This window comes from Micromonospora sp. NPDC049048 (genome assembly GCF_043197615.1).
In the GTDB taxonomy this organism is placed as follows: Bacteria; Actinomycetota; Actinomycetes; order Mycobacteriales; family Micromonosporaceae; genus Micromonospora.
The window spans coordinates 1-48,524 of the sequence record NZ_JBICTM010000016.1 but is presented as its reverse complement, the minus strand read 5'-3'; the positions used below and the strand labels follow the sequence as shown (position 1 = coordinate 48,524).

Genomic DNA, 48,524 nt, shown 5'->3' with positions numbered 1-48,524 from the left:
GTCATCTCCAGAACCCGCACCACATTCCAAACCAAAACCCCCGTACGAACAATCTTCGAAAACCCCACCATCCGCACACTCGCCAAAGCCATCGAGCAGGAGGTGATCGCCGAGGTGGCGGCCCTTTCTGTCGACGAGATGCACCCGACAAATGTCAATGGCGACGGCACGGACCATCAGCAGAGGAGAAGTGATGGAGCGTAAGGTCATTTCGACCGGCACCCGATTCGAGAAGATCTTCGGGTACGCCCGCGCCGTACGCGTCGGCCCGTTCATCTCCGTGGCCGGCACGACCGCCATGGGACCCGACGGACCTGTGGGTGGCCCTGACGTCGCGGAGCAGGCCCGTGAGGTGCTGCACCGCATCCGGGCCGCGCTCGAGGAGGCTGGCGCCTCCCTCCAGGACGTCGTGCGCACGCGCGTCTTCGTCGCCGACGTCTCGGAGTGGGAGAGAGTCGGCGAGGTCCACTCCGAGTTCTTCGCCGAGATCCTGCCGGCGAGCACCATCGTCGAGGCGAAGCTGGCCGACCCGCGCCTACTGATCGAGATAGAGGCGGACGCGGTGACGACCGACTGATCGCCTGCCTCCGCGTACGTCGTCGGCGAACCGGTGGGACCGCCCTCCCGTGCAGCCCTACCGGTTTCCGGCGCCCTGAGAACGGTGTAACGCCACCACTCCCCACCAGGACGGACCCGCTACCCGTACGGGTCAGGCACGACCGGACGGACGGCGGTTCCTGGAAGGGGTTCCATCCAGCGCCGGTGCTCGGCGGGAGGCCGGAACTGGGCCTTGCGTCGGGTCAGGCACCGGCACCCGGTGGTGGAGCTGATGCCGGACGAGCCGGAGGCGCGTCCAGGTGCCGCCATGCTGGGCCGACCGCCGGATAGGCGCTGATCAGCAGGTAGAGCGCGGCAGCCAGGACAAGGGTAGGGGTCAGGCCGAGGTGCGACACCAACAGACCCGCGCCGAACGCGCCCAGTGGTACGGCGGTGACGACGGCGGACATGATCGCCCCTGAGACACGGCCGCGGAGCTCGGGTGGTACCCGGGAAAACTGCGCCGAGGTCAGCAGCGGATTGACCGGTCCGGCCGCCACACCCGCAACAACCATCACCGCGACCAGCGCCGGGACGCTGGGAACGAACGCCAGGACGACGAACTTCGGCGCGCCCGACACTACTAATGCGGTGGCCAGCACCGCGCGCCGGGGCAGCCGGTGGCCGAAGACACCGAACGACACGGCACCGACGAGCGCCCCCGCGCCGAACGCTGCGATCGACAGTCCAAGTGCGAGAGGGTCGTCGAGTACCTGCTCCGCGACGGTCGGCAGCAGCACGGCGAACAGCGCGTTGTCGACCATGTTGGCGACCATGAACAACACGAGCAGTCCGGGAAGCAGCGCGTCGGCACGAATGAACGCCAGTCCCTCGTGGATGTCGGCCAGGTAGCGACGACGACCGGCAGACGTCGGGGCGACGGGTAGTGCGCGGCGGGCGATCAGCCCCACCAGCAGAGCTGACACCAGGAAGCTGGCCGCGTCGACGACCAGGACGCCGACGGCCCCGACTGCGAGGATCAGTGCGCCGCCGAGAAGACCGCCCGCGAGCTGCGCGACGCGGATCACCGTCTCGTGCGCGCTCATCACCCGCTCCAAGCGGACGGCCGCCTGCGTGGCGAGTCCGGGCAACAGCGCCCGGCGGGCGGTCGTGCCCGGGACGTCCAGCAGGGATCCGACGAAGGTGAGCACGAGCATCCACCCGAAGGAGAGCTGGTCCACTTGGTGGAGAAGTGGTATCGCTGCGACCGTCAGTCCGCTCGCCACGTCCGCAGCGACACTGCTGCGGACGAACCCGAACCGGTCGACCAACGCGCCGCCGAGGACGCCCCCCAGCACGACGGGAAGGAAGTAGGCCACGCCGGTCAGGCCTGCCCGGGCCGGGTCTCCGGTGGTCTCCAGGACGAACCAAGGGATCGCAATCATGGCCAGGCGGTTGCCGGTGATCGAGATCGCCTCGGCCGCCAGCACGAGACCCAGCCCACGCCGTGCCGCGGAGGTGGCGACGGACGAGGGCATCGGGCCTGCTGTCGGGCCGGCAGAAGGCGAGGTCATTGGCTCCGGAAGAGCGCGGAGACCGCGCTCACGCCGGTGCCCCGTCCCGCCAGTCATGACTGTCCCGGTCGTCCACATACGGCGCCAGCTCCGGGGCGTCGAGCGGCAGACCCGCCAGCATCGTCGGCAGGTAGTCGTCCGCGGCAGGCAGGTAGTAGGTGCTGGGTATGGCGTCGGCGATCCCTCCGAGCAGCAGCCGCCTGCGCGGGGTCATGCGGTCGAGGACGTGGGCTTCGATCTGCGCATAGTCGACCGGTCGGGCCCACAGCTGCGAGTACCAGACGACCGCGCTCACCCTGGTGGTGGTCGTGTTGTTGGGCCCGACCGAATGCCACAGGTTCCATGGGAACAACACCACGTCGCCCGCGTCGACCACCAACTCGCGCTCCCGGGCTCGAGCCGGATGCGTGCTGAACCCCTCGCCCGTGCGGGGCAAAGGTATCCGGTGGGAGCCTGGCACCACGGTCATGTTTCCGGTGCCCGGTCCTGGAGTGGCAGTGAGGAAGTAGAGCGCCTTGACGTGCGAAACCGGCGCTCCGGGCACCGTCATCATCCGGCTGAGTGCTGCCCCGCCGTCAAGGTGCATGGCCAGTGCCGGAGTCGGTCGCGGGTGCCGCAGGATGATCTCCGTGCCACACACCTGCAGGTACGGTCCCGCGAGGGCGACCGCCCGCCGGTAGACCGGATCAAGGTCGAGGAGTTCGTCCAAGCAGTCCGACAGGCTCACCACGTTCTTCACCCGCAGGTCCTCACGGTTGCCGGTCGCACCCTCGTGCGCGCGTCCCACCCTGGGTCCGTCGCGGTAGTCGGTGGCGGCACGCTCCACCCGGCCGCGCAGGTCGCGCACCTCAGCCCGGTCGAGGACTCCCTTGAGGACGAGGTAACCGTCCTCCTCCCACCGTGCCAACTCCTCTGCTGCGAGAAGCCTCGCCGGCCTGCCCGTCGACACCATCAGCGGACCTTCGCGACGGGAAGTGCCGTGGCTCCGGTGGACGCGGCGGTCGAGGCCCTGACGCCTTCGCGGACATGCTCCACGAAGGGACGCCATCCGCAGCAGTTGGCGTACGCGTCCGGTCCGAGGTACTGGCGCGACAGGTGGTAGTCGTGTGGGCATCCTCCCGCACAGATGTCGAACCCGGGGCAGTTGCGGTGGTCCGCCAGCCGCTGGTCGTTGTCAGAGACGGTCTGGAGGTAGCTCGGGTGTTGGCGCATCTGCGCGAAGGTGTCGCCGTGCACGGTGCCGATGACGAAGTCGGACAGGTCCTCGTAGAGCCCGCAGACGTAGACCTCGCCCGTCGGCTCGATCCCGAAGAATCGTCCCATGCAGTCGCCGCTCGTGACACAGCCGACCGAAGAGGCGCCGAGCACGCGACGCACCACCGAGTCCATCGTGGTGATGCGTACCGGACGCTTGCTGGTCCACCAGCGGTCGAACAGATCGCACAGAAATTCCGACCACCGGTCGGACGCCTCGCCAGCGGAGAACTTGACCGCCTGTGGCGACACCGTCTCGTGCTCGGGGGTGTTGGGGGGTCGGGCGGGGATGAGGTCGACGTCGGTGAGTCCTTCGTCCTCGATGAACCGCCAGATCCGTTCGGCGCCGAGTTCGATCATCTCCTGCGAGAGCACCATCAGGGTGGCGAACGGGATACCCCGGTCCAACATCTTGTCCATCGTCGCGCGGACGGCGCGGAAGCTTCCCCGGCCGGACACGGTCGGACGCATCCGGTCGTTGAGTTCCTGCGGGCCGTCCAGGCTGATTCCGACGCGGAAGTTGTTGGCCGCGATGAAGTCCAGCCAGCGGTCCGACAGGGAGACGCCGTTGGTCTGCACGACGTTGGCCACCAGCCTGCCGTGCTCTGCGGTCAACTCGCGCTGTCTACGCACGGCGTACTCGTAGAACTCCAACGGTGCCAGCGTGGGTTCCCCGCCATGCCAGGCGATGACCGCCATGGTGCTCGCGGGATCGGTCAGCGCCGTGACCAACGTGCGATCGAGAGTCTGCATGCTCATCACCGGGGCCGTGTTGGGCCGCCAGTCGTTGCAGTACACACAGCGTAGGTTGCAGCGACGGGTCACCTTGACGATCAGGGTCAGCGATTCCATCGGTCGACCGCCTCAGTTCTCGTGGTGCCCGGCGAGCACGCCGATCATGTGCCGGGGCTCCGGCCTTGTCCCGAGGGCGACTTCCCTGACGTGCCGCTCCACCTCGGCCGTGGCCCACCGAAGCTCGTGCTGGTCGACCTCGGCGTGCTCGTCGATCCATGCCCGCGCGGCGGCGGCCATGCCGTCGAGGAGCTGCTGGCCTGCCTCGGTAGGCCGGGCATCGGACTCGCGAAGTAGTTCGACCGCGCGCAGCACGGCGGCCCGCCAGGCAGCCCGCCTACGCCTGCCCTGCGCCGACGGCCTTCCCAGCGCCATGATCGGGTCGAACGCGCGCGCGACGTTCGCGAAGACGTAGGCACCGTGCAGTACCCCGTCCGCAGTCCGGATGTCGGGCCGCCACGGTGCGATGACCGGCGCCGCCGGGTTTTCCAGCAGTGGGACAGTTTCCGCGAGCAGATCCAGTTTGAGGTGGTGGTACTCGTGGACTATCAGGTCGACCGTTTCCAGCGGGTCGACCAGATTGGTGTAGATGACGTCCGGCAACCCGGTCGCGGTCAGGCTCAGCCGGTGCTGGCCCCGATCGAGCAGGGCGAAACGGACCGGTAAGGCCCGCAACTCGGCGTGGAGTTCGGGGTTGGTGCGCGCGAGCACGGCCAGCGCCTGACGAAGTTGGGTCGACTCCGGTCCGTGCGGCGAACGGCCGAGGAGAGCGAAGTGCGGCGGCAGCGTGATCACCGAAGACACCCCGTCGACGTCGATGAGGAAGTCGTCGAGCGCGGGAATCCGCTCCACGCCGGCGGCGTTCTCCGGCGCTTCGAGTCCCACTTCTCCACAGGTCCGCGCGGTGAGCACCGTCCAGACGCCGTCCGCCTGCACGGTCACGGTCTCGTGGTCGATGGTTATCGTGGCTTCGGTCACCGAATCGAAGCGCACGATGAGCCGGCTGGAGGGAAACGAGACCGCAGCGGTGGGACCGACCGTCAGCACGGCGCTGATCTTTGCCGCACAGGCGACTTCGGCGACAGCACCCGCAGCCGCTGTGGCGACGCGGTTGATCCGGGCGGGCAAGGCCCCGTCGGCGAGCCGCACCCCGGCCGCGCCCGGAACTCCGCGCCACAGTTCGGGGCGCACGTCGAGCGCTTCGTCGAGGGCGGCGAATGCCGTGTGGACGCCTGCAATCTGGGTGAGGAGCTGGCGGTCGCGGTCGAACCGTCCCTCGATGGCTGCGGTCAGTGCCGCCGACGCGCCGAGCGGGAAGAGCCAGTCCGCTGAGATCCGACCTTGTGCCTCTGCCATGTGAAACCTGCTTCCCGTCGGTGCGCCACGGATCGGTTCAGCGGTTGGGCGGGGCCACCGCACGCGCTGACCCCGCCCGAATCTCAGCCCGCCAGTGCGGGGACCCCGATTACTTCCTCGACGTCCTCCACGAAGCCCGCCCTCGGACGGTTGTCCTCGGGCACCGCTGCGATCCACCACTTGGTGGGGGTCTCGGTGTCCTCGGTGGCCAGGTCGTTGGTGATGCGGTCCAGCTGCGAGAGGCTTGCGCCGGTGTTCATCTCGACTCTCCCGTTCGTCGTTGTCGGACAAAACCGTTCTCGAGAAGGTCTTTTATTTATACCTACCGATTGATGACATTCCGGCCGGTCGCCGCACCTCATCACCGGCTCGGGCGGAACGCCGCTGAGGCCGCCTCCGCTCGTCTGCTCGTCTCGCCGGCGGGACGGGGCGCGGCCCCGCCGTCGGCGTCCTGCCAGCTGATTCCGGATGTCCTCAGCTTTCAACCAGCTGAAGCAGACGAAGCCCGAGGCCGCTCAGATCTACCGCCACATCCAGCTCCTGCCGACGCTGTGGGCCTCCGACAGCTTCGACTTCCGCCGATTCCGCAACGTCTACCAAATCCACCTCCCGACCTTCGCGCAATCGGCGGTGGTCCCCGAGCCCCTCAAAGAGGCACCCGCGCGAGACGGGACTGTGCCGCGACGACGGCAAAATGTCTGCAGTATCCCAGTTCTCTGGATTTCCCGCCGGGAGCCGGGATCCCTGCGGCATTCTTCGCGACGCAGATGCCGATCAGCCGGGGCAAACTGCCACCTGCTGATCATCCGCCGCTGGCCGTGCGGCGCACCCTCTGACAACCGCGGTCGCTGCGGCCGCATCGACTCGCCGAGAAGCTGTGCCGTACAACCTGCAAGAACACGCCCCGCCAGAGTGACTCCGGCGGGGCGTGTCCTTGCCTATCGAAAGCGGTTCAGCACCTCACTCGTCGCAGGACGGCCTTTCAATTGCCGTCCAAGAGAACAGTTCCCCACTCGCGGGATCCACCAGGATCACGTGGGTGATGGAACCGACCTTCAGCGACCCGATCGCCACGCGCCCCGACTTCCGCTCCAGATCAACCATGAAGCCGTCGAACCCGTGGAGAGTCAATCCCTGGTCCTTTGCGATCTCACCTCTGACACGGTAAGTGGCGACGACATCAGACGCGAGGACCACGGCGAAGCCGATTTCCTGGCCGATGAGATCCTCGATCTGCACTCGCATACCGGCCCTTGCCGCCATGGCTTGCATGGAGCTTGCCAATTCCTGATCGATTGTGCGGTTCGTTTCCATCGACACCACCCCGCCGATCAGCCGACATGATAATGTCGCTGAACGTTCACCACACCTTGTATCAGCACTTCACTTTCCCCCCACTTGTCCAGATCCATGAACGCCATGTCGATGATCGGCCCCGTCGTACCACGGCGCACCATCAGGACGGCACCCCTGCCAGAAAGCAACTTCGCGTGCCGCTCGGCAGTCGACCTGTTGGAAGTCCACGAGGTGAACACACTGTCCGTGTCGTTGTCGTTGTGGCGCACAGGATCATTGTGACCACCGACCGGCGCGACCGTGCCGCCATGCTGCGTCGCGTAGGAGCGATGATGTTCATCGACTCCCCGGAAGAACCACTCGCCGTCGTTCTCCGGAGGCCCGTCATCGCCGCAGTTGTGCACCAGGACCGGCGTGCCACCGGCCACGACATAGTACGTGTGGACGGTGGAGACCGTGAGGTCCCGCATCGTCTCTCGGCCGCGGAAGTTGTCGACCTTGGCAACGGTCACCGGGTCGCCCGACGCGGTCTTCAGCCACTCCGTCGGCTGGAGCTCCCCCGCGTCCACCCACTTGCCCCGGCTGTCGCTCCAGAACGGGTGGTGCTGGGTGGTCTTGAGGGTGACGAAGGTGCCGTCCTCCTTGCGGACGGACAGGTTGGTCAGTGCCTCGTCCTCGTTGACGTGCAGGACCTCGACCGTCTGCGCGGTGGTGTCGCCCGTCTCCGGATCGTGGGCGAGGACCTTGTCCCCCACCTTCACCTCGGCGATCGGGAGCGTGCTTCCGCCTGCCATGAGGACTGGGGTGGCGGGGTCGAAGCTGTGCGTCGGGCAGCCGTCCTTTGACGTCGGCGCACCGCCGCCGTTCTCGCCACCGGTCTTGCCCTTGGTCTTCGGCGCGGGTTCCTTCGTCGGCGGCTTCGGGGTCTTCGCGGGGGGCGGGTTCTTGGCCGCCTCACGGATCTCCTTCTTCAGTGCGGCCATTTCCGCGGCTTCGGCCGCCGGGTTGATGCTCGGCGCCTTGCCGAGCGGGACTCGACCGAGAAGTTTCTGGACCTTGCCACCGACCCAGTCGATACCTGCCTTGCACCAGGCTTTGATCTTGCAAGCCCAGTCGAGGACGGGGACCGCCGACACGGCGGACAGGGCGGCCTCGGCCGGCTTGCCTTCCTTGATGTAGATAGCGGCGTTGATCCCGTCGCAGACCGCGCCCAGGCCGACGATGAACAGACCGCAGGCTTCCAGGCTCTCGTGAGTCTTCTGCGAACCGCTCTTCTTCGGGAATCCGCTGTCGCCCGTACCGGGAGCGGGGTCACCCTCACCCAGACCGGTGGTGCCCTCCATCATGTTCTGGCACGCGTAGCCACCGACGTTCAGTGCTGCGCAGACGCTCAGTCCATTGCCAGCCGGATCCGCGTACTCGGGGATGATTTCGCCGCTGGGGTCGCTGTAGGTGGTCGGGTTGTTGGCGGCATAGGTGTATGCCGGCAACTGTTGCGGGTTGCCCGGGTCGTTGATCGGATCCACGGAGATGAACCGGCCGATGGTCGGGTCGTACTCACGGGCACCGAGGTGGGTGAGCCCGGTGGGATCCTGGTAACCGCCCAGGAATCCCTGTTTGTTGGGCCAGGTGACCGATGCCCCGCGGGGCGTCCCGTACGGTGTCTGCCGCCGTTGGGTGATCGTCTGGTTGGTGTCGTTGGCGACGCTGACCTGCGCTGTTCCCTGGTGGTCGCTGGCGAGCCAGGTGATGCCGGTGACCGTCCGTTGGGCGATGGTCTCGCCGTTGAACGAGTAGTACCGGGTGGCGTCGACCTGCCCGGTGCTCGCGTTCTTGCGCACCTCCTGGTCGCCCAGGAAGAGCGTGCTGCCGGTCGGGTCGGTGGCGATGAGCCGGTTGCCGTCGGCGTCGTAGATGTAGGAGTTGCCGCCGTTGCTGTCAGTCAGCGACGCCAGGTGCCCCTCAACGTCCCAGGTCAGCGTCTGCTGACCGGATGGTCCGGGGCGGGTCTTCATGTTGCCGGCTTCGTCGTAGGTGTACGAGCCGGTGGTGGTGCCGACGTTGTCGCTCCTGCTCCAGCCGTCGAGCCGGTGCGGCTGGGCCGCGCCCGCCGCCGGGTAGGAGTAACTGGTGGTCACCGTGCCGGTGGGGGTACCGAACTCGGTCTGGGTGAGCCGGTTACCGATACGGCCCCTGGGGTCGTCCGGGGCGCCGAAGGACCACTGCTGCCAGTACGGCGCGGGGCCGCCCAGGTCCGTCGTGGCCTGCGGCTTGGTGGCGCAGTCGTAGGACGCGGGTGTCCACGCCTCGGTGAGCCGGCGTTGGTGGTCGTACGAGAAGCACTGGGTGTCCCTCGGACGCGCGCCGGAGTTGTCGTCGATCTTGAGGAGATTGCCACTGGCGTCGTAGTCGTAGAACGTGTTGGCGATGTACGACGGTGAGGTCGAGCGGATGATGGCGCTGTTCTCGACCCGGCCGGTGCCGTCGTCGTACCGGTTGGTCGTCTGCACGAACTTCGCCCCGGTCAGCGCGCTGGCGCGGGTGAGGGTGCTCAGCTCGTACAGGTTGGTGTAGCCGGACTGGATGGCGTAGTGCGTGGCGTCGCCGTAGTCGGTGGCCAGCTTGTCGGCCATCGCGTACGTCGAGTCGTACTCGTAGGTCAATATTTCCTGATCGAGCCCGCCGGCGGCGGGCAGCGTCACCGTGTTCGGCGAACCGTCGGCGCGGTAGGTGGCCCTGGAGGTGAAGCTGCACGTCGTCGCCCCGATGCCGCAGAAGCCGGCCTGCGAGGTGGGCAGGGTGAGCCTTGTCTGGGTCGGCCGGTACCGTGCGTCGACGGTGACGGTCTCCGACCGGTACTCGTCGGCGCCGATCCACCGGGAGGCCGACTTGGTCAGGCCCTTGGCCGGCAGGTCGTAGGTGTACTCGGCCCGCTTCGCGCCGGTGAGGCTGCCCTCCCGCACGGTGAGCATCCGACCCAACCGGTCGTAGTCGTACCAGAGGTCCGGAGTGTCCGGACGCGAGTCGGTCGTCTTCTCCAGGTCACCCAGATTGTTGTACTGGAGCGTGGCCGTGCCCTTGTCCGGGTCGCTGGACGAGATCAGCCGGCCCTGGATGTCGTAGGAGTACGACCACGTGTTGCCCGAGGCGTCCTTGACGCTCGCCAGTTGGCCCACCGGGTGGTAGGTGTAGCTGGTCTCGTCGTAGCTGCCCGTGGCGGTGGGGCCGTGGTACTGCCACAGCTTCGCGGTCCGCCCCTGCGCATCGGTCCAGACCGTGGTCGCGGCCTCGCCTTCCGGCGGCACCACCGTCACGTGGTCACCGTGGTAGGTCGTCGAGGTGCGGGCCTTCTCCACCTGGACGCTGGCCTCGGACGCGAGCAGCAGGGAGTGGATCTGCCGCCCCGCCGCGTCGTACAGCGTCCGGGTCTGACTCGGCACGTCCGCGTCCAGGCCGGAGTACAGGGTCGTACCGGCCGTACCGCTGTTGTAGTACGCCGAGTTCGCCTTGTAGACCCGACCCGCGGCGTCGTAGAACGTGTCGGTCAGGATCCGGCCGCCACCGTACGCCGCCTCCTGCGTCTGCCTCGGCCGGCCCAGCGCGTCCACCAGCGCGTACGAGGTGTCATAGGTGCCGTTGGCGTTCAGCGCCTTCGTCATGATCGACGACGGCGCCGTCTTCGACAGGGTGTACGTGTAGCTGGTCGACGGATCGGACGGGAAGGTCGCCTTCGACCGACCCGGCAGCCAGACGGCGCTGTTGCGACCCATCGCGTCGTACGCGTACTCGGTGATCCGGTTGTTCGGGTCCGTCGCCTTGAGCGGCAGACCGAACACCGGATCCAGGTCGACCGTCTCCGTCCAGAGCAGCGGGTTGGTGGTGACCATTTTGGTCACCGGGCCACCGGTCGCCGGGGTGTAGGCCGTGGTGGTCGTCTCCCCGGCGACATCCGTGGCTTCCACCATCCGACCCAGCACGTCGTACTTCGCCGTCGACACCTGCTGGTAGGAACGGGTGCCGTTGGCGAAGCCCGTGACCTTCTCGGTCGCGGTCAGCAGCCCCTTGGTCGGCGCCGTACCGTAGGCGAGCGAGTCGTAGCGGAACCGGACGTCCCCGGTGACCTGCTCCTTGGTGGTCGGAGCCGTCGCACAGTCGCCCGTCCAGCCGTTGATGCGCTTGACCCGCGTCAACAGGTGGATGCCCGTGTTGCGGACGTACTCGGTCTGCACGCACCGCTCGTCGCCGGTCCTGGTGTCGTCCCCGCTGTCCTCGACCGTGGTCGGCATGCCGTAGCTGTCGAACGTCGTGGTCGATGCGGTCCGCCGCCACCCGTCGTCCGTGGCGATCCGGTTACGGCCCACACGGACCCGGGAGTAGCGGGCCTCGGCGACGGGCGTGCCGGCACGGGTGGCCGTCGCGTCGGACCGCCACATCTCGTTCACCGAGGCGGACAGGATCTTCGACCCCAGCCAGGTCACCGTCTCGCGAGGCGTGCCGGCATAGTGGTCGTAGTCGTTGGTCGCCCCGCCCTCACGGCCCTGCACCTGCGTGGTACGGGTCCCGCCCGCAGCAAGCTTGTCGCCGTACATGCCGCGGAAGTAGAGGGTCTCGGTCTTGATCCGGTCGGCGCCCTCACCGGTGTACGTGACCACCGTCGGGTAGCCCCGCCACTGCGACCAGGTCCGGCGCTTGTTCGGAGCGATGCCGCTGTCCTCGTCGTGGTGCCACAGCGGCTCGCCATCCGGGTTCAGGTAGTCGTACTCCGTCCGCACCGGCCGGGCCCCACCGGTGTGGTCGATCTGCTGGACCTCCTCGACCACGTACTTGTGGAAGTAGTCGGTCACCGGATCGGTGTAGCCCTGCGGGGTCCACTTGACCGGGTAACACCGCAGGGTGTTGCTGTCCAGTGCCGTCGCCGACGGCATCGTGCCGCCCTTGACGCACTCCCGGGAGCTGTAGGTCACGAAGATCTCGCCGCCGGTCTCCAGCCTGATCGAGTTCACCCGCCACCAGTTCATGGCCAGCGCCCAGTCGCTGCCGGAGGCGTCCACCCGGTTCGGCATCTGGATGCCCGAGAAGGTGACCTCGGGGGCCGTGACGGTCGTGCCGTTCAGCCCTCTGTGCGTGACGCCCTCCAGCCAGAGCCCGGCGCGGGTGCCGTCACCCGGGTCCAGGAAGCTGTGCCGCAGCGTCCAGGAGTCCGCCGACTGGTACGACGACGTCGCAGCCTTCCACACCTTCGTGGTGACGACCGTCGTCCGCTTCGCCGACCAGAACGTCGGGGAGACGTTCAGACACGGGTTGGTGGACGCGGTGCACTCCTGGTCCCAGGGGGTGTCGGGCCAGGTGGTCGCGTTCTTCGTGGTGCAGTTGGCCAGACACCGGTCGGCGTTCGTGAACTCGATCCGGGCCGGGGCGTTCTGGACGTACGGGCTGGTGGCCGCGTACTCGGTGTTGTCCCGGTTGTCGGTGCCGTAGTCGATCCGGGTCAGGTGACCGGCCCGGTCGTAGACGACCGGCGTCGCGTACGTCATGTTCTTCGCGTAGTGGCTGGTCTCCTTCGACCACCACAGCGACATGGTGTTGCCGTGAACGTCCTGGACGTAGTCCAGGTTCCACCGCCACGCCTGCCGCTGACCACCACACTCCGACGCGGCGAAGGTGCTGGCGTAGCACGGCTCACCCGGGTTGTTGCCGAACACCGGCACCGTCAGGACCGAGTTGGTCGTCGGACGCCCCGAGGACCAGCCGGGCAGCTGGTGCCGGCCGAACCAGTACTGGGTGCCGTCAGCGGTCGTCACCTTCCAGTACTCGTTGTCGTTGTCACCGTTGCCGTTGGCCGGCGATGTCAACAGCTCGACCTTCGAACCGTCCTCCCGCCGCGGATGCCACTTGCCGTCGCTGCCCTTGAGCAACTCCACCGACGAACCGTTCAGGGACAGGACGGCGTTCTCCGGCCCCCAGCAGAGGTCACCCGTCTTGGTGGTGTTGTTCGCAGTCCCACCCATGTCGTCGGCGCAGGTCTTGTACTGCCGCTCGATGAACCCCGGCGAGTAGTCGAAACCCTCACCGAACGCACCCGGCTGGTTGTTGGTGGCCGCCTGCCGACCATCCACCGACTGCGACGAGTAACCCAGGCCCAGGCTGGGCGCAGGCCCACCCGGACCCGGCGGCGTCCGCATCGGATACGACCACTGGAAGCTGCCCGTCGAGCCGCTGTGGCTCCACGACGACGAAGGCGCGAGGCTGGACGCGGTGAAGTCACCGGCCCCACCCGAGGGGCCACTGGTCAGCGCGACGAGCGTACCGGCGCTGCCCGCGGTCACGGTTGTCCCGAAGCGCTTCGCTTCCGCCGCCGACACCCCCGCGTCCGCCGGCGACACCGACACCGTGGCCGACACCGTCCGTGTCCGCACGTGGTTCCGCGAGTCCAGCGCCAGGGGCGCGCAGTCCTTGGCGCCCGGGCTCGTCAGCGCGCACTCCGGCAGGCGCACCAGCCGCAGCCGCGACGACCAGTCCGCCCCGTACGCCGACGCGAACGACGCGTAGTCCACGCTGACCTCGGCCTGGCCGGCCGAGGTCGCGCCGTCGGTCCGGCCGACCCGCACCAGTACGCCGTTCACACCTGCCGCCTGCGCCTTGGCCTTCGGCAGCACCTCGACCCGGACCTTGGTCAAGTCGGCCGCCGCAACCTGGGCACGAGCGGTGGGGGCCACCGGCTTCACGGTCACCGGCAACGTGCCGGCCCGTACCGCTGACGCAGTCGCCGCCCGGGCGCCCGCGGCGACCGTCGGCAGGGTGACCTCGGCGACCCCTGCCGCCGGCCACACCGGCGCCGGCCGCCTGACCTTGGCCGCCGCCTCCTCGGCCTCCGGCCCTGGCTTCGTGGCCCTGACCCGCTGGACGGGCACCGACTCGTACCGCTGCGCCTCGAGACGCTCGGCCTGTGCGGCCAACTGCGCCCGCGCAGGCACCTGACCGCCAACCGTGCCCGCGAGCACCGCGAGCAGACCAGCGGCAAGGACCTTGCGTCCCCCTTGCCGCACCCCCTCGAACGCCGGTGTGCCCCGCCGCCTGCGGTGCGTCCGACTCGTTCTGAGCGTTCCCATCGTTCCCTTCCTGGAGAGGTGTCTGCGCCGCCAACGGGTTGTGGCGGCGCGGGCCGGGCCGGATGGCTCTCCGTTGGCCCCGGCCGACAGGTGGTGGGGACTTGCCGTCACGGCACAGTCCCCACCACCTGTGATGCTTGGGAATCAGGCGCCCGCGAAGACCGCCTGGATCTCGGCGCCGCTCAGCGCCCCCTGCCAGGCCCGCACCCGGTCGATGTCGCCGGTGAACCAGTCAGTCGAGGCGCTCCACTTGGCCCGGCCCACCGTGAACGGTCCGTTGGCGTGCCAGGGGGACACGGCGTTGATCTGCACGGAGAGCGCGCCGTTGATGTACAGGCTGAGCGTCTGCTTCGCCGCGTCCTGCACCGCGGTGAGGTGCACCCAGGTGTTCATCTGGCAGGTGCCGCCGATGGCGTACCGGGCACCGCTGGAGGTCGAGTCGACCGTCCGGTTCATCACCGACCACTTGATGCCTGTCGAATCGTTGCGGCAGGCCAGGAAGAAGCCGGACACCTGGGTGCCGTCCTGGGCGATGACCGATCGGGCGCCGGTGCCACCGGCCCAACGCACCCACGCCGACACGGTGTACGACTGGTCGGTGCGGAGCACCGGCCCGCTGGTCTGGGCCTGACCGGCAACGCCGTCGAAGTGCAGGCCGCTGGAGTCGAATCCCGCCTGGTCGGACCAGTCGACAGTCGGGGCGGCGCTGAGGTTCAGCGGCCGCTGGTAGCCGGAGATGTCACCCTCCTGCCGCTGGTCGTAGTTGTAGTCCTCCATGTCCCAGCCACCGACGAGGACCGGCTTGACGACCTCCACAAGATCCAGGTCAGGGTCGATGACCCGGTCCCAGACACGGACCTCGCTGATCGCCCCGTTGAAGTGACCCGTGTAGTCGCCGTTCTTGGCGCCGGCGATGAGCAGCGGGCCGGACGAGGCCCAGGCGGCTGAGGCGACGTTCCCGGTGCCCTTGAGGATCCCGTTGACGTAGATGCTCAGCTTGTTGGCGGCGCCGGCGTCATACACGCCGGTCAGGTGGCTCCAGACGCCGACCGGAACGGGGTCCGTCGCGCAGGCCGGCGAAGCGGTCGCCGTGCCGTTCACCGTGTCGGAGCCGTAGCTGACGAAACACCACTGGCCCTTCGAGGGGAAGTACTGCAGCTCGAAGGGGCTCTTGTTGGTACCCGGCTGCGACAGCACCACACCGTTGGGCGTGACGTCCGGGCGAACCCATGCCGAGAAGGAGAAGCTGCGCGAGGTGTTTACCAGCGCAGCGGCGGTGCTGGCCCGGTTGGCGCTGCCGCTGAACTTGACCGCCCAGTCCTTGCCCTTGCTCTTGTGGGTGCCGAGAACCCGCGAGTCGGTCCAGGTGCCGCCACCAGTGAGGGCCGCCGACGGGCCCCCCTCGATCCTGTTGGTCAAGGTGGTGCCGCTGCCCTCGTCCATGGCCCAGTGCGCCTTCGGTGCGGACGCGTTGTCGACCAGGAAGATGTAGTCGTAGGGCTCGGAGGCGTTGCCCGCCTGGTCCCGGCTACGCACCGTCAGAACGTTCTCGCCCACGACGTTCGGGGTCACCCACACCGTGCCGGAGCCGCCCAGGCTGGCCGCCCTCACCGTCAACTGCGGGCCGCCGCTCACCTGGTAGACGTAGTCGTACACGTCAGCCGCGCCGTTGGCGGAGAAGGTGAACTGCCCCGAGTAGCCGATGGAGCCGCGCACGTCCTGGTTGGTGCCCCGCGGTGCGGACTCCAGGTAGAGACCGTCGGCCGGCTCGACCTTCGGAGTGACGGCCGGTGCCGAGTAGTCGACGTAGAACTCGCACCACGGCGACCAGAGCGACTCTCCGCCGAGGGTGTCCTTGGTCTGCACCTGCCAGCGGTAGACGTCGCCGTCGACGGTCCTGGTGGTCAGCTGCACCTCAGCCTTGGCACCCGGCGCGACGCCCGAGTCGGTCCTGGGCCAGCCGGCCACCGTGGTCCAGACGTTGGCGACCAGCTTCTGCAGCGTGAACGTGCCGGACAGTGAACCGCCGTTGCTGCCGTCCGGGTCGGTCAATGTGGCCTTGAACCACGGGTAGTCCGACCGCACGGCTGGCCGGGAGGTGCCGGTCGTGCAGGCCTGGGCCGCCGAGGTGTAGTTCGCGTGCGTCGCCAACTGGGCGGCGGTTGGCGTGTTCGGATTGGTGTTGTACTCGATCGACAGTTTCGTCGCTGCCGCGTCGAACTTCTTCCACCACGTACTGGTCGACTCGGACGAGCCGTCGGACTGCCGAGTGGAGAGCGCCAGCGTGTAGATCGCCTGGCCCCGGTTGTTCGTGATGTCGGTCTTCAGATTGCTGCTGGAGAACTCCATCGGCAGGTCCGGTTGCGGATCGTCCGAGCAGCCCGCTCCTGTCGACGGCTTGTGCGCATGGCCGGACCGCTGTTCGATCCACAGCGAGAAACTCGGCCCCGACCACGTCTGCTTACCCGACGTGGTCAGGTCCGCTGTCCGCCACAGGTTGATCGGCGTGGAGGTGCACGACCAGGAGTGCGTCATCTCCGTCAGGAACTTCGCCGACCGGATCGTCTTGCCGGACAGGCTGGTGAGGCTGAACGAGAAGTACGACCGGAAGACGCCGTCACCGGACGGGTCGAGGCCGGCCCGCGGAATGCCGTCGTCTCGGGTGGAGTTGGTGGTGTTCGCGTACCCCCACCGGAGTTTGCCGATCGTGCTCCACGGGTCGATCACCACGGGGTAGGTGGTGTTCTTCCCCCGCAGCAGCGACAGATCCGGCCGGATGACCAGGTCTCCACCCTGCACCGTGGTCGAGAGTTCCGCCTTGCGCGCCAGGTCGGGAGCCGCCCGGACGATGTCCTGCCTCTCCCGCGCCGCGAACGCGGCAAGCGCGCCGTTCTTCGCGGCCTGCGCCGGCGGGGTGAGACCGGACGAGTCCCACATCGCTGCGCTGCCCGCCGAGAGGACCGGAGCACCCGAGGCGTCCACCACCTCGAAGCCGCCAGCAACGCGGCTGCGCTTCCGCAGCGAGCCGGTGGTGTCGAGGCCGAACCGGAGGGTGTCCAGCGCCGGGTTGGTGGCGGCCTCCGCCGACTTCACCACGAGCACCCAGGTGAACCCGTCGCTCAGCGCGCGCAGCCGCAGATCCACCCCGGGCAGCACCGACTCGTAGACCGCCGAGTCACCCTCGACACGGGGCGCCGGCAGGGCGCCAGGCCAGGTCAGTGAAACCTGGCCACCGTTCAGCGGTAGCCGCACCGCAGGTGCGGAGCCACCCGCCGAGAAGGTCACGTCGGCGAGCGTGGCGATTGGCCCGACGCTGCCATCCGGGTTCTTCTGCAACCGGGTGTCGATCGGCTGCCAACCGCGATCCTCGCGCTGACGGGTCCACTGTGGCACCGCGTAGGACTCCAGGACCAGGCTTCCTCGGGGTGTCGCGACCACCCGCGAGTTTTCCGTCTTGAGCCCGATGACCTCGACCGGCGAGCCCGAACGCTTCGCCGCCGCGAGGGCATCAGCCTCACTCAACCCAGAATCCGGACGATTATTGGCAGGTGCGGCACCAACGGCAGCTTTTTCGGTCACCACACCGCCGACTGCCATTAACGAAACAGCCATCAAGGTCGCAGCGCAACCGCCCCAACGCGAACCTCGGGAACCGGACTTACTCACTCAGAATCTCCTCCCCGCAGGGCAACAAATCACTGGTAGTAATCAATGGCCATCCTCGAACCACGCCCCGCCACCGCGTTTTACTGGTTTCGGGAATGGCGAAGGTTTCGCTCAAGCTGCTTGTCGACTCCGCCGAAGGTTCGATCGACTGGTCAACAACGCGAGAGGGCAGTCAAATCACCCTGATGGGCGATGATGTCGTTGAGATTCGCGTCAACGGACGCCGTCGACAGCTCCAGCTACGGATCGTCGGAACATCCCGCGCCGCCCAAGGAGTTGTGCGCTCACCCCGAGCACCGACACTGGCGACCAGTCAAACCCTGACTGCGGACACACTTGATCGCGCCACGACGTCGCACGTCGCCCCTCCACTCCCCCGTGTACAAAGCGTGCTGACGGTAGGCACCAACTAAGAACAGTGTCAATGATCTACGGAAAGCTACTCTGGGTCACCGGGCTCTGGAGGGCTGACCAGGGAGGATTCTCGCCGCAGCACCTTGCGTCACCGCCGCCACCGGATCGTCAGCTGGGCGTGGCCTCACCTGCACACCGGCCTGATCGATGCCGCACTCATCGACGCAGTCCGTCAGCGCAGCCCGCCTCCGGGCTGATCTTCCACTCTGACTACAGCCTCCAGCCCGGTAGGTGGGACTGCGTAGATTTCAACACACTCCCCCGATTTGGAATCGCTGACCACGCTCGCCGCCGCGCTGGTGGAACGGTCCGCGAACGCCTTTCCCGGATGGGGAGACGTGATCATCTTCGCCGCCTGCACAGCGGCCAGAATCGGCGAGGTTTCCGGCGTCCGCGCCGAGGACATCGACCGAAAATTGTGGATGTGGACGGTACGCCGACAGACCACGCCCAGCCCCGGCGGCCTGGTCGACAAGGGCACTAAAGGAAAGCGCGCACGCGTGGTTCCGCTGATCGAGGAAGTGCGGCCGATCGTCGCCCGCCGCCTGGACTCGGTCGCCGAGCCGCACTCCCGACTGTTCACCGGGCCGCGTGGTGGACGGATCAGCACTGCCGTACTGCGGGACGCGACGCACTGGGACGAGGTGGTGACGAAGCTGGGCTACGAACACCTACGTCGGCACGACCTGCGGCACACCGGGCTGACCTGGATGGCCGATGCGGGGGTTCCGGTGCACGTGCTGCGGAAGATCGCCGGGCACGGATCGCTCAGCACGACACAGCGGTACCTGCACCCCGACCGGCAGTCGATCACCGACGCGGGAACGGCACTCAGCGCCCACTTGAAGGCTCGCCGGTCCCCAGATGGTCCCCAGCTACGCGCCGTCTAGATCAGCAAATCCCTACTACCCCAGTACGAGTTAGAGGCCGCTGGCCAGGGCGTATGCCCCGGTCGACGGCCTCTTTTCGTGCTGTCGGGACGGCCGGATTCGAACCGACGACCCCTTGACCCCCAGTCAAGTGCGCTACCAAGCTGCGCCACGTCCCGATGCTCCCGCGCGGATCTCCCCGCGACAGCCGGTACAGCTTAGCGCAGGATCTTCGTGCCGTCCGCACGGCCCCCTCCGGTGCCGGCTCGCGTCGCGTGGCCCACTTCGTCTAGGGCGTCCTAGGAGGGTGGGGGTGTTGGTGGGGACGGAAAAGCCGGGTGGGAGCTGCTCCCACCCGGCTTTTCTCAGTACGGCGGATCAGCCGTGTGCCTTGCCCCGGCCGCCGGGGCCGAGCTTCTTGCGAGGGCGTACGGAGATCTCGATCGGGCTGCCCTCGAAGCCGAACTCCTCGCGCAGCTTGCGCTCGACGAACCGCTGGTAGCCGGCGTCCAGCGGGGCGGTGGTGAACAGCACGAAGCGCGGCGGCGCCACGCCCGCCTGGGTGGCGAAGAGGATCTTCGGTGCCCGCCCGCCACGTACCGGGTGCGGTGTCGCCTGCACCAGCGCGGTCAGCCACGCGTTGAGCTGGGCGGTCGGTACGCGGGTCTCCCAGCTCGCCAGCGCCTTGCGCAGCGCCGGGGCGAGCTTGTCGACCGCCCGACCGGTCTGCGCCGACAGGTTGAGCCGGATCGCCCACGGAATGCGGCGCAGTTCGCGCTCGATCTCCTTGTCCAGGTAGTACCGGCGGTCGGCGTCGACCAGGTCCCACTTGTTGAAGGCGATCACCAGGGCCCGCCCGGCCTCGGTGACCATGGACAGGATCCGCTGGTCCTGCTCGCTGATCGGCTCGCTGGAGTCCAGCAGCACGACGGCGACCTCGGCGGCCTCGATCGCCGCGGCGGTGCGCAGACTGGCGTAGTACTCGGTGCCGCTGGCCTTGCCGACCCGCTTGCGCAGGCCCGCCGTGTCGACGAGCTGCCAGGTCTCCCCGCCGATCTCGACCAGGCTGTCGACCGGGTCCACGGTGGTGCCGGCGACCGAGTCGACGACCGCCCGCTCCTCGCCCGAGAAGCGGTTGAGCAGGCTGGACTTGCCGACGTTCGGCCGGCCGACGAGGGCCACCCGACGCGGGCCGCGAGGCCGGTTCTCGACGATCTTCGGCGCCTCCGGCAGCGCGTCCATGATGGCGTCGAGCAGGTCACCCGAACCGCGCCCGTGCAGCGCCGACACCGGGAACGGCTCACCCAGACCCAGCGACCACAGCGAGGTCGCCTCCATCTCGATGGTGGTGTTGTCGGCCTTGTTCGCCACCAGGATCACCGGCTTGGCACTGCGGCGCAGCATCCGTACGGCCGCCTCGTCCACGTCGGTCGAACCAACCATCGCGTCGACCACGAACAGCACCACGTCGGCGGTCGCGACCGCCGTCTCGGCCTGCGCCGCGATCGCGGCCGCCCGGTCCTTGGCGTCGGGCTCCCAGCCGCCGGTGTCCACCACGGTGAACTGCCGGCCGGCCCACTGCGCGTCGTACGGGACGCGGTCCCGGGTGACCCCGGGAACGTCCTCGACGACCGCCTGGCGGCGACCGATGATGCGGTTGACCAGGGTCGACTTGCCGACGTTGGGGCGGCCGACCACGGCCACGACCGGCTGCGGGCCGGTCGAGTCCTCGGTGTCAGCGTCCGGTTCCCGCAGCTCGATCCACCCGTCGGTGTCGGTCATGCCACTCCCCGATCGGTCAGCAGGCCGCGAAGACGCTCGACGACCTCGTCGATGCCCAGCTCGGTCGTATCCAGCACCACGGCGTCGGCGGCCTGGGCCAGCGGGTCGGCCTTGCGGGTCGAGTCGAGCCGGTCCCGCCGGGCCAGGTCCGCAGCGGTGGCCGCCACGTCGGTGGCGTCCTCGGCGCTGCGCCGGGCGGCCCGGGCCGCCTCGGAGGCGGTCAGGTAGACCTTCAGGTCGGCGTCGGGGGCCACCACGGAGCCGATGTCGCGGCCCTCGACCACGATCCGGCCCGCGTTGGCGATCATCTCGCGCTGCCGGGTGACCAGCAGCGCGCGTACCGCCGGCACGGCGGCCACGGCGGAGACCGCCCCGGTCACCTCCGGCCCGCGGATCTCGGCGTCCACGGTCACACCGTCGGCGGTCACGCCGTACCCCTGGGGGTCGGTGCCGATGCGCAGGTCGACCTCGCCGGCGACCTTCGCCACCGACTCGGCGTCGGCCAGGTCGACCCCCGAGCGCAGCACCGCCCAGGTAATGGCCCGGTACATGGCGCCGGTGTCGAGATAGCGGGCACCGAGGCCGACGGCGAGCCGCCGGGAGACGGTGGACTTACCCGAACCGGACGGCCCGTCCACAGCGACCACGCATCGCCCGGTCCGTTCGTTTTCCTCCACCGTCGTCCTCCTCAGCCCGTACCTCACGAAACACCGGATGTGTCGCGAGCGGTTGTCCAAACGCTCTCAATGATGCCCGGCGTCGCGCGCCCGGTGGGCGCCGCCCGCGCCGGGCCGCCAGGGAGCCTACCGGCAGCCGTACCCCGAACTCGGGGGTCAGTCACCCACGGCCTTGAACAGGGCGGCGACCTCCGCGTTGGTCAGCCGCCGCGTCCGCCCCGCGCGCAGGTCGCCCAGCCGGATCGGCCCGATCGCGGTACGCACCAGCCGGCTCACCGGGTGGCCCACCTCGCCGAGCAGCCGGCGGACGATGTGCTTGCGCCCCTCGTGCAGGCTCAGCTCGACCTGGGCGCTGCGTCCCAGCGTGTCCACCACCCGGAAGGAGTCGACCTTCGCCGGGCCGTCCTCCAGCTCCACGCCGGCCATCAGCCGCTTGCCGAGGTTGCGCGGGATCGGCCCGGACACCTCGCACAGGTACGTCTTCTGCACGCCGTACGACGGGTGCATGAGCTTGTGCGCGAGGGTGCCGTCGTTGGTGAGCAGCAGCAGGCCCTCGCTGTCGGCGTCGAGCCGCCCCACGTGGTAGACCCGCTGTTCCACCCGGTTGCCGAGGAAGTCGGCGAGCGCGGTGCGCCCCTTCTCGTCGGCCATGGTCGAGACCACGCCGCGGGGCTTGTTCATCGCCAGATAGACCAACCGGGTGTCGGCGACGAGGCGCTCGCCGTCGACGTGGATCACGGCGGTGGCGGGGTCGACCTTGTCGCCGAGCTGGGCGACCCGGCCGTCGACGGTGACCCGGCGGCGGAAGATCAGGTCCTCGCAGGCGCGCCGGGAGCCGACGCCGGCGGCGGCCAGCACCTTCTGCAGGCGCTCGGCCCCCTCGAAGGCGGGCGCGTCGGGGCGGGGCGTGCGGTCATCGCGTGGCATCGGCAAGCTCTTCTACGTCGTCGGGAAGGAACGGGGCCAGCGGCGGGAGGTCGTCGACGCTGTTCAGCCCGAGCTTCTCCAGGAACATCGTGGTGGTCCGGTAGAGGAACGCCCCGCTGTCCGGTTCGGCGCCGCACTCCTCGACCAACCCGCGGGAGACCAGGGTACGGATCACCCCGTCGCAGTTGACACCCCGGATGGCGGAGATCCGTGACCGGGTCACGGGCTGCTTGTAGGCGATCACGGCCAGTGTCTCCAGTGCGGCCTGGGTCAGTCGTACGGACTGCCCGTCCAGCACGAACCGTTCCACGTAGGTGGCGTATTCCGGGCGGGTGTAGAGCCGCCAGCCACCCGCGGCCCGGCGCAGCTCGAAGCCGTGCCCGGCGGCCGTGTAGCCCGCGGCGATCTCGTCCAGCACCGGCCCGATCCGCTCGGCGCGCTGTTCCAGCACCTGGGCGAGGACCAGCTCGCTGACCGGCTCGTCCACCACCAGCAGGATCGCCTCCAGCGCCCCGCGCAGCTCCGCGTCGTCGAGCTCCGGCGCCGGCTCGGGCACCGGCCGCCGTCGTCCCTTCCTCGGTACGTCATCCCCCGGCCCCACCTCCGCCGGTGCCTCTGCCGCCGGGCTCCCGGCCTCCGCCAGCCCCGGCGCCGGCACGGCCTGCTCCCTCGGTGCGCCCTCCCCCGCCGCCGGTACCGCCTCCTCCGCACGCGCGGCGTCGGCCTCCTGGGAGATCTTGGTAGGTTCGGGCCCTTCGGGAGGCGCGGAAGTACCAGGATCTCCGGTTTCGGCAGGAGCTGGGGAGGGAGTGCTGGGGCGCTGCCAGGGGGGCACCCAGGCGGCCGCCTGCTCGGCCAGGGAGTCCCGACGCTCGTCGCTGCTCATCCCGCTCGCTCCTCCGTCGTCGCCGTCCCGTTCTCGTCCGCCCCCGCACCGTGCGCCGTCCCGCTGGCCGCACCCGCCGCCGAGCCGCTGTGCGCCGCGGCCGATCCGGTGTCCTCGGCCGCCACACCCACCACCGCGCCCGAGCCGGTCTCGTCCGCCGTACCGTCCGGCACCGGCCGCTCGGCCGAGGCCGCCGGCAGCGGGCCGGAGCCCGCCGGCTCGGGCGACGTCGGGGCCGGCTCGGCCGGGGTGCCCGCGTACTCGTCGATGTGCAGGTCCGGGCCGCCGTCGGCGGGGCCGGTCCAGCGTACGGTCAGCTCCTCCAGGGCCTGCTCCTGCACGAAGGCGACGAGCCCCTCCCGGTAGAGCTCCAGCAGGGCCAGGAACCGGGCCACCACCTCCAGGGTGGCCTCGCAGTCGGCACAGAGCAGCGAGAAGGTGGCCGTGCCGGCCCGGCGCAGCCGTTCGGTGAGGATCCCCGCGTGCTCCCGGACGCTGACCCGGACCATGTGCACGTGCGCGATGGACACCTCGGGCACCGGCTTCGGGGTCATCGCCTTGATCGCCAGTTTCAGCAGCCGCTGCGGGCCGATGCCGAGCACCAGGTCGGGTAGCGCCTCGGCGTAGCGGGGCTCGAGGGTGACCGCCCGGGGGTAGCGCCGGCCGCCGACCTCCTCCAGCGCGGCGATGTGCGCGGCGGCCTCCTTGTAGGCCTTGTACTGCAGCAGCCGGGCGAAGAGCAGGTCCCGCGCCTCCAGCAGCGCGAGGTCCTCCTCATTTTCGACCTCGGCGGCGGGCAGCAGCCGGGCCGCCTTCAGGTCGAGCAGGGTCGCGGCGATGAGCAGGAACTCGCTGGCCTCGTCCAGGTCCCACTGGTCGCCCATGGCGCGGATGTAGGCGATGAACTCGTCGGTGACCCGGTGCAGCGCCACCTCGGTCACGTCGAGCTTGTGCTTGCCGATCAACTGGAGCAGCAGGTCGAACGGGCCGGTGAAGTTCGCCAGCCGGACGGTGAACCCGCCGCCCTCCACCGTCGCCTCGGACTCCCCGGCCGCATCGGCCGCCTCGGAGATCCCGGCCGGATCCGCCGCCTCGGGCTCGCCGGCAGCCTGATCCGTGACCATCCCGGGTTCGCCAGCCGGGCCCGTCGGCACCTCGCCGGTTGGGGCCGTCGACACCTCGGATGCGGCCCCGGCGGCCCGTACGGGCGGCTGCTCCGGCGTCGTCGGAGGGTCGAGGGGTGGCGCGGTCACCGGAAGACCGTAGTCCACGCCACGGACGGCGCGGCGCGAAGGTGCATCCCCGGCCTACCGCTCGGCCTGGGCGGCGATCACCTCGCGGGCCAGTTGACGGTAGTTGCGGGCACCCGACGAGGCCGGGTCGAGCGTGGTGATCGGGGCCCCGGCGACGGTGGACTCGGGGAACTTGACGGTCTTGGTGATCACCGTCTGGTAGACCTTGTCACCGAACGCCTCCACCACCCGCTGGAGCACCTGCCGGCAGTGGGTGGTGCGGCTGTCGTACATGGTGGCGAGGATGCCCTCGAGCTCCAGGTCGAAGTTGAGCCGCTCGCGGACCTTGTCGATGGTGTCGAGCAGCAGGGCCACCCCGCGCAGGCTGAAGAACTCGCACTCCAGCGGGATGAGCACGCCGTGCGCCACGGTCAGCGCGTTGATCGCCAGCAGGCCCAGGGAGGGCTGGCAGTCGATCAGGATGTAGTCGTACTCCTTGCGGACCGACCGCAGCACGCGGGCCAGGGCCATCTCGCGGGCGACCTCGTTGACCAGCTGGATCTCGGCCGCGGAGAGGTCGATGTTGGCCGGCAGCAGGTGCAGCCCCGCCACGTCGGTCTTGATCAGGACGTCCTCGGCGGTGACGTCGTCCTGCATGAGCAGGTTGTAGACCGACAGGTCGAGGTTGTGCGGGTTGACGCCCAGCCCGACGGAGAGGGCGCCCTGCGGGTCGAAGTCGACCAGCAGCACCTTCCGGCCGTACTCGGCCAGTGCGGCGCCCAGGTTGATGGTCGTGGTGGTCTTGCCCACGCCACCCTTCTGGTTGGCCATCGCGATGATCCGGGCCGGGCCGTGCCGGTCGGTCGGCATCGGCTCGGGGATCGGCTTACGCATCGTGTATGCCGCCGGATCCGCCGGACCGAGATCCGCACCGAGCGTGGCCTGCTGCTCGCGGAGCTCCGACGTCCAGGTCTCGGCACGGTCACCGTTGCCAGCCATGTGCTCGTTGCCCCCTCCCGACGACCACCCGGCGTCGGAGCCGTCCGACGTCCTTCGCGGCGCCGCTGCGCACCCCGGTCCGCATCACCATCGCCCCAGGAGGTCCGCGCCGGTGCCGACTCTACGCCACCGCCCCGCGGGCCGGTCGCACCCGCTCGGCGTGTCGCCGCCCCCGCCGACCAGGCCAGCCACCGGCGGCGTCCACCACGCGCCGCCCCCGGCCGGCGGAAGGCCGCGCGTGCCGGCCGACGCTCACCCGGCGTACCGGCGGACCCGTGCCCGGACCGAGCCGGGCGGGGATCAGTCCCGCGCCCGGGGGTGGGCGGTGGCGTACACCTCACGCAGCCGCTCGACGGTGACCAGAGTGTAGACCTGGGTGGTGGTGACCGACGCGTGGCCGAGCAGTTCCTGCACCACCCGCACGTCCGCGCCGCCGTCGAGCAGGTGCGTGGCGTACGAGTGGCGCAGGGTGTGCGGGGAGACCGCCTCCGGCCCCTCCACGGGCAGCCCGGCCCGCTGGGCGGCGCGGCGCAGGATGGTCCAGGCGCCCTGCCGGGACAGCGCGCCGCCGCGGGCGTTGAGGAAGACCGCCGGGGTGCCCCGGCCGGCGGCGGCCAGGGCGGGCCGGGCCCGCACCAGCCAGGCCCGCACCGCCTCGACCGCGTACCCGCCGATGGGAACCAGCCGGGTGCGGCCGCCCTTGCCGCGCAGCAGCGCGGTGCCCTCGTCGACGTCCAGGTCGTCCACGGCGGCGCCGACCGCCTCGGAGATCCGCGCCCCGGTGCCGTACAGGAACTCCAGCAGCGCCCGGTCGCGCAGCGCGAGCGGTGCCCCCTCCCCGGCGGCGGTCACCGCGCCGGCGGTCTCCAGCAGCCGCACCACGGCGTCGACCGGCAGCGCGCGGGGCAGCCGGCGCGGCGGCGTGGGTGGGCGGACGTCCCGGCTCGGGTCGGCGCCGGCCAGCCCCTCGCGCAGCGCGAACCGGTGCAGGCCGCGCACCGCGCTGGCGGCCCGCGCGGCGGAGGAGACCGCGAGCGGCGGATGCTCCCCGTCGCCGGCGCGCAGTCGGGCCAGGTGCCCCTCGACCTGCCCCGGGCCGACGGTGGCCAGGTCCGCCACGCCGGCCGCCGCCAGGGTGGCCAGGTAGCGCTCCAGGTCCCGCCGGTACGACGAGAGCGTGTTCGCCGACAGTCCCCGCTCGACGGTGAGGTGGTCGAGGTAGCCGCGCACGGCACGACGCAGGGCCGGCGCGGGCTCCGGGCCCGCGCCGGCCCCGTCCACTGTGCCGGTCAGTCCGCCACCCCTCAGGCCAGCGCGTCGGCCAACGCGAGGGCCGGCATGCCGTGCGCCTCGGCAACCGGGCCGTAGGTGACCTGGCCGTCGTGGGTGTTCAGGCCCAGCGCCAGCGCCGGGTCGCGGCGCAGCGCCTCGCGCCAGCCGTGGTTGGCCAGTTCCAGCGCGTACGGCAGGGTGACGTTGGTGAGCGCGTAGGTGCTGGTGTGCGGCACCGCGCCCGGCATGTTCGCCACGCAGTAGAAGATCGAGTCGTGCACCTGGTAGGTCGGCTCGGCGTGCGTGGTGGGGCGCGAGTCCTCGAAGCAGCCGCCCTGGTCGATGGAGATGTCGACCAGCACGCTGCCCGGCTTCATCCGGGAGACCAGCTCGTTGGAGATCAGGGTCGGGGCCTTCGCGCCGGGCACCAGGACCGCGCCGATGACCAGGTCCGCGTCCAGCACGGCCCGCTCGATCTCGTACGCGTTGGAGGCCACCGTCTGGAGGTGACCGCGGTAGATGGCGTCGGCCTGCCGCAGCCGCGCCACGTTCTTGTCCAGCAGCAGCACCTCGGCCTGCAGGCCCAGCGCGATCGCGGCGGCGTTCATGCCGGAGACGCCGGCGCCGATGACGACGGTCTTCGCGGCGTACACGCCGGAGACGCCGCCCATCAGGATGCCGCGCCCGCCGCCCTGCCGCTGCAGGTGGTACGCGCCCACCTGCGGGGCGAGCCGGCCGGCCACCTCGGACATCGGGGCGAGCAGCGGCAGCGACCGGTCGGGCAGCTCGACGGTCTCGTACGCGATGCCGGTGACCTTGCGGTCGACGAGCGCGTCGGTGCACGCCTTCGAGGCGGCCAGGTGCAGGTAGGTGAAGAGCACCTGCCCGGCACGCATCCGGTGGTACTCCTCGGCGATCGGCTCCTTGACCTTGAGCACCAGCTCGGCGGTCTCCCACACCTCGTCGGCGGTCGCCAGGATCTTGGCCCCGGCGGCGGCGAACTCGTCGTCGCCGATGCTGGATCCGACTCCGGCGCCGGACTCGACGAAGACCTGGTGACCGCTGCGGACGAACTCGTTGACGCCCGCCGGCGTGATCGCCACGCGGTACTCGTGGTTCTTGACCTCGCGGGGGATTCCGACCTTCACGATGCAGACACCTCTCTTCGGGGCTGCGCTCCCCCGACTGCGCGGTGCCACGGAGGCCCCTTTGCCACCGCGGTCCACCGGTCCCGCCGGCGGCAGTCTAGGCGCGGGACCGCTCCCGATGAGGCAGCACAGTGACATCCGGTGGCCGCACCCGCTGACGATGTGTCAGGCATGAAAGGGGCCGGCGGTGGGACCCGTACCTCAGCCGTCAGGACAGTGTTGTCCATCATCGTCCCACTCTTCGGGTCCCGCTGCGGACAGGAGGCGAGTCGATCACTAGGGTGACGCCTCATGACCACACCTCCTTACCAGCCCGGCTACCCGTCGGGTGTCTCCGACAAGAGCAAGGTCGTCGCGGGCGTCCTGCAGATCGTGCTCGGCACCTTCGGCGTCGGCCGCTTCTACATGGGCGACACCAAGACCGGCGTCATCCAGCTCATCGTCTCCCTGGTGACCTGCGGCATCGGTGGCATCTGGGGCCTCATCGACGGCGTCCTGATCCTGATCAACGGTGGCGTCGACGGGCAGGGCCGGCCGCTGCGCGACTGACCAGGTCCGCAACAACGAAAGGGGCCGTGCGGCGTACCGCACGGCCCCTTCGCGTTCCCCGGCTCAGCCCGGCAGCGGCGCGTCGGCCCGGCGCAGCACCGCCCAGCCGGTGTCGCGGGCCCGGACGGCGGCGAGCAGTCCGGCCACACAGGAGGCGTTGGTGATCTCGCCCGCGAGGACCATGCGGACCGCCTCGTCCAGGTCGACGCGCAGGACCTGGAGGTCGGCCTCCTCGTCGCGGCGCTCGTGGCGCTGCTCCGCCGGCACGGCGGTCAGGTCGCGGGCCAGGAAGACCCGGACCAGTTCGTTGGTGAAGCCCGGCGAGCTGTGCAGGTCCACCAGGACGTCGACCCGCCCGGCGGTCAGGTCGACCTCCTCGGCCAGCTCCCGGACCGCGGCGGCGGCGAGGTCCTCGCCGGAGACGTCGGTCAGCCCCGCGGGCAGCTCCCACAGGTGCCGCCCGACCGCGTGCCGGTACTGGCGGATCAGCACCACCTGGCCGGCCGCGTCGAGCGCCACCACGGCGACCGCCCCGACGTGCCGCACGACGTCGCGCACGCCCGTCCCGCCGCCCGGCATGGTCACCTCTTCGCTGACCACGTCGAAGATCCGACCCCGGTAGCGCTCGGTACGCGAACGCACCTCGTAGCGGTGCGCCACGGCGCTCACGTCGCCGGTCGCCGGGACCGGCCCGCCGTGCTCGCCCGACGCCGACGCCACGCCGCCGTGGCCGGTGCTCGCCTCGCCGCGCCCGCTCACGAGGCCGACGTCGCCTTCGCGGCGGCGCCGTTGCGGGCGGCGTTCTTCGCCGCGGTGCCCTCGTCCAGCTTCGCCGCGCTCTCGGCCGCGTCCAGGTCGACCGGGAGCTGGTCGGCCTCCGAGTAGGCCACCGCCGCCTTCACGAACGAGGCGAAGAGTGGGTGCGGACGGGTCGGGCGGCTCTTCAGCTCCGGGTGCGCCTGGGTGGCGACGAAGAACGGGTGCAGGCCCCGGTCCAGCTCGATGAACTCGACCAGCCGCCCGTCGGGCGAGGTGCCGGAGATGTGCAGACCCGCCTTGGTCAGCGCGTCGCGGTAGGCGTTGTTCACCTCGTACCGGTGCCGGTGCCGCTCGCTGACCTCGGTGCTGCCGTACGCCTCGGCGACCAGCGAGCCCTCGGTGAGCGCCGCCGGGTACGCCCCCAGCCGCATGGTGCCGCCCAGGTCGCCCCTGCCGGCGACGATGTCCTCCTGGTCGGCCATCGTGGCGATGACCGGGTGCGCCGCCTCCTCGTCGAACTCCAGCGAGTTGGCGCCCTCCAGGCCGGCGAGGTGCCGCGCCACGTCGATGGTCATGCACTGCAGGCCGAGGCAGAGGCCGAGCAGCGGGATGCCGTTCTCGCGGGCGTAGCGGGCGGTGCCGATCTTGCCCTCGATGCCACGCACCCCGAAGCCGCCCGGGATGACGATGCCGTCGACGCCGGCCAGGGCGGCCGCCGCGCCGGACGCGGTGACGCAGTCGTCGCTGGGCACCCAGCGCAGCTGCACCCGGGCCCGGTGGCCGAAGCCGGCCGCCCGGATCGCCTCGCTGACCGACAGGTACGCGTCGGGCAGGTCGACGTACTTGCCGACCACGGCGACGGTGACGGTGTGCCGGGGCTGGTGCACCCGGTCCAGCAGGTCGTCCCAGCTGACCCAGTCGACGTCACGGAAGGAGAGGCCGAGCCGGCGCACCACGTACGCGTCGAGGCCCTCGCGGTGCAGCACCTTGGGGATGTCGTAGATGCTCGGCGCGTCCGGGGCGGCGGTGACGGCCTCGCGGTCGACGTCGCAGTAGAGCGACAGCTTCTGCTTGACCTTGTCGGGGATCTCCCGGTCGCAGCGCAGCACCAGCGCGTCGGGCTGGATGCCGATGCTGCGCAGCTGGGCCACGGAGTGCTGGGTCGGCTTGGTCTTCAGCTCGCCCGAGGGCGCCAGGTAGGGCACCAGCGAGACGTGCAGGTAGAAGCAGTTGTCGCGGCCCAGGTCGTGGCGGACCTGACGGATCGCCTCCAGGAACGGCAGCGACTCGATGTCGCCGACGGTGCCGCCGACCTCGGTGATCACCACGTCCGGCACCTGGCCGTCCTCGTCCGGGTCGGCCATCGCCAGGATCCGCGACTTGATCTCGTTGGTGATGTGCGGGATGACCTGGACGGTGTCGCCCAGGTACTCGCCGCGCCGCTCCTTGGCGATCACCTCCGAGTAGATCTGGCCGGTGGTCACGTTCGCCTTGCCGGAGAGTGCCCGGTCCAGGAACCGCTCGTAGTGCCCGACGTCGAGGTCGGTCTCGGCGCCGTCCTCCGTGACGAAGACCTCGCCGTGCTGGAACGGGTTCATCGTCCCCGGGTCGACGTTGAGGTAGGGGTCGAGCTTCTGCATGACCACGCGCAGGCCGCGCGCGGTGAGCAGGTTGCCGAGGCTGGAGGCGGTGAGGCCCTTACCCAGCGAGGAGGCGACTCCCCCGGTGACGAAAATGTGCCTGGTCGTCCGTGCTGAAGGGGCCAAGGCCTGCTCCCGTGTCGTCCGTCGCGGTCGTGCAGACCGCCGTGCCGATCAGCCAAGTGATCACGCGATCCACGGGATTCCACGGTAACACCTCTCCCGGCCCGCCCGCTGGGCGCACCCGGACCGGGCGGCGGGCGGGCCGGGTGCGCCTCAGGAGGCGGTGACCTCGCTCGATGACCGGGCGACCGGTGCGCGCTGCCCGACGTCGGAGCCCGACGTCGGGCCCTGCGCCCCGCCCGCCGGTCCCGGGGAGCGCGGGGCCGGGGGCGTCGGCGCCACGGCCGCTCCCCCGCCCGGATCCGACGTACGGGCGGTGCCCGTCCCCGCACCGGCCGGCGCCGGCCGGTCCGGGCCGTCGTCGTCCGGACCGTCGCCGTCCGGACCGCCGCCGGTGTCACCGCCCGATTCACCGCCCGACCCACCGGGTCCCTCGTCGCGCTGGCGACCCGCGTCGGGCTGCGTACGGTCGGTGGAGTGGTCGAGCACCCGCAGCGCGGCCAGCGCCGCCATCGGCACCACCACGGCGGCGGCCGCGCCGGCGACGTCCAGGGCGTCGCCGGCCAGCACCCCGCCGATCACGGCGGCGACGGCGGTGCCGGCCATCGCCGCCCGCATCGCCGGGTAGATGCCGAACAGCCGTTTCAGCCCGCCCCACGGTTGGAGCAGGGCGAACCAGACCAGCAGGGCGCCGGCCAGGGCCAGCACGGTCAGCGGGCTGTTGACCAGGGTCTCGAAGTTCGCCGTACTGGAACGGTGCACGGTGAGCCCACCGGTGCCGTCGCCGACGGCGGCCAGGAACCGGCCGAGGCTGCCCCGTTCGGCGGCGGGCCGGCGCAGGTCGAGCACCGCGAAGCCGATGGTCAGCGCCAGCCCCGCCATGGTGGCCCAGGCCAGCCGGCTGATCGTCAGCCAGCCGCCGGCGCTGATCGCCGCGGCGACGCTCAGGCCGGCGGTCAGCGCGATCGCGCCGATCGGATCCGCCCCCAGGTACGGGCTGCCGACGACCAGCACGGCGGCGCCGCCGACGGCCACCATCACGGGCGGCCGCCAGGACCGACGGACCCGCTGGGCCAGCCAGCCCGCGCTCAGCAGGGCGCCGGCCGTGAACACGCCGAGCCCGACGGTGCCCAGTCCGGCGTACCGGCCGCCCTCCAGGGCGGAGTAGCCGACCACCCCGTTGAGCTGGAGGCGGGCGCCGGTGAGCACGTCCATGCCCACGGTCAGCGTGGTCAGGCCGGCCACCGCCCCGAGCGGCCCGAGGGTGCCCGCGTGCCCCGGCGCGAGCCGGACCACGGCGGTCGCGGCGACCAGCAGCAGCACGGTCACCCCGGCGAAGTACACGCCGGCGTGTTCCCCGCGCCACCAGGGCACGACGTCGGCGAGCAGGGCGGCCGGCACGGCGAGGGCCGCCGCGATCAGCAGCAGCTCCACCACCGCCACCACCCGCGGCGAGACCGGCTCCGGGCCGTACGGGCCGGCGTGCCGGCGGGCCCGGCGCAGCAGCGGCAGCACCGCCACCGCCAGCAGCACCTGGGCGCCGGCCAGCAGGGTGAAGAACCAGTCCGCCACCCGACGCTGGGCGGCCGCCTCCCGGTCGGCGTCGGCGGGCTCGGCGATCGCGGCGGCGAGGTCCGCCGGCCGCCCGCCGACCGACTCGGCCGGCCGGCCGAGGAAGAGCCGCTGCGGCATCGGCCGGCCCAGCGCGGTGAGCGCGGTCGGCGCGAGGTCGACCAGTTGCAGGTAGCCCTCGCGTCCCGTACTGGCGGAGGTGAGCCAGCCGCGCTCCCAGCCCGGCCCGTCGGCGACGGCGACGTGCAGCCGCGACGGGGCGTCGGTGTCGGACACCCCCGCGACGAGCACCAGCGAGCGGGGCGGCCGGGCGGCCAGCACCCGGGCCAGGCGGGCGTCGGCCTCCCGCGCGGCCGAGGCGCGGGCGGCCTTGTCCTCGCCGGCCACCGTGCCGAGGTCGACGATGCTCAGTACGCAGGAGCCGAGCAGGTCCGTCGGGTCCGCGGGCAGCGCCGACGCGTACCGGTCGACGCGGCCGAACGGCCGGGCGGCGGCCACGGCCGCGCCGGGCCCGACCGCCACCGAGCAGCGCACCGACTCCGAGAGCGCGCCGGGCACCGCACCCCAGGGCAGCCGCTCCTGGTTGTGCAGGACGACGCTCTCCTGGTCGGGCAGGTTCGCGCCGATGCCGTCGGGCTGCTCGACCGTCACCTGGGCCGGCGGGCAGCCCCCGACCTGCCGGCTGCCGTTCCAGGCGGCGTAGCTGCCGGCGCCGAGGGTCAGCCAGCCGTCGACGGGGCAGGTCGGCCGGTGCGCGGACCGCACCGACAGGGAGCCGATGGAGCCGTCCTGGGCCATCCGCCACAACGTCGGCGTGGTCTGCGGGTCGACGTCCTCCCAGCGCAGCCCGGCGACTCCCGCCAGCACGACGAAGTCGGCGGTGCGCCCCGGGGCCTCCCGGTCGGGACGCACGGTCAGCGCGGTGATGCCCAGCACCACCACGACGAGGGTGAGCAGGATCGGGGCGATTCTGCGCCACATCACCGGTGTCCCGTCGACGGGGCGTCGGCGCCCGGGGTCGTCGGCCCGGCGGCGTGCGGGGCCAGCTCGGCGTAGAGCGCCGCCAGTTGGGCCAGGGTGTCCGCCTCGCTGGGCCAGGTCGCGGCCCGCTCGGCGCCGCGCCGCGCCAGCTCGGCCCGCCGGGCCTCGTCGTCGAGCAGGTCACGCACGGCCGCGTCGACGGCGTCCACGTCCCCGGGCGGCACCAGCACCGCGGCGTCGCCGACCAGCTCCGGCAGGCCGCCGACCGCGGTCGCCACCAGCGGTACGCCGGCCCGCATCGCCTCCTGCGCGAAGAGCTGGCGGGCTTCCCAGTCGCTGGTCACCACCGCCAGGTCGGCCCCGGCGAGCAGGTCACCCACGTCGGTGCGGTGCCCGAGCAGGGTCACCGGGGCCCGGGCGGCGGAGATCCGGGCGGCCAGCGGCAGGTAGGCGGGGCCGCTGCCGGCGATCACCACGACCGGCGCCGGGGTCCGCGTACGCCACCGGCCGGCCGCGTCGATGAGCACGTCGTAGCGCTTCTGGGGGTGCAGCCGGCCGACGGAGAGGATCAGCGGCCGGTCCTGGCCGACGCCGAACTCGGCGCGGACGGCGGCCCGGCGGCGGCGCGGCGCGGGCAGTGCCGGCGCGGCGACCGGGGCGAGCCGGGCGTCCGTCGCGCCCAGCGCGGCGGCCCGCTCGACGAGGTCGGCGGAGGCCCCGAGCGCCACCCGGGCGCCTCGGGCCACCACCCGCTCGACGAGGCGCGACACGCCGCCCCGCAGGCCACCGGCGAGTACCGCGTTGTGCCAGGTCACCACGAGCGGGGCGGCCGGCCGGGCCAGGACGGCGACCAGCCCGGCCCGCAGGCCGTGGGCGTGCAGCACGTCGACCTGCTCGGCGGCGAGCGCCCGGCGCAGCGCGCCGACCGCCCGGGCGTCCGCCGGCGTGGGGCTGGCCGGGATCTCGACCGGCAGGAAGCGGGCGCCGGTGGCCGTGAAGTCGAACTGCTCCTGCGTCGCGGCGGGCCCGCAGACCAGCACGGAGGCGCCCGCGTCGGTCAGGCCCCGCGCCAGCGAGCGGACGTGCTGCCCGACGCCGCCGGTGCTGGAGGCGAGCAGCAGGGCCACCGTGCCGTGCCAGGAGGGAACCGGTGCCGGTGTCGTCACCGCGACCACCCCCGCTTTCCGGTCGCCGTCGGTCGGTCACCCGTCCTGCACCCGCTCACCGGGACACCGTCTCCTTCCCGCCACCCCGTTCCGGGGGGATGTCGCCCTCGCCCGTCTCCTCGGCGGGGGCCGTCGGCCCGCGCCGGCCCGCCCTGCCTAGGCGCCGGAGCACCCCGGCGAGCAGCGGCGTCACGTCCTGCCGGTCGACCAGCCAGACGACGGCGAGGAAAACGACGCCGACCAGAACTCCGGACAGCATGCCCTGCACGAGTGCGCCCGGTGTCGTCGGGGTGCCGCCGCCGACCGTGTCGAGCCAGCGCGCCAGAGCCGTTCCGGCGAGCGCGGCCAGGGCGCCGGCGAGGAGTCCGGCGGCGCCGGCGCGGGCCGCCCCGGAGAGCGCGAGCCGTCCCGCAGAGCGCCGCACCGCGAGGAGCAGCAGGCCGCCGAGCAGCACCATCCCGACCGAGTTGGCCAGCGCGACCGCGAGCACCCGGTCGGCCACCGGCAGGAGGGCCGCCAGCGGCACCGCCGCCACGGGCACCGCCAGCCAGCCGGCGGTGATCGCGACCGCGGCCGGGCGGGCGTCCCCCCGGGCGTAGAGGGCGCGGGAGAGCACCGCGAAGAGGCCGTAGCCGAGCAACCCGGGGGCGAAGCCGACGATGCCCGCGGCGGTGGAGGCCGGGTCGTCCGGGTAGAAGAACGCGGCGACCGGCCCGGCCGTGCCGACCAGTGCCGCCGCGCCGAGGCAACTGAACAGCAGCACCCCGCGCACGGTCGCCGAGAGGGTACGCCGGTATTCCTCGTGCCGCCCGGCGGCGGCGGCCGTTGCCAACGTCGGGTACGCCGCCACCGCCAGCGGCACCGCCAGCACCGCCCAGGGCAGCAGGTACATGGTCTGGGCCAGGTTGAACACCTGCGGCGAGCCGGTCGGGCCGCCGGAGACCCGCTTGAGCAGCACCAGGAGCGCGAGTTGCTGCGCGGTGACGGTGATCGCCCCGGCCATCGCCAGCCCGCCCACCCGCGCCCGGGCGTCGGGCGGGAAGGCGTACCCGAGGCGGGGCCGCACCCTCAGCCGGCGCAGCGGGATCAGCAGCGACAGCGACAGCACCACCACGCCGAGCGTGGTGCCGGCGGACAGGATCAGCTCGCCGCCACCGCTCACCCGCGCCACGCTGACGCCGCGTCCCTCGACGCCACCGAAGACGAGGTACACCGCGATCACGGTGAGGCTGGACAGCAGCGGTGCGATGACCGGCCAGGCGAAGCGGCGGTGCGCCTGGAGCACCCCGGTGAGCACGATGCCGATGCCGTAGAGCGGCAACTGCGGGGCGAAGACCCGCAGCATCCGCGCGCCCGCCGCCAACTCCGCCTCGGATCGCCCCTCGCTGAGCAGCGACACGATCGGGCCGGCCGCCACCGCCACCAGGACGGCCAGCGGCACCAGCAGGGTGACCGTCCAGGTGAGCAGGGCCCCGGTGGTCGCGGCCACCGCGCGCCGGTCGCCGGCCGCGACCGGCCCGGCCAGCAGCGGTACGACCAGGCTCGCCAGCGCGCCACCGGCCACGATCTCGAAGATGATGTTCGGCGCGGTGTTGGCGATGACGTACATGCCGCCGAGGTCGCTCTTCTGCACGACCCAGGTGAAGACGGCGGTACGGCCGAAGCCGGCGAGCCGGCTGAGGACGGTGAGGACGGCGATGAGCGCGGCGGCGCCGGCGACGCGGCCGGCGCCGGCGAGGGGTGCCCGGGTCGTCACGTCAGTCGGCGCGCCGGCCCAGTGCGTCGAGCTCCCGCAGCCCGGGGGTGCGCTGGATGACCTGGGTGAAGCTGACCTTCTCGCTGGCCGCGGTGAGACCGGCGAGCACGGTGAGCAGCCCGGCCCGCCCGAGCGGCCCGGTACGCGCGGCCAGCGCCACGCCGAGCAGTGCGCCGAGCGCGTTCGCGCCGCTGTCGCCGAGCATCACGTCCTCGCCGAGGTCGGCGGGGAGCAGCCCGGCGGCGGCGCCGACGGCACCGGCGGCGATCCCGCCGTGCGGGCCGCCGGCCAGCGGGGCGCCGAGCAGGAGGCCGGACTTCAGCGCCCGGCCGGGACGCAGGTCGAGCAGGTTGAGCAGGTTCGCGGTGCCGGCGATGACCCCGGCGCCCAGCAGCACGTCGACGCCCCGGCCCAGCGGGCCCTGCCGCTGGCGACGCCGGTGCCCGGCGACCCGGGGATCGGCGGCGAGCAGCGCGGCGGCGCCGAGACCGGCCGCGCCCACCCCGACGACCTTGACCAGTCCGGCGGTGACCCGGCCCTCGCGCAGCGCCGCCAGGTGCCCGGCGAAGCCCTTGGCCGTCTTCTGCTCCGGCCGGGCGCCGACCACGTCGTCGTAGAGCCCGACGGCCCCCGCACCCACCCCGGCGACCAGGGCCGCGGCTCCCGACGGGCCGCTGGAGGCGCCGAACGCGCTCGCCCCGGCCGCGCCGGCCGCGAGGGCGGGACCGGCGGCCAGGGTGACCGTACGGCCGCGGAAGTTGGTCCGCTCCAGCGCCGGCCCGGCCGGTGAGGTGCACACCTCGCGCAGGGCGTAGCGGGCGGCGGCGGCGCCCGCGCCGGCGATCAGCAGTCGACCGAGCAGGCTCACTCGTCCCCCTCCCGCCGTGCGTCGGCGAGGCTGGATCCGGACACCGGGGTACGTCGTCGCATCACTGGGGCAGTCTAGGCAGCAAAGTGGCGTTGTCGGCGACACCGTACTGACCGGCCTTCTTCTCGGTGACCTGTTGCACCAACGCGAGGGCGGTGACCAGCTGGCCCTGGTTGGTGTTGGCGTTGTCGACGGTGGAGATGGTCTGCACGAGCACCGGGTCGCTCCGGACGGCGGCCACCAGGTTGCCCCCGGCCGAGCCGTTGCCGGCGACGACGAGCGTTCCGGCCTGGTCGAACTGCTCGGCGACCTTCAGCACCGACTCGTCCTTCTTCGCCGAGTCCTTGTCGACGTACGGCTGCCCGCTGACCACGACGACGGCCTCCGCCGCCGCGGTGATCCGGTCCCCCTGGGTGGTCAGGTAGTTGGCGTTGGTGTACGCGGCCAGCACCGCCCGCCGGTCGGCCTCGCTGACCGGGGTCGCGCCGGGCGCCCGGTCGAGCAGCACGCTGGCGAGCAGGGCGGTCGAGGTCTCGACCCCGTGCCCGTTGCCGGGCAGCCCGGCCGTCGGGGCGCTGGTGGGGCGAGCCGCGTCGACGGCCAGCTCCAGCAGGTTGTTGTTGTTGTCCGGGTTGATGAACTTGTCCTGAAGGTCGATGCGGCCGGTCACCTGTGCCCCAGCGAGCTGGAGCATCTTGACCACGCCCTCGGTGTGGTCGCGCCCGGTGGGCAGGCTGAACACCAGCACCCGCTTGCCGGTCAGCTTGCCCGGCAGGACGACCTCCGCGATCTGGGCCGCGAACTCCTCCTCGAGTTCCAGCTCCTTCTCCATGTTCTGGACCGCCTGGCGCATCAACTGGTTGTCCTTGCGCAGCCCGTTGACGTTCTCCTTCAGCGAGTCGGCCACCGGGCCGTTGAGGGCGGCGGTGCCGACCACCAGCCCGATCGCCAGCGCGAGGAAGACAGCGGTCAGGGACACCACGTGGTACCGGAAGTTGATCACACCTGTCGCCTCTTGATCGGTGGGACGCTAGAAAAGCTGTTCGAGCTGGAACACGAAATTGTTCCACCACTCGGAGACCACGCCCAAATACGCCTTGCCGACGGTGGAGACCGCCACCGCCGACGCCATCGCCGCGATCGCGGAGAGCACCAGCAGCAGCAGCGACGACCCGGAGATGCTCTGCCGGTAGAGCCGGCTCACGCCCTTGGCGTCGACCAGCTTGCCGCCGACCTTCAGCCGGGTCAGGAACGTGGAGGCCATTCCGCCCCGGCCCTTGTCGAGGAACTCGACCAGGGTGGCGTGCGTGCCGACGGCGACCAGCAGCGAGGCTCCCTTCTCGTCGGCCAGCAGCATGGCCAGGTCCTCGCTGGTCGCCGCCGCCGGGAAGGTCACCGCCGGGACGCCGAGGCCGTTGACCCGGGCCAGGCCGGGGGCCCGGCCGTCCGGGTAGGCGTGCACGATCACCTCGGCGCCGCAGCGCAGCACGTCGTCGGTGACCGAGTCCATGTCGCCGATGATCATGTCGGGCGTGTAGCCGGCCTCCACCAGCGCGTCCGCGCCGCCGTCCACGCCGATCAGCACGGGCTTGAACTCGCGGATGTAGGGGCGCAGCACGTCCAGGTCGGCCTTGTAGTCGTAGCCGCGCACCACGATCAGGCAGTGCCGCCCCTGGACCTCGGTCTGGATCTCCGGCACGCCGACCCCGTCGAGGAGCAGGTCGCGCTCCTGGCGGAGGTAGTCCATCGTGTTGGCGGCGAACGCCTCCAACTGGACCGAGAGCCCCTCCCGGGCGTCGGCCATCGACTTGGCCACCGTGTCGGCGTCCTGGAGGCTGCCGTGCGCCACCGGCTCGTCGCCGACGAAGACGGTGTTGCCCTCGATGCGGACGGTGTCGCCTTCGCGGATCCGCTCGAAGATCCCCTCGCCCAGGTCGTCCAGGAGGGGGATGCCGGCGGCGACCAGCACCTCGGGCCCGAGGTTCGGATAGCGGCCGGACACCGACGGCTTCGCGTTGAGCACGGCGCCGACACCGACGGCGACGAGCGAGTCGGCGGCCACACGGTCGAGGTCGACGTGGTCGATGACCGCGATGTCACCAGGGCGCAGCCGGCCGACCAGGCGCTTTGTCCGGCGGTCGAGGCGCGCGGTGCCGAGGATCCTGCCCGGTTCCGTGTTCCGGGTCCGGCGCAACGTGGGTAGACGCATCGTGACCATCCTGGCATGTGAGGCAGGCAATTCTGTCGCGACATGCCTGAGCAGGGCCGCCTACCCAGGGAAGCACACTACCGCGTGGGCCGGTGTGCCTGTGCTCACAATCGCCGGCCTCACGCGCGCCTTTCCCGGGCCGCCACCGCCAGCAGTTCCTCGGCGTGCGCGATACCCAGGTCGGAGTCGGGCAGACCGGCGAGCATCCGGGCCAGCTCCCGGGCACGCTCGGTGTCCTCCACCACCCGCACCCCGCTCGTGGTGACCGCCCCGCCCGTGTCCTTCGCCACCACCAGGTGCCGGTCGGCGAACGCGGCCACCTGCGGCAGGTGGGTGACGACGAGCACCTGGTGGCTGCGGGCCAGCCGGGCCAGCCGCCGGCCGATCTCCACCGCGGCCTGACCGCCGACCCCGGCGTCGACCTCGTCGAAGACCAGCGTGGGCGGCCCGCCCGAGCCGGCGAAGACCACCTCGATGGCGAGCATCACCCGCGACAGCTCACCGCCGGAGGCACCCCGCTGCAACGGCAGCGAGGGCGCACCCGGGTGGGCCAGCAGGCGCAGCTCGACCTCGTCGCCGCCGTCCGGCCCGACGCCGACCTCGACGCCGTTGACCGGCAGGGCCGGCTCGGTGCGGCCGGCCGCGCGGGGCAGCACCGCCACCTCGATCCGGGCGTGCGGCATCGCCAGCCCGGCCAGCTCGACGGTGACCTGCTCCGCAAAGCGGCTCGCCGCCTCCCGCCGTGACGTCGACACCCGGCCGGCCAGGTCGGCCACCTCGGCGGCCAGCCGCGCCGCCTCCCGATCCAGCTCGTCGAGGAGGTCGTCGGAGGTGTCCAGGTCGGACAGCCGGGTGCGGGCGTGCTCGGCCCAGGCGATCACCCCGTCGACGTCGTCGGCGTACTTGCGGGTGAGCGCGCGCAGCGCCGCCCGCCGCTCGTAGACGGTCTGCAACCGGGCCGGGTCGGCGTCGAGCGCGGCGAGGTAGGCCGACAGCTCGGCCGAGACGTCCGTGACGAGGGTCGCCGCCTCCTCCAGCCGCGCCGCCAGCTCGCCCAGTGCCGGGTCGGTGCCGGCCTGCGCCTCCAGGGTGCGACGGGCGGTGCCGAGCAGCGCCGTCGCGTCCGGCGTCTCGTCGGCCGCCTCCACGCCGCCGGCCACGCACTGGTGGGCCACCTGCGCCGCCGTGCGCAGCCCCTCGGCGTGCTCCAGCCGCTGCGCCTCCGCCTTCAGCTCGTCGTCCTCACCGGGCTGCGGGTCGACCCGGGTGATCTCGTCGAGGCCGAGCCGCAGCAGGTCGGCCTCCTGGTTGCGCTCGCGGGCGTTGCGCCGCCGGTCGGCCAGGTCGTCGACCACCGCACGCCAGCGGGCGTACGCCTCGCGCAGCGCGTCGAGCAGCTTCTCGTGCTCCGGGCCGGCGAACCGGTCCAGCGCGGCCCGCTGCTCGGCCGGCCGCAGCAGCCGCAACTGGTCGGACTGGCCGTGCACGGCCACCGCCTGCTCGCCCACCTCGCCCAGCATCGACACCGGCATGCTCCGCCCGCCCAGGTGCGCCCGGGAGCGGCCCTCCACGGTGACGGTACGGCTCAGCAGCACCGAGCCGTCGTCGTCGGGCTCGCCACCCGCGTCGCTGATGCGCGCGTGCACGGAGGCGGCGACGCGGCCCGCGAGCCGTAGCCGGCCCTCGACCACCGCCCGGCCCGGCTGGGCGCGGACCCGCCCGGCGTCGGCACGCCCCCCGAAGAGCAGCCCGAGGCCGGTGACCACCATGGTCTTGCCCGCACCGGTCTCGCCGGTGATGACGTTCATGCCGCCGGTCAACGGCAGCGTGGTGTCCTCGATGACGCCCAGTCCGGTGATGCGCAGCTCTTCCAGCACAGCAACCGACAGTAGACGCGGCCCCCGACACTTGACCAGCCGGCGTGGTCGCTGCGGCGCGTCCGCCCGCCGACACCACCACCGGGCGGCCCCGGTGCCACCGATAGGCGCCGGCCGGCCGGCGGATCAGCGACGGTTGCCGCGCCAGCCGTGCACGGGCAGGTCGAACTTCGCCACCAGCCGGTCGGTGAACGGGCGGTCCCGCAGCCGTACGACGCGCACCGGCAGCGCGCCCCGGCGCACGGTGACCCGCGCCCCGGGCGGCAGATCGTAGACCCGCCGGCCGTCGCAGGAGAGCACCGCGAGGGTCGTGAACGGGTCGACGGTGATGACGAACGTGGACGTGGGCGCGGTGACCAGCGGACGGCTGAACAGCGCGTGCGCGCTGATCGGCACCAGCAGCAGGGCCTCCACCTCCGGCCAGACCACCGGCCCGCCGCCGGAGAACGCGTACGCCGTCGAGCCGGTGGGGGTCGCGCAGACCACGCCGTCGCAGCCGTACCGCGACAGCGGGCGACCGTCCACGTCGACCATCAGCTCCAGCATCTGGGCGCGCTCGCCCTTCTCGACGCTGATCTCGTTGAGCGCCCAGGACTCGATGGTCGGGCCACCGTCGAACTCGGCGGTCACGTCGAGGGTGAGCCGCTCGTCGACGGTGTAGTTGCGCTCGACGACGTCACGTACCGCGCTGTCCAGGTCGTCGATCTCGGCCTCGGCGAGGAAGCCGACCTTGCCGAGGTTGATGCCGATCAGCGGCACCTTCGCCGGACGGGCCAGCTCCGCCGCGCGCAGGAAGGTGCCGTCCCCGCCGAGCGCGAAGACGATCTCGGCGCCCTCGGCCGCCTCCAGGCCGGCCATCGGGACCGCTCCGGGCAGGTCGAGGTCGTCGGCCTCCTCCGCCACGACCCGCACCTCGAAGCCGGCCGAGATGAGGTCGGCGGCGACGGCACGGGCGTGCTCGGTGCTGCGCCGGCGACCGGTGTGCGTCACCAGCAGGGCCGTGCGGCTCACCGGGACGGCCGTCCCGTCGCGCCCGCGCGGCACGCGCACGGCACGCCCGCGAGCGCGGGGCTCGCCAGCTCACTCACCCGGCCACCTCCTCCGTCGCCGCGTCCGGCAGGTCGCCGGACGACACCGGGCCGCCCGGCCCGGCGGCCACCACGGCGCGTACCCGCTCCGGGTCGGCCGGCGGTGCGCCCCGGCGTAACCATACGAAGAACTCCACGTTGCCGCTCGGCCCCGGCAGCGGGCTCGCGGCCACGTCGGCGAGGCCAAGGTCGAGGCGGGCCGCCGCGGCGGCCACGTCGAGCACGGCCTCCGCCCGCAGCGACGGATCGCGGACCACCCCGCCGGCACCGACCCGCTCCTTGCCGACCTCGAACTGCGGCTTCACCATGAGTGCCAGGTCACCTTCGGGCCGGGTGCAGCCGGCCAGCGCCGGCAGGACCAGCCGCAGCGAGATGAACGACAGGTCGGCGACCGTGAGGTCGACCGGGCCGTCGATGGTCTCCGGCGTGAGCGTACGGACGTTGGTGCGTTCGAAGACCCGCACCCGGGGGTCGTTGCGCAGCGGCCACGCGAGTTGCCCGTAGCCGACGTCGACGGCCACCACCTCCGCCGCGTCGGCGCGCAGCAGCACGTCGGTGAAGCCGCCGGTGGACGCGCCCGCGTCGAGGCACCGACGGCCGGCGACGGTCAACCCGCCGGGGGCGAAGGCGGCCAGCGCGCCGGCCAGCTTGTGCCCGCCCCGGGAGACGTACTCCGAGGCGGGGTCCTCGCCGGTGACCAGGAGCGGATCGGCGGGATCGACCATCGCGGCGGGCTTGCGGGCCGGTACGCCGCGCAGCTGTACCCGGCCGGCCTCCACCAGCGCGGCGGCCTGTTCCCGGGATCGGGCCAGGCCGCGGCGGACGAGTTCGGCATCCAGCCGGTTACGACGTGCCATGCGTGGTTCTTCTCCGGTCGGTCAGGCCTGGTCGATGGTGGCCAGCGTTTCCCGCAGCGTCTCGTACGCCGCCTCGTACTGCGCGATCTGGTCGGCCGGGGCGAGGGTCGCGGCGTTGGCCATGGCCCGCACGGCCGCCTCCACCGCGGGATGCCGGTCGTCCTCGCCGAGGTCCTCGACGGGCCCGGACCCGGGCGGCGGAGCCGGACGGGCACTGGGCGGCGGCCCGGGCCGGAAGCCGCCGGGGCCGGGGCCCGACGGACCGGGGCGGGGGCCGGGCGGCGGGCCCGGTCGGAACGGGCCGCTCACGACCCGCTCCCCGCCGGGACCAGGCCGGTCACGCCTCGCCCTCCGAGGGCCGGTTACGGCCCGGTGCCTTCTTCGCCGGCCGCACCGGCTCCGCGGGGCCCTCGGCCGGGGCGACGGCCGACGGAGTCCGCTTGGCGACCGCCTTCTTGGCCACCGCCTTCTTCGCGACGGCCTTCTTGGCCACCGCCTTCTTCGCGACGGCCTTCTTGGCGACGGCCTTCTTCGCCACGGCCGACCCGACCACCGGGGCGGGGGGCGCCGAGCTGGGTACGGCCGGCTCGGCGGCCCCCGGAGCGCCCGGCCGCTCGGTGTCGACGGTCGACGGGGCGCCGGTGCCGGCCGGCGCGGGCGGCGGGGTCCCGAGGGGCGCCTTGGCGTCCCGGAGTTCGCGCTCCAGCTCGTGCACCCGTCGGGTCAGCTCGGCGACCTCGTCGGCGGTGGCGAGCCCCACCGCGCCGAGGGCGCGGTCGACCTCGAACCGCACCAGCTTGGCCAGCGCCTCACGGTTGGCAGCGCTGGTGGAGACCAGTTCCTCGGCGAGCGTCTGCAGTTGGGCGGCGGTCGCCCCGCCCGAGCCGACGACCCGGCGAACCGCGTCCTGGGCCTTCTTCCGGGGCGCCTCCGTCAGGCCCATGGCCAACTCGAGGTAGGCGCGCCACGCGTCCTGCATGCCTGGTTCCTTCCACGGGGCGGGGGTGTGCAGGTGCCACGCTACCGGGCACCTCGTGACGCCCCGTGGGGTACGGTGCCGGAGGACGGCGTGGCGAGCGGCGAGGGGGCGATCGTGGCCAGCGTGGACGAATGCCGGCAGGCGTTGCGGGATCTTGCCACCCGGCTGGACCGCAACGCGGAGACGGTACGGGAGAAGGTCGACTTCGACCGTACGCTGGCCTGCCGGATCACCGACCTGGAGACCGCCTTCCACGGCCGGCTCTCCGGCGGTCGCCTGGTCGACCTGGCCGACGGCGACGACCCGAAGGCCAAGATCGCGCTGAGCACCAGCAGCGACGACCTGCTCGCACTGGTCCGCGGCGACCTCGACGTCACCCGCGCGGTCACGTCCCGGCGGGTGTCGATCAAGGCGAACCCGCTCGACCTGATGAAGCTGCGCAAGCTGCTCTGAGGGCGGTGCCGGTCGCCGTCAGCCGGCCAGGCCGAGTTCGGCCAGTGCCTTCTCCGCCTCGGCCGACCCGGGACGGATCGGCGCCGGCCGCACCGACCACGCGACCGCGCAGAGCGCCGCCAGGGCGTCCAGCGGCCGACCGGCCCCGGACAGCTCCAACATGTCGTCCCGCGCGGCCACCGACCATCCGCCGTCGTCCGCCGTGCCCGGGACCCGCACGACGGCCGCGGGGTCGAAGAGCCCCGCCAGGTCCATCGCGACGTACGAGGGCCTGCGGTGCGGCGGGGCGGCGAGCAACTCGGCCGCGTCGCTCACGCCGGTGAGCACCAGCAGGCTGTCCAGGCCGGCCCGCCGAGCGCCCTCGATGTCGGTGTCCAGCCGGTCGCCCACCAGCAGCGTCCGGCCCTCGCCGGCGCGGTGGGCCGCCGTGGCGAACAGTGCCGGTTCGGGTTTGCCGACGACCACGTCGGGATCCCGACCGAGCGCGGTACGCAGCACGGCCACCAGGGCACCGTTGCCCGGCAGCGGTCCCCGGCCGCTGGGCAGGGCCGGGTCCGTGTTGGTCGCGACCCAGGTCGCGCCGCCGCGTACGGCCACCGAGGCCTCGGCCAGGTCCGCCCAGCACACCTGCGGGCCGAACCCCTGCACGACCGCGAGGGGCGCGTCGTCGGCCCGGGACACCGGGGTGAGCCCCACGGCGCGCACCTCCGCCCGCAGCGCCTCGGTGCCCACGACCAGCACCGCGGCGCCGGCGGGAAGCCGGTCGCGAAGCAGTTCGGCGGCGGCCGCCGCAGAGGTGAGCACCTCTTCCGGCCGGGCGGGCACGCCCATCCCGGTGAGCAGGTCAGCCACCTCACTGGAGCGACGCGAGGCGTTGTTGGTCGCGTACGCCACCGACCGGCCCTCGGCGTGCAGCCGGCCGACCGCCTCGACCGCGCCGGGGACCGGCCGGTCGATCAGGTAGATCACGCCATCCAGGTCGAAGACGACCAGGGCGTACCCGTCGACCAGCCGTTCCCCGGCACCCGTCGTCATCGCTGCGCGGTGTCCGTACCGCCGGTGGCGGTGGACTCGACATCACCGGCGGCGGCAACGGAGTCGCCGCCGGTCGGCCGGTCGGCGTCGTCGCTCGGCCGGACGGCGTCGTCGCCGGTCAGCTCGTCGTCCGTCGCGTCGTCGGTCAGCTCGTCGTCCGCCGGCGCGGCCGCGACGGCCTCGTCCCGCCCCTCGTCGCGGGTCCCCGACCCGTCGCGCCGCTCGTCGGCCGGCTCCGGGTCGTCCCCGGCGTCGTCGTCGACATCCCCGTCGCCGCCGAGGTCCGCGTCCGGTCGGGCCGGCACCGCACCCGGGGCGCCGGGGCCGGAGGCGACCGCCTCGGCGTTCTCCTCGTCCTCCTCGTCGCCCTCGATCACCACACCGTCGAGCTCCAGCAGCCGCTCGGCGGCGTCGGTCTCGCCCTCGGTGTCGACGTCGGCCGCCCGGGAGAACCACTCGCGGGCCTCGTCGCGCCGATCGACCGCGAGCAGCGCGTCGGCGTACGCGTAGCGCAGCCGCGCCGTCCACGACTCAGCCGTCTCACTCGTCAGGTCGGGGACCTGGAGCATGGCCACGGCCGCGTCCTTCTGGCCCAGGTCGCCGCGCGCTCCGGCCGCCACGATCAGCAGCTCCGTCGCCACGGCCCGGTCCAGCTTCTCCCGGTCCGCGCCACGGAACAGGTCGATCGCCCGCTCCGGCCGGCCCAGCGCCCGCTCGCAGTCCGCGAGCACCGCCAGGTGGCTCTGCAAGCCGCTCATCCGGTGGTACGTGCGCAGCTCCGCGATCGCGGTCTGCCACTCCCCCGCGTGGTACGCGGCCAGGCCGACCGCCTCGCGGACGGCAGCGATCCGGGACGCCAGCCGACGGGCAGCCAGCGCGTGCGCCAGCGCCTCGGCCGGGTCGTCGTCGATCAGCTGCCCCGTCGCCACCAGGTGCCGGGCAACCGTCTCGGCGACCGGCTTCGCCAGCGAGAGCAGCTCGGCCCGGACGTCCTTGTCGAGGTCGGTCGCGACGATCTCGTCGGGCAGCGCGGGGGCCGCAGTACGCTCCCCCTCCGCCTCCGGACGCTCGCGCCGCTCGTCGCGACGGTCCCCGCCACGGTAGCCACCCTCGCGTCGGTCGCCCTGGCGCTCGCCGCCCCGGTAACCGCCGTCGCGATCGCCGCCCCGGTAACCACGCTCGCGGTCACCACCGCGGAACCCGCCGGCACGGTCGCCGCCACGGAAGCCACCTGCGCGGTCGCCGCCCTCACGACGGTCACCACCGCGGAAACCACCGGGGCGCTCGTCGCCGTCCCGACGGAAACCACTCTCGCGGCGATCCCCGCCACGGAAACCACCCTCACGCGGCGGACCCGAACGGAAACCACCCTCACGACGGTCACCGCCACGGAAGCCACCTTCACGGTCACCGCCACGGAAACCGCCGGGACGGTCGCCGCCCTCACGGCGATCGCCACCGCGGTAGCCACCCTCGCGGTCACCACCGCGGAAACCGCCGGGACGGTCGCCGCCCTCACGGCGATCGCCACCGCGGTAGCCACCCTCGCGGTCACCACCGCGGAAACCGCCGGGACGGTCGCCGCCCTCACGACGGTCACCACCACGGAAACCACCCTCACGCGGCGGACCCGAACGGAAACCACCCTCACGACGGTCGCCGCCTTCACGACGGTCACCACCACGGAAACCGCCTTCGCGGTCACCACCGCGGAAGCCGCCGGGACGGTCACCGCCCTCACGGCGATCCCCGCCACGGTAGCCACCCTCGCGGTCACCACCACGGAACCCGCCAGCGCGGTCGCCGCCACGGAAGCCACCGGGACGGTCGCCGCCCTCACGTCGATCGCCGCCGCGGAAACCACCGGGGCGCTCGTCGCCGTCCCGACGGAAACCACCCTCACGACGATCCCCGCCACGGAAACCGCCCTCGCGGTCACCACCACGGAAGCCACCAGGACGGTCACCGCCCTCACGGCGATCCCCGCCACGGTAGCCACCTTCGCGGTCACCACCACGGAAGCCACCTGCGCGGTCGCCGCCCTCACGGCGGTCGCCACCACGGAAGCCGCCGGGACGGTCACCGCCCTCACGACGATCACCGCCACGGAAACCACCCTCACGCGGCGGACCCGAACGGAAACCACCCTCACGACGGTCACCACCACGGAAACCGCCCTCGCGGTCACCGCCACGGAAGCCACCGGGACGGTCGCCGCCCTCACGACGGTCACCACCGCGGAAACCACCGGGGCGCTCGTCGCCGTCCCGACGGAAACCACCCTCACGACGATCCCCGCCACGGAAACCGCCTTCGCGGTCACCACCACGGAAACCACCGGGACGGTCGCCGGCGTCCCGACGGTAGGCACCGCCACGAGAGTCGCCATCACGCGGACCAGACCGGAAGCCGCCCTCGCGGCGGTCGCCGCCGCGGAAGTCGCCGTCACGGGGAGCAGACCGGAACCCGCCTTCACGGCGGTCGCCGCCGCGGGAGTCGCCGTCACGGCGGCTGCCGCCGGCGTACCCGCCGCGCTGGCCGCCCCGGTCCTCCCGGTACGGGGGCCGGTCGTCGCGGCGCGGAGATCCCTCACGCCCACCCGAGCGGTCTTCGTAGCGACGCGGACGGTCTCCGCCCTGCGGTCCTGAACTCACAGGTACATCCTTCCTGATTGCGCCACCCACGACGCTACGCAGTCGAGGGCCGACCCGGATGGGGCGGCCCTCGACTGGAAGATTGTCCGGCGGTGTCCTACTCTCCCACACCCTCCCGAGTGCAGTACCATCGGCGCTGGAGGGCTTAGCTTCCGGGTTCGGAATGTA

At 72.0% G+C, this 48,524-nt stretch carries 36 protein-coding genes, 1 tRNA gene and 1 pseudogene; 6 read left to right on the top strand and 32 right to left on the bottom strand.

Annotation, left to right across the window (positions count from 1 at the left end):
- Nucleotides 1-204 (top strand): hypothetical protein (locus tag ACGFIG_RS30265; protein ID WP_393008703.1); only part of this gene is annotated, 204 nt, incomplete at its 5' end.
- Nucleotides 194-577: a RidA family protein gene (locus ACGFIG_RS30260; protein WP_393008701.1), complete on the top strand. Its 384-nt coding sequence runs from the start codon at nt 194-196 to the stop codon at nt 575-577. The genes ACGFIG_RS30265 and ACGFIG_RS30260, both read left to right, overlap by 11 nt.
- Before the next feature lie 223 nt (nt 578-800).
- Here ACGFIG_RS30260 and ACGFIG_RS30255 read toward each other — a convergent pair whose 3' ends face one another.
- From ACGFIG_RS30255 to ACGFIG_RS30220, 8 genes are all read right to left on the bottom strand, one after another.
- Nucleotides 801-2,075 carry an MFS transporter gene (locus ACGFIG_RS30255; RefSeq protein WP_393008699.1) on the bottom strand — a complete coding sequence of 425 codons (1,275 nt, stop codon included), beginning with the start codon at nt 2,073-2,075 and terminating at the stop codon, nt 801-803.
- Nucleotides 2,076-2,139: 64 nt separating this feature from the next.
- Complete coding sequence (locus tag ACGFIG_RS30250) at nt 2,140-3,063, bottom strand: phytanoyl-CoA dioxygenase family protein (protein WP_393008698.1); 924 nt, start codon at nt 3,061-3,063, stop codon at nt 2,140-2,142.
- Nucleotides 3,063-4,217, bottom strand: a complete 1,155-nt coding sequence (locus ACGFIG_RS30245; RefSeq protein WP_393008696.1) for a radical SAM protein — start codon at nt 4,215-4,217, stop codon at nt 3,063-3,065. Before ACGFIG_RS30245 ends, ACGFIG_RS30250 begins: the two co-directional genes overlap by 1 nt.
- Nucleotides 4,218-4,229: 12 nt before the next feature.
- Complete coding sequence (locus tag ACGFIG_RS30240; protein WP_393008694.1) at nt 4,230-5,513, bottom strand: aKG-HExxH-type peptide beta-hydroxylase; 1,284 nt, start codon at nt 5,511-5,513, stop codon at nt 4,230-4,232.
- A gap of 83 nt (nt 5,514-5,596) precedes the next feature.
- A complete protein-coding gene (locus ACGFIG_RS30235) occupies nt 5,597-5,773 on the bottom strand; it encodes a hypothetical protein (RefSeq protein ID WP_393008692.1) in 177 nt (58 codons plus the stop codon).
- Between the two features lie 700 nt (nt 5,774-6,473).
- Entirely contained in the window at nt 6,474-6,827 is a 354-nt protein-coding gene (locus tag ACGFIG_RS30230) for a hypothetical protein (protein WP_393008690.1), read from the bottom strand.
- Nucleotides 6,828-6,844: 17 nt separating this feature from the next.
- Complete coding sequence (locus ACGFIG_RS30225) at nt 6,845-13,783, bottom strand: polymorphic toxin-type HINT domain-containing protein (RefSeq protein ID WP_393008688.1); 6,939 nt, start codon at nt 13,781-13,783, stop codon at nt 6,845-6,847.
- 279 nt (nt 13,784-14,062) lie between these two features.
- The gene (locus ACGFIG_RS30220) at nt 14,063-17,497 is read right to left on the bottom strand and encodes a LamG domain-containing protein (RefSeq protein ID WP_393008686.1); all 3,435 of its coding nucleotides are present in this window, start codon (nt 17,495-17,497) and stop codon (nt 14,063-14,065) included.
- Nucleotides 17,498-18,258: 761 nt separating this feature from the next.
- Here ACGFIG_RS30220 and ACGFIG_RS30215 point away from each other — a divergent pair.
- Nucleotides 18,259-18,888 (top strand): annotated as a pseudogene (locus tag ACGFIG_RS30215) (tyrosine-type recombinase/integrase); the annotation flags it as partial.
- Nucleotides 18,889-18,972: 84 nt separating this feature from the next.
- Here the strand turns inward: ACGFIG_RS30215 and ACGFIG_RS30210 are convergent.
- From ACGFIG_RS30210 to ald, 9 genes are all read right to left on the bottom strand, one after another.
- Nucleotides 18,973-19,046, bottom strand: a tRNA-Pro gene (locus ACGFIG_RS30210).
- 199 nt (nt 19,047-19,245) lie between these two features.
- Complete coding sequence (gene der / locus ACGFIG_RS30205) at nt 19,246-20,649, bottom strand: ribosome biogenesis GTPase Der (RefSeq protein WP_393008684.1); 1,404 nt, start codon at nt 20,647-20,649, stop codon at nt 19,246-19,248.
- Complete coding sequence (cmk, locus tag ACGFIG_RS30200; protein ID WP_393008682.1) at nt 20,646-21,326, bottom strand: (d)CMP kinase; 681 nt, start codon at nt 21,324-21,326, stop codon at nt 20,646-20,648. The genes der and cmk overlap by 4 nt, the downstream gene beginning before the upstream one ends.
- Nucleotides 21,327-21,482: 156 nt before the next feature.
- Nucleotides 21,483-22,253 carry a pseudouridine synthase gene (locus ACGFIG_RS30195; protein WP_357724848.1) on the bottom strand — a complete coding sequence of 257 codons (771 nt, stop codon included), beginning with the start codon at nt 22,251-22,253 and terminating at the stop codon, nt 21,483-21,485.
- Nucleotides 22,240-23,139 (bottom strand): SMC-Scp complex subunit ScpB, encoded by a 900-nt coding sequence (scpB, locus tag ACGFIG_RS30190; RefSeq protein ID WP_393008680.1) that lies wholly within the window; start codon nt 23,137-23,139, stop codon nt 22,240-22,242. The genes ACGFIG_RS30195 and scpB overlap by 14 nt, the downstream gene beginning before the upstream one ends.
- A complete protein-coding gene (locus ACGFIG_RS30185; protein WP_393008678.1) occupies nt 23,136-24,410 on the bottom strand; it encodes a segregation and condensation protein A in 1,275 nt (424 codons plus the stop codon). Before ACGFIG_RS30185 ends, scpB begins: the two co-directional genes overlap by 4 nt.
- A gap of 36 nt (nt 24,411-24,446) precedes the next feature.
- On the bottom strand, nt 24,447-25,370 hold the full coding sequence (locus ACGFIG_RS30180; RefSeq protein ID WP_121397670.1) for a ParA family protein: 924 nt from the start codon (nt 25,368-25,370) through the stop codon (nt 24,447-24,449).
- A 300-nt stretch (nt 25,371-25,670) separates the two neighbouring features.
- Nucleotides 25,671-26,663, bottom strand: coding sequence for a site-specific tyrosine recombinase XerD (locus ACGFIG_RS30175; RefSeq protein WP_393008711.1), 993 nt, complete (start codon nt 26,661-26,663; stop codon nt 25,671-25,673).
- Between the two features lie 11 nt (nt 26,664-26,674).
- Complete coding sequence (gene ald / locus ACGFIG_RS30170) at nt 26,675-27,790, bottom strand: alanine dehydrogenase (RefSeq protein WP_393008676.1); 1,116 nt, start codon at nt 27,788-27,790, stop codon at nt 26,675-26,677.
- Nucleotides 27,791-28,081: 291 nt separating this feature from the next.
- Here ald and ACGFIG_RS30165 point away from each other — a divergent pair, with 291 nt between their 5' ends.
- Entirely contained in the window at nt 28,082-28,339 is a 258-nt protein-coding gene (locus ACGFIG_RS30165) for a TM2 domain-containing protein (protein WP_393008674.1), read from the top strand.
- A gap of 63 nt (nt 28,340-28,402) precedes the next feature.
- Here ACGFIG_RS30165 and ACGFIG_RS30160 read toward each other — a convergent pair whose 3' ends face one another.
- The 13 genes from ACGFIG_RS30160 to ACGFIG_RS30100 all read right to left on the bottom strand — a co-directional run bounded on the left by ACGFIG_RS30160 (nt 28,403) and on the right by ACGFIG_RS30100 (nt 44,214).
- Nucleotides 28,403-29,008, bottom strand: a complete 606-nt coding sequence (locus ACGFIG_RS30160; RefSeq protein ID WP_393008709.1) for an NUDIX domain-containing protein — start codon at nt 29,006-29,008, stop codon at nt 28,403-28,405.
- 86 nt (nt 29,009-29,094) lie between these two features.
- Nucleotides 29,095-30,864: a CTP synthase gene (locus ACGFIG_RS30155; RefSeq protein ID WP_393008672.1), complete on the bottom strand. Its 1,770-nt coding sequence runs from the start codon at nt 30,862-30,864 to the stop codon at nt 29,095-29,097.
- A 150-nt stretch (nt 30,865-31,014) separates the two neighbouring features.
- Entirely contained in the window at nt 31,015-33,414 is a 2,400-nt protein-coding gene (locus tag ACGFIG_RS30150; RefSeq protein ID WP_393008670.1) for a hypothetical protein, read from the bottom strand.
- Complete coding sequence (locus tag ACGFIG_RS30145; protein ID WP_393008668.1) at nt 33,414-34,580, bottom strand: glycosyltransferase family 4 protein; 1,167 nt, start codon at nt 34,578-34,580, stop codon at nt 33,414-33,416. Before ACGFIG_RS30145 ends, ACGFIG_RS30150 begins: the two co-directional genes overlap by 1 nt.
- Nucleotides 34,581-34,635: 55 nt before the next feature.
- Nucleotides 34,636-36,336 carry a murein biosynthesis integral membrane protein MurJ gene (gene murJ / locus ACGFIG_RS30140; protein WP_393008666.1) on the bottom strand — a complete coding sequence of 567 codons (1,701 nt, stop codon included), beginning with the start codon at nt 36,334-36,336 and terminating at the stop codon, nt 34,636-34,638.
- Nucleotide 36,337: 1 nt separating this feature from the next.
- Nucleotides 36,338-37,204, bottom strand: a complete 867-nt coding sequence (locus ACGFIG_RS30135) for a hypothetical protein (RefSeq protein WP_393008664.1) — start codon at nt 37,202-37,204, stop codon at nt 36,338-36,340.
- A gap of 61 nt (nt 37,205-37,265) precedes the next feature.
- Nucleotides 37,266-38,207: a copper transporter gene (locus tag ACGFIG_RS30130; RefSeq protein WP_393008663.1), complete on the bottom strand. Its 942-nt coding sequence runs from the start codon at nt 38,205-38,207 to the stop codon at nt 37,266-37,268.
- 27 nt (nt 38,208-38,234) lie between these two features.
- Entirely contained in the window at nt 38,235-39,413 is a 1,179-nt protein-coding gene (steA, locus tag ACGFIG_RS30125; RefSeq protein WP_393008661.1) for a putative cytokinetic ring protein SteA, read from the bottom strand.
- Nucleotides 39,414-39,532: 119 nt separating this feature from the next.
- Nucleotides 39,533-41,290: a DNA repair protein RecN gene (recN, locus tag ACGFIG_RS30120; RefSeq protein ID WP_393008659.1), complete on the bottom strand. Its 1,758-nt coding sequence runs from the start codon at nt 41,288-41,290 to the stop codon at nt 39,533-39,535.
- A 126-nt stretch (nt 41,291-41,416) separates the two neighbouring features.
- The gene (locus ACGFIG_RS30115) at nt 41,417-42,301 is read right to left on the bottom strand and encodes an NAD kinase (protein ID WP_393008657.1); all 885 of its coding nucleotides are present in this window, start codon (nt 42,299-42,301) and stop codon (nt 41,417-41,419) included.
- A 73-nt stretch (nt 42,302-42,374) separates the two neighbouring features.
- Nucleotides 42,375-43,235 (bottom strand): TlyA family RNA methyltransferase, encoded by an 861-nt coding sequence (locus ACGFIG_RS30110; protein ID WP_393008655.1) that lies wholly within the window; start codon nt 43,233-43,235, stop codon nt 42,375-42,377.
- Nucleotides 43,236-43,256: 21 nt separating this feature from the next.
- A complete protein-coding gene (locus tag ACGFIG_RS30105; RefSeq protein ID WP_393008653.1) occupies nt 43,257-43,544 on the bottom strand; it encodes a hypothetical protein in 288 nt (95 codons plus the stop codon).
- 28 nt (nt 43,545-43,572) lie between these two features.
- Nucleotides 43,573-44,214, bottom strand: coding sequence for a hypothetical protein (locus ACGFIG_RS30100; RefSeq protein ID WP_393008651.1), 642 nt, complete (start codon nt 44,212-44,214; stop codon nt 43,573-43,575).
- Between the two features lie 114 nt (nt 44,215-44,328).
- Here ACGFIG_RS30100 and ACGFIG_RS30095 point away from each other — a divergent pair, with 114 nt between their 5' ends.
- A complete protein-coding gene (locus ACGFIG_RS30095; RefSeq protein WP_393008707.1) occupies nt 44,329-44,667 on the top strand; it encodes an SCP2 sterol-binding domain-containing protein in 339 nt (112 codons plus the stop codon).
- An 18-nt stretch (nt 44,668-44,685) separates the two neighbouring features.
- On the opposite strand, the gene ACGFIG_RS30090 is transcribed toward ACGFIG_RS30095, so the two are convergent.
- Together ACGFIG_RS30090 and ACGFIG_RS30085 are read right to left on the bottom strand one after the other, a co-directional pair.
- Nucleotides 44,686-45,702 (bottom strand): HAD-IIA family hydrolase, encoded by a 1,017-nt coding sequence (locus tag ACGFIG_RS30090; protein ID WP_393008649.1) that lies wholly within the window; start codon nt 45,700-45,702, stop codon nt 44,686-44,688.
- Nucleotides 45,699-46,679 carry a Replicase polyprotein 1ab gene (locus ACGFIG_RS30085; RefSeq protein WP_393008705.1) on the bottom strand — a complete coding sequence of 327 codons (981 nt, stop codon included), beginning with the start codon at nt 46,677-46,679 and terminating at the stop codon, nt 45,699-45,701. Before ACGFIG_RS30085 ends, ACGFIG_RS30090 begins: the two co-directional genes overlap by 4 nt.
- Between ACGFIG_RS30085 and ACGFIG_RS30080 the strand changes: the two genes are divergently transcribed.
- On the top strand, nt 46,581-48,350 hold the full coding sequence (locus tag ACGFIG_RS30080) for a hypothetical protein (RefSeq protein WP_393008713.1): 1,770 nt from the start codon (nt 46,581-46,583) through the stop codon (nt 48,348-48,350). The genes ACGFIG_RS30085 and ACGFIG_RS30080 overlap by 99 nt on opposite strands.
- Nucleotides 48,351-48,524 lie beyond the last annotated feature (174 nt).

Bases quoted from the DNA above. Each gene is read 5' to 3' on its own strand.
- ACGFIG_RS30260 (WP_393008701.1), top strand. From the start codon at position 194: ATGGAGCGTAAGGTCATTTCGACCGGCACCCGATTCGAGAAGATCTTC.
- ACGFIG_RS30255 (WP_393008699.1), bottom strand. From the start codon at position 2,075: ATGCCCTCGTCCGTCGCCACCTCCGCGGCACGGCGTGGGCTGGGTCTC.
- ACGFIG_RS30250 (WP_393008698.1), bottom strand. From the start codon at position 3,063: ATGGTGTCGACGGGCAGGCCGGCGAGGCTTCTCGCAGCAGAGGAGTTG.
- ACGFIG_RS30245 (WP_393008696.1), bottom strand. From the start codon at position 4,217: ATGGAATCGCTGACCCTGATCGTCAAGGTGACCCGTCGCTGCAACCTA.
- ACGFIG_RS30240 (WP_393008694.1), bottom strand. From the start codon at position 5,513: ATGGCAGAGGCACAAGGTCGGATCTCAGCGGACTGGCTCTTCCCGCTC.
- ACGFIG_RS30235 (WP_393008692.1), bottom strand. From the start codon at position 5,773: ATGAACACCGGCGCAAGCCTCTCGCAGCTGGACCGCATCACCAACGAC.
- ACGFIG_RS30230 (WP_393008690.1), bottom strand. From the start codon at position 6,827: ATGGAAACGAACCGCACAATCGATCAGGAATTGGCAAGCTCCATGCAA.
- der (WP_393008684.1), bottom strand. From the start codon at position 20,649: ATGACCGACACCGACGGGTGGATCGAGCTGCGGGAACCGGACGCTGAC.
- ACGFIG_RS30195 (WP_357724848.1), bottom strand. From the start codon at position 22,253: ATGCCACGCGATGACCGCACGCCCCGCCCCGACGCGCCCGCCTTCGAG.
- scpB (WP_393008680.1), bottom strand. From the start codon at position 23,139: ATGAGCAGCGACGAGCGTCGGGACTCCCTGGCCGAGCAGGCGGCCGCC.
- ACGFIG_RS30180 (WP_121397670.1), bottom strand. From the start codon at position 25,370: ATGGCTGGCAACGGTGACCGTGCCGAGACCTGGACGTCGGAGCTCCGC.
- ACGFIG_RS30165 (WP_393008674.1), top strand. From the start codon at position 28,082: ATGACCACACCTCCTTACCAGCCCGGCTACCCGTCGGGTGTCTCCGAC.
- ACGFIG_RS30150 (WP_393008670.1), bottom strand. From the start codon at position 33,414: ATGTGGCGCAGAATCGCCCCGATCCTGCTCACCCTCGTCGTGGTGGTG.
- steA (WP_393008661.1), bottom strand. From the start codon at position 39,413: ATGCGTCTACCCACGTTGCGCCGGACCCGGAACACGGAACCGGGCAGG.
- ACGFIG_RS30110 (WP_393008655.1), bottom strand. From the start codon at position 43,235: ATGGCACGTCGTAACCGGCTGGATGCCGAACTCGTCCGCCGCGGCCTG.
- ACGFIG_RS30100 (WP_393008651.1), bottom strand. From the start codon at position 44,214: ATGCAGGACGCGTGGCGCGCCTACCTCGAGTTGGCCATGGGCCTGACG.
- ACGFIG_RS30090 (WP_393008649.1), bottom strand. From the start codon at position 45,702: ATGACGACGGGTGCCGGGGAACGGCTGGTCGACGGGTACGCCCTGGTC.